This window comes from Pinisolibacter sp. DMC100, assembly GCF_056313705.1.
In genome coordinates this window covers 165,491-221,773 of record NZ_JBQUZT010000002.1, presented here as the reverse complement: position 1 = coordinate 221,773, position 56,283 = coordinate 165,491, and the positions used below count along the sequence as shown (strand labels likewise).

At 70.5% G+C, this 56,283-nt stretch carries 51 protein-coding genes, 2 tRNA genes and 1 riboswitch; of the genes, 23 read left to right on the top strand and 30 right to left on the bottom strand.

The window, feature by feature from the left end:
* Positions 1–280 precede the first annotated feature (280 nt).
* Positions 281–493, top strand: a riboswitch (cobalamin riboswitch).
* Positions 494–528: 35 nt separating this feature from the next.
* Genes ACT541_RS09965 through cobJ form a run of 7 tightly spaced genes read left to right on the top strand, consistent with a single transcriptional unit; the run spans position 529 to position 9,067 of the window.
* A complete protein-coding gene (locus tag ACT541_RS09965; protein WP_476136410.1) occupies positions 529–945 on the top strand; it encodes a DUF1636 family protein in 417 nt (138 codons plus the stop codon).
* Positions 942–1,979 carry a cobalamin biosynthesis protein CobW gene (cobW, locus tag ACT541_RS09960; RefSeq protein WP_476136408.1) on the top strand — a complete coding sequence of 346 codons (1,038 nt, stop codon included), beginning with the start codon at positions 942–944 and terminating at the stop codon, positions 1,977–1,979. The genes ACT541_RS09965 and cobW overlap by 4 nt, the downstream gene beginning before the upstream one ends.
* A gap of 10 nt (positions 1,980–1,989) precedes the next feature.
* Positions 1,990–5,589 carry a cobaltochelatase subunit CobN gene (cobN, locus tag ACT541_RS09955; protein WP_476136406.1) on the top strand — a complete coding sequence of 1,200 codons (3,600 nt, stop codon included), beginning with the start codon at positions 1,990–1,992 and terminating at the stop codon, positions 5,587–5,589.
* Positions 5,586–6,896, top strand: a complete 1,311-nt coding sequence (gene cobG / locus ACT541_RS09950) for a precorrin-3B synthase (protein WP_476136405.1) — start codon at positions 5,586–5,588, stop codon at positions 6,894–6,896. Before cobN ends, cobG begins: the two co-directional genes overlap by 4 nt.
* 10 nt (positions 6,897–6,906) lie before the next feature.
* Positions 6,907–7,566 (top strand): precorrin-8X methylmutase, encoded by a 660-nt coding sequence (locus ACT541_RS09945; RefSeq protein WP_476136403.1) that lies wholly within the window; start codon positions 6,907–6,909, stop codon positions 7,564–7,566.
* Positions 7,567–7,568: 2 nt separating this feature from the next.
* Positions 7,569–8,300 (top strand): precorrin-2 C(20)-methyltransferase, encoded by a 732-nt coding sequence (locus tag ACT541_RS09940; RefSeq protein WP_476136401.1) that lies wholly within the window; start codon positions 7,569–7,571, stop codon positions 8,298–8,300.
* Positions 8,297–9,067, top strand: a complete 771-nt coding sequence (gene cobJ, locus ACT541_RS09935; RefSeq protein ID WP_476136400.1) for a precorrin-3B C(17)-methyltransferase — start codon at positions 8,297–8,299, stop codon at positions 9,065–9,067. Before ACT541_RS09940 ends, cobJ begins: the two co-directional genes overlap by 4 nt.
* Before the next feature lie 23 nt (positions 9,068–9,090).
* On the opposite strand, the gene ACT541_RS09930 is transcribed toward cobJ, so the two are convergent.
* Entirely contained in the window at positions 9,091–9,840 is a 750-nt protein-coding gene (locus ACT541_RS09930) for a cobalt-precorrin-6A reductase (protein WP_476136398.1), read from the bottom strand.
* A 23-nt stretch (positions 9,841–9,863) separates the two neighbouring features.
* On the opposite strand from ACT541_RS09930, the gene cbiE reads away from it, so the two are divergent.
* The 3 genes from cbiE to cobM are packed head-to-tail and all read left to right on the top strand — an operon-like array spanning position 9,864 to position 12,419.
* Positions 9,864–11,195, top strand: a complete 1,332-nt coding sequence (gene cbiE, locus ACT541_RS09925; RefSeq protein ID WP_476136396.1) for a precorrin-6y C5,15-methyltransferase (decarboxylating) subunit CbiE — start codon at positions 9,864–9,866, stop codon at positions 11,193–11,195.
* Positions 11,192–11,596 carry a cobalamin biosynthesis protein gene (locus tag ACT541_RS09920; protein WP_476136394.1) on the top strand — a complete coding sequence of 135 codons (405 nt, stop codon included), beginning with the start codon at positions 11,192–11,194 and terminating at the stop codon, positions 11,594–11,596. Before cbiE ends, ACT541_RS09920 begins: the two co-directional genes overlap by 4 nt.
* 52 nt (positions 11,597–11,648) lie before the next feature.
* The gene (gene cobM, locus ACT541_RS09915; RefSeq protein WP_476136392.1) at positions 11,649–12,419 is read left to right on the top strand and encodes a precorrin-4 C(11)-methyltransferase; all 771 of its coding nucleotides are present in this window, start codon (positions 11,649–11,651) and stop codon (positions 12,417–12,419) included.
* A 1-nt stretch (position 12,420) separates the two neighbouring features.
* On the opposite strand, the gene ACT541_RS09910 is transcribed toward cobM, so the two are convergent.
* On the bottom strand, positions 12,421–13,539 hold the full coding sequence (locus ACT541_RS09910; protein ID WP_476136391.1) for a cobalt-precorrin-5B (C(1))-methyltransferase: 1,119 nt from the start codon (positions 13,537–13,539) through the stop codon (positions 12,421–12,423).
* 63 nt (positions 13,540–13,602) lie between these two features.
* Between ACT541_RS09910 and cobA the strand changes: the two genes are divergently transcribed.
* Entirely contained in the window at positions 13,603–14,427 is an 825-nt protein-coding gene (gene cobA / locus ACT541_RS09905) for a uroporphyrinogen-III C-methyltransferase (RefSeq protein ID WP_476136390.1), read from the top strand.
* Positions 14,424–15,752: a cobyrinate a,c-diamide synthase gene (locus tag ACT541_RS09900; protein ID WP_476136388.1), complete on the top strand. Its 1,329-nt coding sequence runs from the start codon at positions 14,424–14,426 to the stop codon at positions 15,750–15,752. Before cobA ends, ACT541_RS09900 begins: the two co-directional genes overlap by 4 nt.
* A 304-nt stretch (positions 15,753–16,056) precedes the next feature.
* On the opposite strand, the gene nifA is transcribed toward ACT541_RS09900, so the two are convergent.
* From nifA to ACT541_RS09840, 12 genes are all read right to left on the bottom strand, one after another.
* Positions 16,057–17,826: a nif-specific transcriptional activator NifA gene (gene nifA / locus ACT541_RS09895; RefSeq protein ID WP_476137518.1), complete on the bottom strand. Its 1,770-nt coding sequence runs from the start codon at positions 17,824–17,826 to the stop codon at positions 16,057–16,059.
* Positions 17,827–18,162: 336 nt separating this feature from the next.
* On the bottom strand, positions 18,163–18,957 hold the full coding sequence (locus ACT541_RS09890; protein ID WP_476137517.1) for an SDR family NAD(P)-dependent oxidoreductase: 795 nt from the start codon (positions 18,955–18,957) through the stop codon (positions 18,163–18,165).
* Between the two features lie 510 nt (positions 18,958–19,467).
* A complete protein-coding gene (serS, locus tag ACT541_RS09885; RefSeq protein WP_476136387.1) occupies positions 19,468–20,745 on the bottom strand; it encodes a serine--tRNA ligase in 1,278 nt (425 codons plus the stop codon).
* A 60-nt stretch (positions 20,746–20,805) separates the two neighbouring features.
* Complete coding sequence (tatC, locus tag ACT541_RS09880; RefSeq protein ID WP_476136385.1) at positions 20,806–21,621, bottom strand: twin-arginine translocase subunit TatC; 816 nt, start codon at positions 21,619–21,621, stop codon at positions 20,806–20,808.
* Positions 21,618–22,196: a Sec-independent protein translocase protein TatB gene (tatB, locus tag ACT541_RS09875; protein WP_476136383.1), complete on the bottom strand. Its 579-nt coding sequence runs from the start codon at positions 22,194–22,196 to the stop codon at positions 21,618–21,620. The genes tatC and tatB overlap by 4 nt, the downstream gene beginning before the upstream one ends.
* A gap of 135 nt (positions 22,197–22,331) precedes the next feature.
* On the bottom strand, positions 22,332–22,559 hold the full coding sequence (locus ACT541_RS09870; RefSeq protein WP_476136382.1) for a twin-arginine translocase TatA/TatE family subunit: 228 nt from the start codon (positions 22,557–22,559) through the stop codon (positions 22,332–22,334).
* Positions 22,560–22,679: 120 nt separating this feature from the next.
* Positions 22,680–23,399, bottom strand: a complete 720-nt coding sequence (gene scpB, locus ACT541_RS09865) for an SMC-Scp complex subunit ScpB (protein WP_476136381.1) — start codon at positions 23,397–23,399, stop codon at positions 22,680–22,682.
* The gene (locus ACT541_RS09860) at positions 23,396–24,295 is read right to left on the bottom strand and encodes a segregation and condensation protein A (RefSeq protein ID WP_476136379.1); all 900 of its coding nucleotides are present in this window, start codon (positions 24,293–24,295) and stop codon (positions 23,396–23,398) included. The genes scpB and ACT541_RS09860 overlap by 4 nt, the downstream gene beginning before the upstream one ends.
* 25 nt (positions 24,296–24,320) lie before the next feature.
* A complete protein-coding gene (gene nagZ / locus ACT541_RS09855) occupies positions 24,321–25,340 on the bottom strand; it encodes a beta-N-acetylhexosaminidase (protein ID WP_476136378.1) in 1,020 nt (339 codons plus the stop codon).
* Between the two features lie 88 nt (positions 25,341–25,428).
* Positions 25,429–27,558: an SPOR domain-containing protein gene (locus ACT541_RS09850; RefSeq protein WP_476136376.1), complete on the bottom strand. Its 2,130-nt coding sequence runs from the start codon at positions 27,556–27,558 to the stop codon at positions 25,429–25,431.
* 72 nt (positions 27,559–27,630) lie between these two features.
* Positions 27,631–29,391: an arginine--tRNA ligase gene (argS, locus tag ACT541_RS09845; protein WP_476136374.1), complete on the bottom strand. Its 1,761-nt coding sequence runs from the start codon at positions 29,389–29,391 to the stop codon at positions 27,631–27,633.
* 327 nt (positions 29,392–29,718) lie between these two features.
* Complete coding sequence (locus ACT541_RS09840; RefSeq protein WP_476136373.1) at positions 29,719–30,951, bottom strand: deoxyguanosinetriphosphate triphosphohydrolase; 1,233 nt, start codon at positions 30,949–30,951, stop codon at positions 29,719–29,721.
* A gap of 179 nt (positions 30,952–31,130) precedes the next feature.
* Between ACT541_RS09840 and erpA the strand changes: the two genes are divergently transcribed.
* A complete protein-coding gene (gene erpA / locus ACT541_RS09835; RefSeq protein ID WP_476136371.1) occupies positions 31,131–31,469 on the top strand; it encodes an iron-sulfur cluster insertion protein ErpA in 339 nt (112 codons plus the stop codon).
* A 34-nt stretch (positions 31,470–31,503) separates the two neighbouring features.
* Here the strand turns inward: erpA and ACT541_RS09830 are convergent, their stop codons facing one another.
* Positions 31,504–32,322 (bottom strand): serine protease family protein, encoded by an 819-nt coding sequence (locus ACT541_RS09830; protein WP_476136370.1) that lies wholly within the window; start codon positions 32,320–32,322, stop codon positions 31,504–31,506.
* Positions 32,323–32,590: 268 nt separating this feature from the next.
* Here ACT541_RS09830 and ACT541_RS09825 point away from each other — a divergent pair, with 268 nt between their 5' ends.
* From ACT541_RS09825 to ACT541_RS09805, 5 genes are all read left to right on the top strand, one after another.
* The gene (locus ACT541_RS09825) at positions 32,591–32,821 is read left to right on the top strand and encodes a hypothetical protein (protein ID WP_476136369.1); all 231 of its coding nucleotides are present in this window, start codon (positions 32,591–32,593) and stop codon (positions 32,819–32,821) included.
* Positions 32,822–32,866: 45 nt separating this feature from the next.
* Positions 32,867–33,103 carry a hypothetical protein gene (locus tag ACT541_RS09820; protein ID WP_476136367.1) on the top strand — a complete coding sequence of 79 codons (237 nt, stop codon included), beginning with the start codon at positions 32,867–32,869 and terminating at the stop codon, positions 33,101–33,103.
* Positions 33,104–33,148: 45 nt separating this feature from the next.
* Positions 33,149–33,418 (top strand): hypothetical protein, encoded by a 270-nt coding sequence (locus ACT541_RS09815; RefSeq protein WP_476136365.1) that lies wholly within the window; start codon positions 33,149–33,151, stop codon positions 33,416–33,418.
* 138 nt (positions 33,419–33,556) lie between these two features.
* Positions 33,557–34,339: an exodeoxyribonuclease III gene (gene xth, locus ACT541_RS09810; protein ID WP_476136364.1), complete on the top strand. Its 783-nt coding sequence runs from the start codon at positions 33,557–33,559 to the stop codon at positions 34,337–34,339.
* 13 nt (positions 34,340–34,352) lie between these two features.
* A complete protein-coding gene (locus ACT541_RS09805) occupies positions 34,353–34,811 on the top strand; it encodes a GFA family protein (RefSeq protein WP_476136362.1) in 459 nt (152 codons plus the stop codon).
* Positions 34,812–35,131: 320 nt separating this feature from the next.
* On the opposite strand, the gene ACT541_RS09800 is transcribed toward ACT541_RS09805, so the two are convergent.
* The 8 genes from ACT541_RS09800 to cobU form a co-directional block, all read right to left on the bottom strand.
* Positions 35,132–36,097, bottom strand: a complete 966-nt coding sequence (locus ACT541_RS09800) for a tetratricopeptide repeat protein (RefSeq protein ID WP_476136360.1) — start codon at positions 36,095–36,097, stop codon at positions 35,132–35,134.
* Positions 36,098–36,617: 520 nt separating this feature from the next.
* The gene (locus ACT541_RS09795) at positions 36,618–39,461 is read right to left on the bottom strand and encodes a valine--tRNA ligase (RefSeq protein WP_476136358.1); all 2,844 of its coding nucleotides are present in this window, start codon (positions 39,459–39,461) and stop codon (positions 36,618–36,620) included.
* Positions 39,462–39,605: 144 nt separating this feature from the next.
* The gene (locus ACT541_RS09790; protein WP_476137516.1) at positions 39,606–40,283 is read right to left on the bottom strand and encodes a PopZ family protein; all 678 of its coding nucleotides are present in this window, start codon (positions 40,281–40,283) and stop codon (positions 39,606–39,608) included.
* Positions 40,284–40,466: 183 nt separating this feature from the next.
* Entirely contained in the window at positions 40,467–41,795 is a 1,329-nt protein-coding gene (locus ACT541_RS09785) for a TolC family outer membrane protein (RefSeq protein ID WP_476136356.1), read from the bottom strand.
* A 323-nt stretch (positions 41,796–42,118) separates the two neighbouring features.
* Positions 42,119–42,757 (bottom strand): protein-L-isoaspartate O-methyltransferase family protein, encoded by a 639-nt coding sequence (locus ACT541_RS09780; protein WP_476136354.1) that lies wholly within the window; start codon positions 42,755–42,757, stop codon positions 42,119–42,121.
* 179 nt (positions 42,758–42,936) lie between these two features.
* A tRNA-Cys gene (locus ACT541_RS09775) sits at positions 42,937–43,010 on the bottom strand.
* Between the two features lie 123 nt (positions 43,011–43,133).
* On the bottom strand, positions 43,134–43,400 hold the full coding sequence (locus tag ACT541_RS09770; protein WP_476136352.1) for a hypothetical protein: 267 nt from the start codon (positions 43,398–43,400) through the stop codon (positions 43,134–43,136).
* A 132-nt stretch (positions 43,401–43,532) separates the two neighbouring features.
* Complete coding sequence (cobU, locus tag ACT541_RS09765; protein ID WP_476136350.1) at positions 43,533–44,072, bottom strand: bifunctional adenosylcobinamide kinase/adenosylcobinamide-phosphate guanylyltransferase; 540 nt, start codon at positions 44,070–44,072, stop codon at positions 43,533–43,535.
* 176 nt (positions 44,073–44,248) lie between these two features.
* On the opposite strand from cobU, the gene ACT541_RS09760 reads away from it, so the two are divergent.
* Positions 44,249–44,324: transfer RNA gene (locus ACT541_RS09760), tRNA-Asn, on the top strand.
* 64 nt (positions 44,325–44,388) lie between these two features.
* Here the strand turns inward: ACT541_RS09760 and ACT541_RS09755 are convergent.
* A complete protein-coding gene (locus tag ACT541_RS09755) occupies positions 44,389–45,117 on the bottom strand; it encodes an alpha/beta hydrolase (RefSeq protein WP_476136348.1) in 729 nt (242 codons plus the stop codon).
* Between the two features lie 221 nt (positions 45,118–45,338).
* Here ACT541_RS09755 and ACT541_RS09750 point away from each other — a divergent pair, with 221 nt between their 5' ends.
* The 3 genes from ACT541_RS09750 to rimO are packed head-to-tail and all read left to right on the top strand — an operon-like array spanning position 45,339 to position 49,231.
* Positions 45,339–47,051 (top strand): hypothetical protein, encoded by a 1,713-nt coding sequence (locus tag ACT541_RS09750; RefSeq protein ID WP_476136346.1) that lies wholly within the window; start codon positions 45,339–45,341, stop codon positions 47,049–47,051.
* A 52-nt stretch (positions 47,052–47,103) separates the two neighbouring features.
* On the top strand, positions 47,104–47,841 hold the full coding sequence (locus ACT541_RS09745; RefSeq protein WP_476136344.1) for a sirohydrochlorin chelatase: 738 nt from the start codon (positions 47,104–47,106) through the stop codon (positions 47,839–47,841).
* 58 nt (positions 47,842–47,899) lie between these two features.
* Positions 47,900–49,231 carry a 30S ribosomal protein S12 methylthiotransferase RimO gene (rimO, locus tag ACT541_RS09740; protein WP_476136342.1) on the top strand — a complete coding sequence of 444 codons (1,332 nt, stop codon included), beginning with the start codon at positions 47,900–47,902 and terminating at the stop codon, positions 49,229–49,231.
* 9 nt (positions 49,232–49,240) lie between these two features.
* On the opposite strand, the gene ACT541_RS09735 is transcribed toward rimO, so the two are convergent.
* The 3 genes from ACT541_RS09735 to ACT541_RS09725 form a co-directional block, all read right to left on the bottom strand.
* Entirely contained in the window at positions 49,241–49,831 is a 591-nt protein-coding gene (locus ACT541_RS09735) for a TMEM175 family protein (RefSeq protein ID WP_476136341.1), read from the bottom strand.
* A gap of 64 nt (positions 49,832–49,895) precedes the next feature.
* Positions 49,896–50,516 (bottom strand): alpha/beta hydrolase, encoded by a 621-nt coding sequence (locus tag ACT541_RS09730; protein WP_476136339.1) that lies wholly within the window; start codon positions 50,514–50,516, stop codon positions 49,896–49,898.
* Positions 50,517–50,637: 121 nt separating this feature from the next.
* Positions 50,638–51,615, bottom strand: a complete 978-nt coding sequence (locus ACT541_RS09725) for a quinone oxidoreductase family protein (protein ID WP_476136338.1) — start codon at positions 51,613–51,615, stop codon at positions 50,638–50,640.
* A gap of 139 nt (positions 51,616–51,754) precedes the next feature.
* Between ACT541_RS09725 and ACT541_RS09720 the strand changes: the two genes are divergently transcribed.
* Positions 51,755–53,512: a SulP family inorganic anion transporter gene (locus tag ACT541_RS09720; RefSeq protein ID WP_476136336.1), complete on the top strand. Its 1,758-nt coding sequence runs from the start codon at positions 51,755–51,757 to the stop codon at positions 53,510–53,512.
* Positions 53,513–53,835: 323 nt separating this feature from the next.
* Here the strand turns inward: ACT541_RS09720 and ACT541_RS09715 are convergent, their stop codons facing one another.
* The 3 genes from ACT541_RS09715 to ACT541_RS09705 form a co-directional block, all read right to left on the bottom strand.
* On the bottom strand, positions 53,836–54,600 hold the full coding sequence (locus tag ACT541_RS09715; RefSeq protein WP_476137515.1) for a TerC family protein: 765 nt from the start codon (positions 54,598–54,600) through the stop codon (positions 53,836–53,838).
* 29 nt (positions 54,601–54,629) lie between these two features.
* Positions 54,630–55,571 (bottom strand): DUF2182 domain-containing protein, encoded by a 942-nt coding sequence (locus ACT541_RS09710; protein WP_476136335.1) that lies wholly within the window; start codon positions 55,569–55,571, stop codon positions 54,630–54,632.
* Between the two features lie 135 nt (positions 55,572–55,706).
* Positions 55,707–56,150: a DUF4440 domain-containing protein gene (locus tag ACT541_RS09705; RefSeq protein WP_476136333.1), complete on the bottom strand. Its 444-nt coding sequence runs from the start codon at positions 56,148–56,150 to the stop codon at positions 55,707–55,709.
* Positions 56,151–56,283 lie beyond the last annotated feature (133 nt).

The window sequence follows — 56,283 nt, the reverse complement described above, 5'->3', positions numbered from 1 at the left end:
GCAGCATGGATCGCGGCGACAAATCCGCCGTGCAGCCGATTCGGCAATTTCAATGCCTTGCGACCGATTGCTCACAAAATTCGGAACATGATACCGAATATTCGCATTCATGCATTGCTGCACCGCACATGTATGCGAAAATCGCATGTCTCGCGCGCAGGGCGCCGCGTCTGCGACCTTCGGACGAGACGGTGGGCAATCCGACCGTTTTCGGCCGGAAATCGGCGGTCCAAGCGGGCGCTCGCCGGCCGCTTTCCTTGACAGTCGCGTGAAACGCCCCTTATCTCGCCGCGTCGACGGTCCCGCGGGCACTCCCGCGGGCGAAGAGGGAATGCGGTCGAGCCTCTCGGTCCCGAGAAGCTCCAAGCCGCGGCTGCCCCCGCAACTGTGAGCGGAGAGTGCCGACGCCGAATGCCACTGGGTTTCCCCGGGAAGGCGGCGTCAGCGCGATCGATCCGCGAGCCAGGAGACCTGCCGTCGCGCCCGAAATCCCCGACCGCCGGAGGGGCGGAGAAGGAGAGCATCGCCGTGACGACACCCGTATCCCGTCCCGAAACCGCCCGTCCGACGACGGTGCTGGTCTGCGTCAACTGCCGCCGCGAGGGCGACGCCGAGGACGCCCCGCGCGCCGGCCGCCGCCTGCACGACGCCCTCGCCGCCCGTGCAGAGGCGCACGACGACGTCCGCGTCGTCGGCGTCGAGTGCCTGTCGGTGTGCAAGCGCCCGGTCACCATCGGCTTCGCCGACGACACCAAGTGGACCTATCTCTACGGCGAGTTCGACGAGACCGCCGCCGACGAGATCGTCGCCACCGCCCGCCTCTACGGCGAGACCGACGACGGTCTGATCGCCTGGAAGAGCCGCCCGGTCGCCTTCCGCCGCGGCGTCGTCGGCCGCATCCCGCCCTTCGCGGTCGCCACCGCCAATCCGGAGGGCCGCCCGTGAACGCCTTCGCCAAGATCCCCGTCACCATCGTCACCGGCTTCCTCGGCGCCGGCAAGACGACGCTGGTCCGCCATCTGATCGAGAACGCCCGCGGTCGCCGCATCGCCATTCTCGTCAACGAGTTCGGCGACGTCGGCGTCGACGGTGCGCTGCTCTCCGACTGCGGCGACGAGAGCTGCCGCCCCGCCGCCGTGGTCGAACTGACCAACGGCTGCCTCTGCTGCACCGTCGCCGACGACTTCATGCCGGCGATCGAGAGCCTGCTCGCCCTGCCGAACCGTCCCGAGCACATCGTGGTCGAGACCTCCGGCCTCGCCCTGCCCAAGCCGCTGGTGAAGGCCTTCGACTGGCCGGAGATCCGGGCGAAGCTCACCGTCGACGGCGTCGTCGCCGTGGTCGATGCCGCCGCCGTCGCCGACGGCCGCTTCGCCGACGATCCGGCGGCGCTGGCCGCAGAGCGGGCGAACGACGCCGCGATCGATCACGACAATCCGCTCGAGGAGGTCTACGAGGACCAGCTTCTCGCCGCCGATCTCGTCGTGCTCAACAAGGCCGATCTCCTCGGCGATGCCGATCTCGCCGCGATCGAGGCCGAGATCCGCGCCGCCGTTCCGCGCGCCGTGAAGGTGGTGCGCGCGACCGAGGGTCGGGTCGATCCGACCGTCGCCCTCGGCCTCTTCGCCGCCGCGGAAGACGACCTCGCCGCCCGCCCCTCGCACCACGAGGCCGAGGGCGAGGAGCACGACCACGACGACTTCGAGACCATCGTGGTCGACGTCGCCGCGACCCCCGACGCCGAGAGCCTCGTCGCGCGGCTCAGGACCGTCGCCGAGGCCCACGACGTGCTGCGCATCAAGGGCTTCGTCGAAGTGACCGGCAAGCCGATGCGGCTTCTGGTGCAGGGCGTCGGCGCCCGCTTCCGTCATGCCTTCGACCGCCCGTGGCGACGCGACGAGACGCGCGCCGGCCGCCTCGTGGTGATCGCCGAGAAGGGCCTCGACGCCGCCGCCGTCCGCGCCGCACTCGCGTCCTGAGGAGGGCTCCATGCATCTCGTCGCCGATCAGGTGCGATCGCTCGACGAGACCGCGCGGGCCGTCGACCTCGCCCAGACGCCGGGCGAGGTCGCCTTCCTCTCCTTCTCCGACAGCGACCTCGGACTGGTCGCGAGCCTCGCCGAGGAACGCGGTGACGCCCTGCCGTCGCTGCGCCTCGCCTCGCTCGCCGACCTGCGCCATCCCTATTCGATCGACCTGTGGCTGGAGCAGGTCGGGCGCCACGCCAAATTCGTCCTCGTCCGCCTCCTCGGCGGCCTGGACTGGTGGCGCTACGGCGTCGACGAACTCTCCGTCGCCGCCCGCAATCGCGGCATCGCCCTGGCGATCGTCCCCGGCGAGGCCCGCGCCGACGAGCGGCTCGACGCCGCCTCGACCATCCCGATCGAGGACCTCCGCCGCCTCTGGGCGTGGTTCCAGGAAGGCGGCCCCGACAATGTCGGTTCGGCCCTCTCGTGGATCGCCGCCCGCCTCGGCCGCCCCGCGACCTGGGACGAGCCCCGGCCGCTCCCCGCCCACGGCGAATTCGCCGCCGCCCGGCGCGAGGGCACCGGTCCGCTGGCGCTGATCACGCTCTACCGCTCGATCTGGGCCGCCGCCGACACCGCGCCGATCACCGCGCTCGCCGATGCGCTCGCCGCCCGCGGCCTGTCGGTGCGCGCCGAATGGGCGACGAGCCTCAAGGACGGCCGCGCCGTCGAAGGGCTCTCGCGCCTGATCGAGACGGTGAAGCCTTCGATCGTCGTCAACACCACAGCCTTCTCCGCCCGGCTCGACGACGGCACCTCGGTGCTCGACCGCGCCGGCGTCCCCGTGCTGCAGGCGGTGCTGGCGACCTCCGATCGCGAGGCATGGCGCGCGTCCAGCCGCGGCCTCGGCGCCTCCGACCTCGCCATGAACGTGGTGCTGCCCGAGGTCGACGGCCGCATCGCGACGCGGGCGATCTCCTTCAAGGGCCGCAACGAGCGATCCGCCACGCTGGAACACGCCCCCGCCCGCCACGTCCCCGACGACGCCGGCATCGCCGCGGTCGCCGATCTCGCCGCCGCCTGGGTGCAGCTGGCGGAGACGCCGCGCGAACGCCGCCGGCTGGCGATGATCGTCTCGAACTATCCGGCGAAGGGCGGCCACACGGCTTACGCCGTCGGCCTCGACACGCCGGCCTCGATCGTGACGATCGCCGAGGATCTGGCCGCGGCGGGCTACGCGGTGACGCCGCCGCCGGAGGCAGGCGAGATCATGGCGATGCTGGAAGGGCGAAGCGCCGCTTCGAAGACGCCGGGGTCGACGTCCGTGCGCGATCCATCGAGACGCGCCTGCGGCGCTCCTCGGGATGAGGCGCCGGAGAATGCCGTGGCAAATCCGGAGAATGCCGCGGCAAAACAGACGCCTCATGCTGAGGAGGCGGCCGAAGGACGCCGTCTCGAAGCATCGCGCACGGCATCGCCCTCGGCTCGACCGAATGAAGCGGCTCCATCGCAGGAAGAGAAGGGCGAGCCCCCCGCCCTTCCCCTCGCCACCTACGAAACCCTCTTCGCCGACCTCCCCGAAACGTTTCGGGCCTCCGTCCTCGCCGCCTGGGGGCAGCCCGGCGAGGACCCGGCGCTCGTCGACGGCGCCTTCCCCTTCGCGACGCTGGCGCTCGGCAACCTCCTCGTCGCGGTGCAGCCCGATCGTGGCCTCGCCGCCGATCGCAAGGACGCCTATCACGACGCCTCGCGCCCGCCACGCCATGCCTATGTCGCCTTCTACCTGTGGCTCCGCGAGGCAGCCCGGATCGACGCGATGATCCACCTCGGCACCCACGGCACGCTCGAATGGCTGCCGGGCAAGGCCGCCGCCCCCGCCGCCGACTGTGCGCCGACGCTCCTTCTGGGCGCGACGCCGATCGTCTACCCCTTCGTCGTCAACAACCCCGGCGAGGCGGCACAGGCCAAGCGCCGGCTCTCGGCGATCGCGCTCGGCCACATGACGCCGCCGCTCGCCAAGGCCGGCTCCCACGGCGCCGCCGCCGAGATCGAGGCGCTGCTCGACGAGTTCTCTCAGGCCCAGACGCTCGACGCCCGCCGCGCCCGCATGCTCGCCGAGACCATCCTCGAGCGCGCCCGCGAGACCGGCCTCGACGCCGAGAGCGGCATCGCCCCGGAGATGGACGCGGCCGAGGCGCTGACCCGGCTCGATGCCTGGCTCTGCGATCTCAAGGACGCCCGCATCTCCGACGGTCTCCACGTCTTCGCCCGCGCGACCTCCCCGGCCCTGCGCGAGACCGCCGCCGCGACTCTGGCGGAAGACGCCGACGCGACCGCCCGCGCCGCCCTCGAGGGCGCGCTCGAGGCCTGCGCCACGGCCGAACGCGACGGGCTGATCGCCGCTCTCGACGGTCGTTTCGTCATGCCGGGCCCCGCCGGTGCCCCCTCGCGCGGCCGTCTCGACGTGCTGCCGACGGGGCGCAATCTCTACGCCGTCGACCCGCGCGCCGTGCCGACCCGCACAGCCTGGGAGATCGGCCACCGCACGGCGGAAGAGGTCGTCACCCGGCATGCCCAGGACCACGGCGACTGGCCGCGCGCCGTGGTGCTCGATCTCTGGGGCTCGGCCACCATGCGCACCGGCGGCGACGATCTGGCGCAGGCCTTCGCCCTGATGGGCTGCCGCCCGACCTGGGACCCGGCGACCGCCCGCATCACCGGCTTCGAGATTCTGGTGCCGGCGAAGCTCGGCCGCCCGCGCGTCGACGTCACGCTGCGCATCTCCGGCCTCTTCCGCGACGTGTTCGAACGCCAGATCGCCCTCTTCGACGAGGCCGTCCGCGCCGTCGCCGCCCTCGACGAGGACGACGAGGACAACCCGCTCGCCGCCGCCCGCCGCGAGGCCTCGGACGACACCGCCCTCTACCGCGTCTTCGGCGCCGCCCCCGGCGCCTATGGCGTCGGCATCGCCACCACGGTCGCGACCGGCGGATGGGCGACCCGCGCCGACCTCGCCGAGGCCTATGTCGCGGCCTCCTCCCACGCCTTCGGCCGCGAGGTCGACGGCGTCGAGGCGCGCGAGGCCTTCGTCGACCGGCTCGCCTCGGTCGATGCCTTCGTCCATTCGCAGGACAGCGCCGAACAGGACGTGCTCGACGCCGACGCCTATGCCGAACACGAGGGCGGTTTCGCCGCCGCCGCGGAGGCCGCCGGCAATCGCCCGGCGCTGTGGCACGTCGACACGACGCGGCCCGATCGGACGCGCGTCCGCACGCTCTCGGAGGAGATCGCCCGTGTGGTGCGCGCCCGCGCGACCAATCCGCGCTGGATCGCCGGCCAGATGCGCCACGGCCACCGCGGCGCGGCGGAAATCGCCGAGACGGTCGGCAATCTCCTCGCCTTCGCTGCGACCACCGACTCGGTGGCGCCGAGGGCCTTCGATCTGCTATTCGACGCGACGCTCGGCGACGAGCGGGTCCATGCCTTCATGAAGGAGGCGAACCCGCGCGCCGCCACCGCCGCCGCCCGCGCCTTCGACGAGGCCCTCCGTCGGGGATTGTGGGCGAGCCGGCGCAATTCCGTCGCTGGACGAATAGCGGAAATCCTGGAGGCCGAACGATGAGCGGAAGTGAGAAGCCCGACCCGAAGCTGGTGAAGGGCTGGTGCCCCGGCGCGCTGCGCCCGATGGAATCCGCCGACGGCTTCCTGGTGCGCGTCCGCCTCACGGCCGGCATCCTCACCGCCGACATGGCCGGCGAGATCGCCGATTGCGCCCGTCGCTTCGGCAACGGGCTGATCGACTATTCCCAGCGCGGCAATCTCCAGCTGCGCGGCGTCGAGGTCGACGACCTCGCCCCCCTCCAGGCCCGCCTCGCCGAACTCGGCGTGCTCGACGGCGACGCCGAGGCGGAAGCCGTGCGCAACATCGTGCCCTCGCCGCTCTCCGGTCTCGACCCGTCCGCCGCGATCGACGGCCGCGCCCTCTGCGCCGCGTTGGAGCAGGCGCTGACCGCGGACCGCTCGGTCCATGCGCTGCCCGGCAAGTTCGGCTTCGTCGTCGACGAGGGCGGCCGCATCGCGCTCGACGACGTCGCCGTCGACGTCAAGTTCACCGGCATCCGCATGGGCGAAGGCCCGCGCGTCGTCGTCTCGGTCGCGACCGGCCTCGCCAGGTATCAGCCGATCGCCGTCGTCGCGGTCGAGGATGCGCCTGCCCGCGCCGTGGCGCTCGCCCGTGCCGTCATCCGCCTGCGCGCCTCGATCCCCGATGCGCCGCGGCGCATGCACGAGGTCGTCGCCCGCGTCGGCCTCGCCGCCCTCTTCCGCGCCGCCGGCTTCGGCGAGACCATGGCCGCGGTCACCACCCTGCCGCGCGCCTTCGGCGCCGAGGCGGTGATCGGCGACCACACCGCCGGTCCCGGCGCCTTCATCGGCGTCGGCGCCCCCTTCGGCCGGCTGACCGCCGACCAGATGGCGCTGCTCGGCGAACTCGCCGGCGAACGCGGCATGGGCGAGCTGCGCCTCACCCCGTGGCGGGTGATGCTGATCCCCGGCATCAAACCGGAGAAGCTCGGCCGCATCCGCCCGTGGATCGCTGCGGCCAAGTTCGTCTTCTCGCCCGACGATCCGCGCCTCGCCGTGGTCTCCTGCGCAGGCGCCAGCGGCTGCCGCTCGGGCTCGGTCGAGGCCCGTGCCGACGGCGCGGAACTCGCGCCGCTCGCCCGCCGCTTCGCCCGCACCGGCCTGACGCTGCACGTCTCCGGCTGCGAGAAGGGCTGCGCCCATCCCGGACGGGCTCCGCTGACGCTGACCGGCCGCGACGGTCGCTACGATCTCGTCCGAGACGGCCGTGCCTGGGACGCGCCCTGGCTCTCCGGCCTGACGCTCGCCGAGGCCGCCTCCGCCATCTCCGACCTCGCCCCCCTCTGAGGAACCTCCCTTGTCCGCAATCCGATCCGACGCGCCGGCCACCCGTGAGAGCTACGTCAAGGACGGCGCGGCGATCTACGAGCGCTCCTTCCGCATCATCCGCGCCGAGGCCGACCTCGCCCGCTTCCGTGATCCGGTCGAAGAACGCACCGTCGTCCGCGTCATCCACGCCTGCGGCATGGTCGAGGTCGCCGCCGACGTCGTATTCGCTCCGGGTGCGGCCGCGGCGGCGGAAGCGGCCCTGAGGGCCGGCGCGCCGATCCTCTGCGACGCCGAGATGGTGGCGCGCGGCGTCACCCGTTCGCGGCTTCCGGCCGACAACGCTGTCATTTGCACGCTGAACGACCCGCGCGTGCGCGACCTCGCCGAGACCATGGGCACCACCCGTTCGGCCGCGGCGATGGAACTGTGGCGCGAGCATCTCGCGGGCTCCGTCGTCGCCATCGGCAACGCGCCGACCTCGCTGTTCCGTCTTCTCGAGATGTTCGACGAGGGCGCGCCCCTGCCGGCCGCGATCGTCGGCATGCCGGTCGGCTTCGTCGGCGCGGCCGAGAGCAAGGAAGCGCTGATCGAGGACGGACGCGCCCCCTGGATCGTCGTGCGCGGCCGCAAGGGCGGCTCCGCCATGACCGCCGCCGCCGTCAACGCGCTCGCCAGCGCCAAGGAGTGATCATGACCCCCAAGGGCACCTTCCACGGCGTCGGCCTCGGGCCGGGCGATCCCGATCTCCTCACCGTCCAGGCGGTGAAATTGGTCGAGAACGCCGGCCTCGTCACCTACTTCGCCAAGAAGGGAAAGCGCGGCAACGCCCGCACCATCGTCGACAAGTGGATGCCCAAGGGCAAGCCGGAGCTGCCGCTCTGGTACCCGATGACGACCGAATGCCACTTCGGCGACACCGCCTACGTCGATGCGCTGCGCGAGTTCTACGAGCGCTCGGTCGAGGCGATCGCCGACGTGCTCGACATGGGCAAGGATGTCGTCCTCGTCTGCGAGGGCGACCCGATGTTCTACGGCTCCTTCATGCACCTCTACGTGCGTCTGAAGGACCGGTATCCGACCAAGATCACCCCCGGCGTCACCGGCATGGCCGGCTGCTGGGCCGCCGCCGGTCTGCCGATGACCTGGGGCGACGACAAGCTCTCGGTGATCGCCGGCACCATGCACGAGGAAGACCTCGTGCGCGCCCTCGAGGGCACCGACGCCGCGGTGATCATGAAGCTCGGCAGCAACTTCCCGAAGGTCCGCCGGGCGATCGAGCGCGCCGGGCTCCTCGCCCGCGCCACCTATGTCGAGCGCGGCACCATGGCGGGCGAGCTCGTCCTGCCGCTCGCCGACAAGGTGGACGATTCGGCACCCTATTTCTCGCTGATCCTGATCCCCGGTGAGGGCCGCCGGCCATGACCGCGACGCCCGCCGGCTGGCTGCGCGTCGTCGGCACCGGCCCCGGCCCGGCGCATTGGATGACGCCCGAGACCGCCGCCATCCTCGCGGCGGCGACCGATCTCGTCGGCTACGCCCCTTACGTCGCCCGCTGTCCCGAACGCCCCGGCCAGACCCGCCACGGCTCCGACAACCGCGTCGAACTCGACCGCGCCGCCCATGCGCTGGCGCTGGCGGCTTCCGGCGCCCGCGTCGCCGTGGTCTCCGGCGGCGATCCCGGCGTCTTCGCCATGGCCGCCGCGGTGATGGAGGCGATCGAGCGCGGGCCGGCCGCATGGCGCGCCCTCGATCTGACGGTCCATCCCGGCGTCTCGGCGATGCAGGCGGCGTCTGCCCGCCTCGGCGCGCCTCTGGGGGCGGACTTCTGCGCCATCAACCTGTCGGACAATCTGAAGCCCTGGAGCGTGGTGGAGAAGCGCCTCAGCGCCGCCGCCGACGCCGGCTTCGTGATCGCGCTCTACAATCCCGCCTCGAAGGCCCGGCCGCGCCAGATCTTCGACGCCTTCGCCGTGCTGCGGGCCGTCGCCCGCCCCGAGACGGTGGTGGTGCTCGCCCGCGCCATCGGCCGCCCCGACGAGCGCGTGACCATCGCGACGCTGGCCGACGTCGATCTCGGCCTCGTCGACATGGCGACCTGCGTCATCGTCGGCAATCCCGACACGCGTCTGGTCGATCGTGGGCCGGGCCGCGAGCCCTGGGTGCATTCGCCCCGCTCGGTCGAAGGATGAGCGCGATGGCGGGCGCCACGCCCTCACCTGCCCCGCAGGCGCTCGAGGAACGCCATCACCGCCGCGACGTCGTGCACCTGCGGCACATCCGGCCGCGTCGGCGGCTGCTGGATCACCACCGGCAGGCCGAGTTCCCGCGCCGCGACGATCTTGGGGTAGGTCGCTGCCCCGCCGGAGTTCTTGGTCACCACCACCTGGATCCGCTCGCGCACCATCAGATCCCGCTCGGCGGCGAGGTCGAAGGGTCCACGATCGAAGAGCATGACGTGGTCGGGCAGACGCGCCAGAACCTCGGCCTCCGGCGGATCGATGGTGCGGATCACGTAATGATGCCGCGGCGCCACCGCGAAACTCGCGAGCCCCAGCCGGCCGGTGGTCAGCAACACCCGCTTCGGCGCCTCGCCGATGGCGAGTGCGGCCTCCTCCAGCGTCGCCACCTCGCGCCAGTCGTCGCCCGGCTCGCGGGCCCAGGCGGGGCGGACGAGCGCGACGATCGGCGTGCCGGTCATGCATGCGGCTTCGGCCGCGTTGCGGCTGATCTGCGCGGCGAAGGGATGGGTGGCGTCGACCAGCGCCGCGATGCCATGATCGCGCAGGTAGGTCGCCAGCCCTTCGGCGCCGCCGAAACCGCCGACGCGGGTCGGGATCGGCTGGGCCGCCGGCGCCTCGGTGCGCCCGGCGAGCGACAGCGTCGCGGCGATGTCGGGGCGTATCGCCAGCGCCTTCGCCAGACGGCTCGCCTCGGTGGTGCCGCCGAGAACCAGAATGCGCATCGGACCCTCCGGGAGCCTTCAAAATGATCGATCAGACCGCGACCACCCCCTGGCTGGCGATCATCGGCCTCGGCGAGGACGGGCTCGACGGCCTGACGCCCGCCGCGCGTCGGCTCCTCTTTTCGGCCGAACTCGTCGTCGGCGGCAAGCGCCATCTGGCACTGATCGGCGACACGCCGGCGGAAAAGCTCGCCTGGCCGTCGCCGCTCACCGACGCCTTCCCGGCGATCCTCGCCCGCCGCGGCCGCCCCGTCGCGGTGCTCGCCTCCGGCGACCCCTTCTCCTACGGCGTCGGCTCGCTCCTCGCCCGCCACGTCCCGCCCAACGAATACGTCACCCTGCCGGCGCCCTCGGCCTTCTCCATGGCCGCCGCCCGTGTCGGCTGGGCGGTGCAGGACTGCGCCCTCGTCACGCTGCACGGCCGCGCATTCGAGAAGATCGTGCCGCATCTCCAGCCCGGCCGGCGCATCCTCGTCCTCTCCTGGGACGGCACCACGCCCGCCCGCCTCGCCGACCATCTCGTCGCCAACGGCATGGGCCGCTCGAAGCTGATCGTGCTGGAAGCCATGGGCGGAGCGCGCGAGCGGGTCGCTTCTTCGCTGGCGAAGGACTTCGCCCGCTCCGATCTCGATCCGCTCAACACGGTGGCGATCGAGGTGGTGGCGGATGCGAACGCCCGCATCCTGCCGCTCGCCGCCGGCATTCCCGACAGCTATTTCGAGAACGACGGCCAGATCACCAAACGCGAGATCCGCGCCACGACGCTGTCGAAGCTCGCGCCGCGCCACGGCGAACTCCTGTGGGACATCGGCGCCGGCACCGGCTCGATCTCGATCGAGTGGATGCTCGCCTCGCCCGGCAATCGCGCCATCGCCATCGAGCCGCGCCCCGATCGCCTCGCCCGCGTCGCTCGCAACGCCGCGCTCTTCGGCGTGCCGGATCTGGTGACGATCGAAGGCTCCGCCCCCGACGCGCTCGAGGGCCTGCCGACGCCCAATGCCGTCTTCCTCGGCGGCGGCGGCGTCGATGCCGACCTCGTGGCCCTCCTCGCCGCCCGTCTCGCCCCCGGCGGCCGCCTCGTCGCCAATGCGGTGACGATCGAGACCCAGGCCGACGTCATCGCCCGCTTCACGGCGATGGGCGGCGATCTCGTCCAGATCTCGGTGGCGCGGGCAAGCCCCGTCGGCCGCTTCCACGGCTTCCGTCCGGCCATGCCGATCCTCCAGTGGGTGTGGGAGAAGCCGGCCGGCGATCCTGTGGACAACCCTGTGGAAAACCCGTCGACGACCGGTGGAGAACCGGCCTTCCATGCTGTGGAAGACCTTGGGGACGAGCTGGGGGAGAACGGTTCATGACCTCGCGTTTCCTCGCCGTCGGCATCGGCTGCCGCGCCGGCGTTCCCGCCGAGGCCATCGTCGATCTGATCGAGGAGGCTCTCGCCCAGACCGGCGAGGAGGCCCTCCCCGTCGCCCTCTTCACGGTGGCCGACAAACAGTCCGAGGCCGGCATCACCCAGGCCGCTGCCCTCCTCGGCCATCCGCTGGTGCATCTGCCGCGCCTCGCACTCGAATCGGTCGCCGACCGGGTGACGATCCGCTCGGAGAAGGTGGTCGAACTGTTCGGCGTCCCCTCGATCGCCGAAGGCTCGGCGCTCGCCGGCGCCGGGGCGAACGGCCGCCTCCTCGTCCCCCGCAAGGCGGCCCGCGGCGCGACCGTGGCCGTCGCGATCTCCGGCGAGGGAGGCGGCACGCCGTGAGCCCGCAGCCCCGTCGCCCCCTGCCGAGCCCCTTCATGCCGAGGCCCCTCCCATGACCGTTCATTTCATCGGCGCCGGCCCCGGCGCGGCGGACCTGATCACCGTGCGCGGGCGCGACCTCATCGCCGCCTCGCCCGTGGTGCTGTGGGCCGGCTCGATCGTCTCGAAGGACCTCCTCGTCCACTGCCGCCCCGACGCCCGCATCGTCGACACCGCGCCGCTGTCGCTCGACGAGATCGAGGCCGAGTTCGTCCGAGCCCACGCGGCGAACGAGGACGTCGCTCGGCTCCATTCCGGCGATCTGTCGGTCTGGTCGGCGATGGGCGAGCAGATCCGCCGGCTGGAGCGCCACGCCATCCCCTACACGGTGACGCCGGGCGTGCCCTCCTTCGCGGCCGCCGCGAGCGTGCTGCGCCAGGAACTGACGCTGCCGGAAGTGACCCAGTCCGTGGTGCTGACCCGCACCTCGGGCCGCGCCTCGGCGATGCCCGAGAGCGAGACCATCGCCGCCTTCGCCGCGACGCGGGCGACGCTGGCGGTGCATCTGTCGATCCACGTCCTGGACAAGGTCGTCGACGAGGCCGCCCCCTTCTACGGCGCCGACTGCCCGGTCGCGGTGGTCTTCCGCGCCACCTGGGCCGACGAACGCGTGGTGCGGGGGACGCTCGCGACCATCGTCGCGCAGCTCGCCGCCGAACCGATGGAACGCACCGCGCTGATCCTGATCGGCCCGGCGCTGGCCGCCCGCGACTTCCGCGAATCCTCGCTCTACGACGCGGCCTATCAGCGCCGGTTCCGGGGCCGCGACGGCCGACCGGAGTGAATCACACCGCGCGGAACCCGCTCGACGCCACCAGCCCGCCCTGACGGTCGAAGATCGCGATCTCGAGCGCGATGCCGCTCCCCGCGATCATCGCCGCCGCCGTCCGCCAGCCGGCATCGGCGATCGGCGTGCCGAGGTCGAAGCCGGTCGCGCGCGCGATCTCCAGCACCTCCAGCGCCGAGTTCGCCGCCCCCACCCGCGCGACGACGTCGGCGCTCGCCCCGGCGCGTGCGGCGACCTCGGCGAGGAAGGCGTGGTCGACCGAGCCGCGCTTGGAATGGAGATCGGTCAGCCCCTGCGCCAGCTTCACCGACTTGGCGAAGCCGCAAGCGATGGTGACGCGTGCGACCGGGTGCGTCTTCAGATACTTCAACATGCCGCCGACGAAGTCGCCCATCTCGATCAGCGCCTGTTCGGAGAGCCCGTGGAGGCCCGCGACGGCCTTCTCCGAGGTGTTGCCGGTCGATCCGGCGACGTGATCGAGGCCGCAGGCGCGCGCCACGTCGATGCCGCGATGGATCGAGTGGATCCAGGCGGCGCAGGAAAACGGTACGACGATGCCGGTCGTGCCGAGAATCGACAGACCGCCGAGGATGCCGAGGCGCGGATTGAGCGTCTTCAGCGCCAGCTTCTCACCGTGCCTCACGCCGATCTCGACGACGAAGTCGCGGGGCGCGCCCGCCGCCTCGGCAACGCGGGCGAGCACCTCGCTCATCATCCGTCGCGGCACCGGGTTGATCGCCGGCTCGCCGACCGGCACCGGCAGGCCCGGTCGCGTCACCGTGCCGACGCCTTCTCCTGCGCGGAAAACGATGCCGCTGCCCGGCGCGCCGCGCGCCACGCGGGCGATCACCAGTGCGCCGTGGGTGACGTCGGGATCGTCGCCGGCATCCTTGACGACGCCCGCTTCGGCGACATCTCCGTCCAGCCGGGCGGTGGCGAGCGAAAACGCCGGCTCCTGCCCGCCGGGCAGCCGCACCGCGACCGGATCGGGGAAGGCACCCGTCAACAAGGCGCTCGCCGCGGCGGTCGCCGCCGCCGTGGCGCAGGTGCCCGTCGTCCATCCCCGACGCAGGTCGGGCGAATGTTCGTTTTTCGGTGAAGCGGCGTCGTCATTCATGGCGAGAGTTGGTATCTCATGAGCATTCGCCGCGATCCATCGCTATTCGCGGCCCGACGAGACATGGAACACGCGACGATGCCTCAGGTCGATCTCGGCCCCCTCGCCCGCCACATGCCGGACTTCGCGCCCGGCTCAGTCTGGCTCGTCGGCGCCGGCCCCGGCGATCCCGGGCTGCTGACGGCCCGCGCCATCCACGCGCTGGCGACCGCCGACGTCATCGTCTACGACGCCCTCGTCGCCCCCGAGATCCTCGACCTCGCCCACCCCGGCGCGACGCGCGAATTCGCCGGCAAACGCGGCGGCAAGCCGTCGGCCAAACAGGGCGACATCACCGAGCGGCTGATCGAACTCGCCCGCGACGGCAACCGCGTCCTGCGGCTCAAGGGCGGCGATCCCTTCGTCTTCGGCCGCGGTGGCGAGGAGGCGCGCGCGCTTCACGCCGCCGGCGTGCCCTTCCATGTCGTCCCCGGCATCACCTCCGGCCTCGGCGGCCTGACCGCGGCCGGCATCCCGGCGACGACGCGCGACACCAACCAGGCGATCGTGCTGATGACCGGGCACTACGCCGTGCAGGGCCCCGAGGCGATCGACTGGACCGCCTTCGTGCGCACCGGCGTGCCGCTGGTGCTCTACATGGCGATGAACAATCTGCCGGCGATCGTCGGCGAGCTCGCCAAGGCCGGCATGGCCGCCGACACGCCCGTCGCCTTCGTCAACAAGGCGACGACGCCGGAGCAGCGCGTGCTGGTGACGACGCTCGGCCGCTGCATCGACGACGTCGCCGCGGCGAAGATCGAGGCGCCGACCATCACCGTGCTCGGCTCGATCGTGCCGCTGCGCGCCATCCTCGGCTACGGCGACGGCAGCCTCGAGGCGCCGCGATGACGGAACCCGCCCGCCCGCGAGGCCTGATGGTGGCGGCACTGCGCTCCGGCTCCGGCAAGACCACGGTGACGCTGGGCCTGCTGCGCGCGCTCGCCCGACGCGGGTTGGCGGTCTCGGGGGCGAAGTGCGGGCCGGACTACATCGACCCCGCCTTCCACGCGGTGGCGACCGGCCGGCCGAGCCTCAATCTCGACGGCTGGGCGATGACGCCCGGCCTGATGGGCGCGCTGGCGGCGCGCACCGCGCAGGGCGCCGACGTCGTCGTCGCCGAGGCGCTGATGGGCCTCTTCGACGGCGTGCCGGCGGAACCCGGCCGCTCCGGCGCCTCCGCCGACGTCGCCCGCGCGCTCGGCCTGCCGGTGCTGCTGGTGCTCGACGTCTCCGGTCAATCGCAGTCGGCGGCGGCGATCGTCGCCGGCGTGCGGGCCTATGCGCCCGACCTCGCGCTCGCCGGCGTGGTGCTGAACCGGGTCGGCTCGGAGCGCCACACTCGCCTGGTGACCGACGCGATCCGTGCCCTCGGCGTCGACGTCCTCGGCGCCATCCCGCGCACGCCCGACGTCGTGCTGCCGGAGCGCCATCTCGGCCTCGTCCAGGCCGGCGAGATCTCCCATCTCGAGGCGTTGCTCGACCGCATGGCCGACCTCGTCGGAGCCCATGTCGACCTCGACCGCCTCCTCGCCGCGGCACGGCCGATGGCGCCGATCGCCGAGGATGCCACCGCGGCGATCCCGCCGCCGGGCGGCCGCATCGCCGTGGCGCGCGACGCCGCCTTCACCTTCCTCTATCCGCATCTGGCGGACGGCTGGCGGGCGGCGGGCGCCGAGATCGCCTTCTTCTCGCCGCTCGCCGACGAGGCGCCGGATGCGACCGCCGACGTCTGCTGGCTGCCGGGCGGCTACCCGGAACTCCACGCCGGCCGGCTCGCGGCGGCCGAGGGCTTCAAGGCCGGCCTCGCCCGTTTCGCCGAGACGCGGCCGGTCCACGGCGAGTGCGGCGGCTACATGGTGCTCGGCCGCTCGCTGACCGACGCCGACGGCGTGGCCCACCCGATGGCCGGTCTGCTCGGGGTCGAGACCAGCTTCGCCAAGCGCAAGATGCAGCTCGGCTATCGCGAGATCGAGCTTCTCGCCCACGGCCCGTTGGGGCCGGCCGGATCGCGCCTCGCCGGCCACGAGTTCCATTACGCGAGCGTCGTGACCCGCGGCGACGACAGGCCCTTCGCGCTGGCCGGCGACGCCTACGGCAACGAGCCGACGCCGACGGGCAGCCGACGGGGGAACGTCACCGGCAGCTTCTTCCACGCGGTGGCGCGGCGGGTGTGACGGGGCTCGGTCGGGTCGGCCGTGCCGGACGTGCGGCGTCGGACTGGTGCGCGATGCTTCGAGACGCGGACCTACGGTCCGCTCCTCAGCATGAGGCGCCTGTTTTCATCGTCGAAACAAATACATGCGCCTCATGCTGAGGAGGCGTTCGCAGAACGCCGTCTCGAAGCATCGCGCACGCCGGCCGCAGCCCCGCAGCTCCCCGACGCCCGTCCCCATGAAAGAACGGCCCGGATCGCTCCGGGCCGTCAGTGGGTCTTTGCAGGAGGAACTGCGATGCGCTTCCCACTCTCCAGCGGCGTGGTCAGAACCGCTTGAGCTCGATGTTGTGCTTCTTCAGGGCGTAACCGATCTGGCGCGGCGTCAGGCCGAGGATGCGGGCGGCCTTGGCCTGCACCCAGCCGGAGCGCTCCATCGCGTCGACCAGCCGGTCGCGCTCGCTCGGACGCCCGCCGAGCGCCGGGCAGTTGGCGTCGGCATGTTCGCACAGACCCGAGGCCCCACCCGTAACCTCGGCCGGCAGCGGCGTCGGGGCCGCCATCGGCGCCGGGGCGGCGGGCGACGGCATCGCCGCCTCGGCCACACCGCCGACCGGGAAGACCGCCGGCATCGCGCCGTGGTTCGGGGTCGGCGCCACCACCGGCTGGCCGGAGGCGAGCATGGCGATCGGGTCGGGCATGCCCGGCTTCTTCGGCGCACTCTTCCACAGCAGGGCCGACAGGCAGTTGCCGGTGTGGCAGGCGAAGTCGTCCGGCATGATCGTCTCGCCGTGGGCGAGCGTCGCGGTGCGGCGGACGCAGTTCTCGAGTTCGCGCACGTTGCCGGGGAAGTAGCAGCGCGACAGCAGTTCGAGACCGCCCGGCGAGATCGCCATCTTGCGCCCGTTCTCCTCGTTGAAGCGCGTCACGAAGGCGCGGGCGAGGTGCGGAATGTCGCCGGGACGCTCACGCAAGGGGGGCAGGAACACCGGCACCACGTTGATGCGGTAGTAGAGGTCGGCGCGGAACTCGCCCTTGGCGACCGCCTCCTCGAGGTTCTTGTTGGTGGCGCAGACGAGGCGGACGTCGACCTTCAGCGTCTTGGTGCCGCCGACGCGCTCGAATTCGCCCTCCTGCAGGATGCGCAGGAGCTTGGCCTGGAACGAGGCCGAGATCTCGCCGATCTCGTCGAGCAGCAGCGTGCCACCGTTCGCCAGTTCGAAGCGGCCGGCGCGCTGGCCGACGGCGCCGGTGAAGGCGCCCTTCTCGTGGCCGAAGAGCTCGCTCTCGAGCACGCTCTCCGGCAGCGCGGCGCAGTTGAGCTTGACGAAGGGCTTCGACTTGCGGGGGCTGAGATCGTGGATCGCCCGGGCGAAGAGTTCCTTGCCGGTGCCGCTCTCGCCGCGCAAGAGCACGGTCGAGTTCGACTTGGCGACGACGGCGATCGTCTGCAGCACGCGCTTCACCGCGACGCTCTCGCCGACGATGCCGTCGACCTTCGGCGTCGCCCGCGGCACCCGGTTGGCGAGCTCGTTGCCGAGCGCCTTCTCCAGGCTGGAGCGCTCGTCGAGCAGGCGCTGACGATCGGCCGAGAGGATGCGGTGCAGCTTCACCGTCTGGCCGGCGAGGTTTGCCACCATCGACAGGAAGCGCAGGTCGTCGTCGATGCGGAACTGGGTGCGGCCGTCCCACACGCGGTCGATGGAGAGCGTCCCCACCACCTTGTTGTCGGCCTTGATCGGCACGCCGATGAAGGAGACGCGCATGCCGGCCTCTTCGGCGAGCAGCCCGTCGGCGGTCTCGAACAGCGGATCGTGCGCAATGTCCTGGGCGACGACCGGCGTCGTCGTGGCGACGATGCGGTCGATCACCGCCCGCGGCAGGCTGTCGATGGCGCGGCCGCGCTTCGGCCCCTGCTCGGCCCAGCCGGCGGTCGCCACGATCTCGACGTCGCCGACGTCGTCGAGGACGACGATCATGCCGCGGCGCATCTGGAGGAACGACGTCAACACGTTGACGACGTTGGAAAGCGTCATCTCGAGGCGCGCGGGCGTCGTCAGGATCTTCGAGATCTCGTAGATCCCGAAGAGCGCCATCTCGGCGTTGGCCTTGGCGTAGGTCGGCTTCGGTCCTCCGACCGGCCCGGCATCCTGACGATCCGGGCCGAAGGCGGCAGCGGTCGCGATACCCATCGTCCGTCTCCTCGTCAGATCTCTTTCGGAAGATCGCGACGGCGAACCTCGAAAGATCTGCTGGAACGGAAAGATGCTGCGCGCCGACCGCCGAAATGTCACGCCGCTTTTGGCGTCACGATTCCGGTCGGATTGCACAAACGAATTGCATTAATTCCAAAAAGCCCTACGCGGAAACACGCAAGGCCAAGTCTATCGTTTCGTATACGATAGTTTGCTGCGCCGCAACATCGTGGTCGATCAGAGCAGCTGACCGCCATTGATGTTGATCTGTTCGCCGGTGATGTAGGACGAAGCTTCCGAACAGAGGAAGTGGACGAGTTCGGCCACTTCTTCCGGTCGCCCGAGACGTTTCATCGGGATGAGCGGCAGGAACTTTTCTTCTGTGCCGGGCGACAGAATGTCGGTGATGATTTCGCCCGGGGCGATCGCATTGACGCGAATACCGTGCGGCGCGTAGTCGTTCGCCATCTCGCGGGTCAGCGCCGTCAGCGCCGCCTTGGAGGTGGCGTAGGCGGTGCCGGCGAAGGGATGGACGCGGCTGCCGACCACCGAGGTGATGTTGACGACCGACCCGCGCCCCGCCTTCAGCTCGTCGAACAGGCCCTTGGCGAGCATGATCGGCGCCAGCAGATTGACGTGGAACACCTGCATCCAGCTCATCATCGGCGTGGTCAGCGAGTTCAGCCGCTCACCGTTCGGTCCCTTGGGCGAGATGCCGGCGTTGTTGATCAGCGCATGCAGCTTGCCGTTGCCGATGCGGCGCTTGATGTCGATCATCGCCAGCGGAATCTGCTCGCGGTCGCCGAGGTCGCACTGGACGTGATCTTCCGGCCCCGCCTCCCACGGACAGCGGTTTCCCTCGAAGGCGTGGCGGGAAATCGTGATGATGCGCCAACCCTGATCGGCGAACTTGCGCACGATCGAGTGGCCGATGCCGCGGCTCGCGCCGGTGACGACCATGGTGCGACGATCGCCGTCCTGATCGAGCGCCGGCGGCACGTGCTGGTAGGCGTGGAGATGCTCGTGATCGATCGGGCAGCCCTCGATCGCCTCGGCGCGATGCTCGCCGCCGTAGCCGCCGTAACCGCTCTGACCACCGTAGCCCTGACCGCCGTGCCCCGGCGCACCGTGGCCGGGCGCACCATGGCCCGCCGGCGCCTCGGGGCGGCTGAACGTGTGGGTGACGGGATCGTAGCCCGGCGGATAGACCGGCTTGCCGTCGGGGCCGACCGGCGGCGTGTAGGTGTGGGTGACCGGGTCGTAGCCCGGCGGATAACGCCCCGCACCCGCCGCTCCGGCGGAAGCGCCGTGCTCATTTTTTGAGCGGTCGTCGGTCGGATGATCGGCGGACATGGGCGAATCCCTCGTTCTCGGCACCGGAGCGGTGACGGCGAGGCAAACGTAGTGTCCCCCTCCGCCCCCGACAAGGCGTCGGACGCGGGGCCGCGTCCCATCCGCCGATTCGTTCGCAGGACGACGGCGGTCGCCGCACATGAGGCCCTTCCTTCTCCTCTCGCGGGAGAAGGAAGGCCGCCGCCCGCCTCAGGGCGTGATCAGCTCCAGCCCGCCCATGTAGGGCCGCAGCGCCTCCGGCACCGTCACCGAGCCGTCGGCGTTCTGGTAGTTCTCCAGCACCGCGACGAGGCAGCGGCCGACCGCCACGCCCGAGCCGTTGAGCGTGTGGACGAAGCGCGTACCCTTGCCCTCGGTCGGACGCATGCGGGCGTTCATCCGGCGGGCCTGGAAGTCGCCGCAGTTGGAGCAGGACGAGATCTCGCGATAGGCGTTCTGCCCCGGCAGCCAGACCTCGATGTCGTAGGTCTTGCGCGAGGAGAAGCCCATGTCGCCGGTGCACAGCACGATGGTGCGATAGGGCAGCCCGAGCTTCTGCAGCACGGCTTCGGCCGCCGCCGTCATGCGTTCGTGCTCCGCCTCCGAGGTCTCGGGCGTGGTGATCGACACCATCTCGACCTTGGGGAACTGGTGCAGCCGGATCATGCCGCGCGTGTCGCGACCGGCCGACCCCGCCTCCGAGCGGAAGCACGGCGTCCAGGCGGTGAAGCGGAAGGGGAGCTTCGCCTCCTCCACGATCTCGTCGCGGACGATGTTGGTGACCGGGACTTCCGCCGTCGGGATCAGCCAGAAGCCGTTCTCGGTGCGGAACAGATCCTCGGCGAACTTCGGCAGGTTGCCGGTGCCGTAGGCCGACTCGCTCTTCACCAGGAAGGGCGGGTTCACTTCGGTGTAGCCGTGGTGGTCGACGTGGAGGTCGAGCATGAACTGGCCGAGCGCCCGCTCGAGCCGCGCCAGCTTGCCCTTGAGCAGGACGAAGCGGGCGCCCGAGATCTTGGTCGCCGCCTCGAAGTCCATCTGGCCGAGGCCTTCGCCGATCTCGAAATGCTGCTTGGGGGCGAAGTCGAAGCTCTTCGGCGTACCCCAGCGGCGGATCTCGACGTTGTCCGCCTCATCCTTGCCGACCGGCACGTCGCTCGCCGGAACGTTGGGGATGCCGGCCAGGAGCTCGGTCACCGCCTGTTCGATGGTGCGCTCTTCCGCCTCGCCCGCCTGGATCTCGGACTTGATCGCCGCGACCTCGGCCTTCAGCGCCTCGGCGGTGGCGAGATCCTTCTTGCCCATCGCCATGCCGATCGCCTTGGCCGAGGCGTTGGCCTTGGCCTGGAGCTCCTGCAGACGGGTGAGGTGCGCGCGGCGCTTCTCGTCGAGCGCCAGAACCTCGGCCGACAGCGGCGCCTTGTTGCGGTTGGCGAGCGCGGCGTCGAAGGCTTCGGCGTTTTCGCGGATCCACTTGATGTCGTGCATGGGACTGTCCTCGGGGCCTGAGCGACCGACGCGCGTGGCGCCAGTCGAATGCCGGAGGGATCAGTCGCGCGGCACGATGTCCGTACCCGGGGATTCGAGCCGTTCTTCCGGCTCTTCCTTCCGACGCTCCACCATCCTCACGGCGAAGATGGTGAGTTCGTAGAGGAGGATGGTGGGTACCGCAAGCGAGATCTGGGAGATCGGATCGGGCGGCGTCAGCACCGCCGCGACGATGAAGGCGATGAGGATCGCCCAGCGCCGCTTCTCGCGCAGACCCTGCGACGTCACCACCCCGATGTGGCCGAGCAGCGTCAGCACCACCGGCAGCTGGAAGACCAGACCGAAGGCGACCGTCAGCGACATGATCAGCGACAGATATTCCGAGACCTTCGGCAGCAGCTCGATCTTGATGCCGTCGCCGTCGACCTGCTGCATGCCGGCGAAGAAGCCGAGCACCATCGGCAGCAGGATGTAGACGAGGCCGGCGCCGAGCAGGAAGAACACCGGCGTGGCGACGAGATAGGGCAGGAACGCCCGCTTCTCGTGGCGATAGAGCCCGGGCGCGACGAACTTGTAGAGCTGCGTCGCGATCATCGGGAAGGCGATGAACAGCGCGCCGTAGAAGGCCACCTTGATCTGGGTGATGAAGAATTCCTGCGGCGCGGTGAAGATCATCGTCGCCGCCTTGCCCGTCATCCGCCGAATGACGAAATCGTAGGGCCAGACGAGGAAGTTGTAGATCGGCTTGGCGAAGGCGAAGCAGACGAAGAAGGCCACGACCAGCGTCAGGAGGGCGCGAATCAACCGCGATCGGAGCTCGATCAGGTGCTCGATCAGCGGCGCGCGCGAGGATTCGATGTCGTCGATGTCGCTCATGCCTCGCCGGTCTCCGCGACCTCATCGGTCTTCTTCTTGCGCACGCGCTTCGGCTTCGCCGGCGCCTCTTCCGTCTCTTCCGCCGCCGCCACGGCGACCGGCTCGGGCGCGGCCTCGGCGACGGTCGGCGCGAAGGCCGTCAGGTCGAGCGGCGCCGGCTCGTAGCTCTGCACGCCCGCCATGTCGTCGATGCGCGCGGCGACCTCGGCCTCGGCGGCCGGATCGGCCGGGACCTGCGCGGCGGCGAAGGACTGGGCGGAGGCGTTGATGTCGGCGATCTGGGCATCGGTGTCGCGCTTGACCTCGTCGAGGGTCTGCGACACCGACGCGAACTGTTCGGCGATCAGGTTCTTGGGGCTCAGCGAGCGCAGGTCGTCGACGCTCTTGCGCACGTCGTCGAGCTCCGCCTCGCGGATCGCCTCGTTCATCTGCCCCTGGAACTCGGCCGCCATGCGGCGCGCCTTGCCGATCCACTGACCGGCCGTGCGCATCATCTGCGGCAGCTCCTTGGGGCCGACGACCACCAGAGCCACCACGCCGATGATGATGATTTCGGAGAAATCCAGCCCGAGCATCGTGAACGCCTCTGGGGGACCGTGGGCCTCGCGCGGCCCCGGTCTGGCAGACGGACCGGGGACGAGCCCCGGCCGGAGAGCGGCGCGAAGCCGCGTCGAACGGAAGGCTCCCGCCCCTGCGGAAGCCTGCCGCGATCAGCCCGCCGTCTTGGACTTGTCTTCGGTCGGAACGGTCTCGCCGGCCTTGGCGTCGATCGCCTTCGGCGGCGTCTGGGCGACGTCGTCGTCCTGAAGACCCTTCTTGAAGCTCTTGATACCCTTGGCGAAATCACCCATCAGGTCGGAGATCTTGCCCTTGCCGCCGAAGAACAGGAGGGCGACCGCCAGGACGATCAGCCAGTGCCAGATGCTCAAGGAACCCATGTCGAACTCTCCAAGTGGGACGCCTCGCGCCCCGGACTGCGGCGGGGGCACTATTGCAAAAAGCCCCCACCCCCGCAACCGGCCGCGGGCCCTGTGGACATGGTGATCCCGGCCCCCGCGTCAACCGTCTTCGTCGGGTTCCACCTCGGCGAGCAGCAGGGCGAGGTCACCCTCTTCGAGCGGATCCTCGTCCGCCGTCAGCGCCTCTCCCTCGACCGGCATCGGCAGGTGGAAACCGCTCGGGATCTGGCCCTCGAGCAGGCCCGCCGCCTTCAACTCTTCGAGACCGGGCAGATCGCGCACGCTCTCGAGGCCGAAATGGACGAGGAACCCGTCGGTCGTCCCCCAGGTGATCGGCCGCCCCGGCGTCCGCCGGCGGCCGCGCATGCGGATCCAGCCGGCCTCGAGCAACTGGTCGAGCACGCCCTTGGACATCGACACGCCGCGGATCTGCTCGATCTCGGCGCGCGTCACCGGCTGGTGATAGGCGACGATCGCCAGCACCTCGAGTGCGGCGCGACCGACCTTGCGCGGCTCGCTCTCCTCGCGCGTCAGCCGCGGACCGAGGTCGGCGGCGGTGCGGAAGAGCCACTTCTCGGCGACGCGGACGAGCTCGACGCCACGCCCGCGATAGTCCTCGACCAGCGCCGCGAGCACCGCCGCGACGTCGATCCCCGGCCCGACCAGATCGGCGAGCGCCTCCTTCGACACCGGCTCGGCGGCGGCGAAGAGCGCCGCCTCGATCAGCCGTGCCGCGTCGCGCTCGCGCAAACTCGCCAGCGCGTCGCCCGGCGGGGCGATGCCTTCGTCGTCGTCGAGATCGTCGATGTCGTCGCTCATGCGACCTCTCCGTCGTGATCGCCCTCGCCGTCGCCCCCTGTCCCCGCCTCGCGCGGACGCAGCATCAGGGGCGCGAAGGCCTCGGACTGGCTCAAATCGATGACGCCCTCGCGCACCATCTCGAGGCTGGCGGCGAAGCTCGAGGCGATCACCCCGGCGCGCGCCTCCGGCTCGACGTCGAGGGCGACGAGCCGGTCGAGCGGCACCCAGTCGGCGAGCGGCCCGATCAGCCGCTCGAGGATGGCGCGGGCCTCGACCAGCGACCACACGTGCCGCGCCTTGACCCGCACCTCGTTGACCAGCGAGCGCTGGCGGAAGCCGGCATAGGCCGACAGGAGGTCGAACAGGCTCGCCTCCCACGCCGGCCGGACGACCGCGACGGTCGCCTCCGGCATGCCGCGCAGGAAGACGTCGCGCCCGACCTGCGGCCGCGCCTGGAGCTCGGTCGACCGCGCCCGCATCGCCTCGAGCTTGCGCAGGCGGAAGGCGAGCAGCGCGGCGAGTTCCTCGCCGCTCGGCTCGTCGTCTTCCGGCGGCTTGGGCAGCAGGAGGCGGGACTTCAGATAGGTCAGCCACGACGCCATCACGAGATGGTCGGCGGCGATCTCGAGCCGCTTGGCCCGCACCCGTTCGACGAAGGCGAGATACTGGTCGACCAGCTGCAGGATCGAGATCCGCGCCAGATCGACCTTCTGATTGCGCGCCAGCGTCAGCAGGAGGTCGAGCGGCCCCTCGAACCCGTCCAGGTCGACGTGCAGTGCCTCGTCGGAAATCGGCGACGCGTCTTCGACCTCGGCGCGTTCCGACACGTCGACGCGCGGCGGCTTCGACCAGTCGTCGCCGTCGGAGATGCCGTCGTCGGCCCTCGCGTCGCTGTCGTTGCCCGTCACGTCCATCCCCGTCGCCCCCGACGGGGATGTTTCAGACCAGGGGGGCTCCCGTCAATCGGGCGAATTCCGCGCGAGCCGCTTCGCGGTCGAATCCGTCCGGTCTGCGACGCATGGCCTCGGCCCGCAGCGCCCGGTCGAGCGCCCTGCCCTCGAGCGGCCGGCAATGGGCGGCGACCTCGCGCATCTCGTCGAGCTTCCCGTTGCAATGGAGCACCAGATCGCAGCCGGCGGCGAGCGAAGCGGCGGTGCGTTCGCCGATCGTGCCGGAGAGCGCCTGCATCGAGACGTCGTCCGACATCAGGCAGCCGTCGTAGCCGATGTGGCCACGGATCACCGCGTCGATCACCGTCTTCGAAGTGGTGGCGGGCCGCTCCGCATCGATCGCGGCGTAGATGACGTGGGCGGTCATGGCGAGCGGCAGGTCGACGCACGACTTGAACGGCGCGAAGTCGGTCGCCTCCAGCGTCCCCCGGTCGGTCGTGACCACCGGCAGCGCCAGATGGCTGTCGACGCCGGCGCGGCCGTGACCGGGGATGTGCTTGATCACCGGCAGCACGCCGCCGTCGAGGAGGCCGGTCGCGGCGGCGCGGCCGAGCTGCGAGACGACGTCGGGGGCGAGCCCGTAGGCGCGATGGCCGATGACGTCATGGGCGCCCTCGACCGGCACGTCGAGCAGCGGCAGACAGTCGACGTCGATGCCGAGTTCGACGAGATCGGCGGCGATCAACCGGGCGCCGAGCCGCGCCGCGGCAAGGCCGGCGCGACGATCGCGGGCCCACAGATCGCCGAAGGTGCGCCCGGTCGGATAGGCCGGCCAGTGCGGCGGCCCGAGCCGCTGGACGCGACCGCCCTCCTGATCGATCAGGATCGGCGCGTCGGGACGATCCGCCGCCTCGCGCAACGCCGCGGTCAGCGCCCGGATCTGCTCCGGCGTCTCGCAGTTGCGCTTGAACAGGATGAAGCCCCACGGTCGCGTCTCGCGGAAAAAGGCGACTTCCTCGGCCGAGAGCGTGGTGCCGGCACAGCCGGTGATGAAGGCGGAAACGGTCATCGTTCGAAATTCTCGGTGGGCGAGAGACGATACGGGCCGGTCGTGGGAATGCCGCGACCGGCCCGGGATGTGCGACGTCGCGGATCGGTCAGCGCCGGGTCACCATGCACTGGCCGCCCTGCGACTGGATCTGCTGGCAGAGCGCGGCGGCGGCCTCACGCGAGCCGGCGGCGACGCGGGCCCGGAAATAGACGCCCTTGGCGCCGAGATCGGCCCGCTGGACGTCGACCGCCTTGCCGGCGAGACCCGGATACTTGCGCTGCGCCGCGGCGAAGGACGACCGCGCGGCGGCGTCCGACCCGGAGGCCGAGAGCTGCACCATCCAGTCGCCACCGCCAGAGGCGGCGGGCGCGGCGGCAGCCGGCGCCGGCGGCGGGGCGAGCTGCTGCGGCGGCGCGACGGGCTTCGGCGGGGTCGCCTGCGGCGGCTGGGCCGAGGCGAGCTTCGGCGGCACCGCGCCGAGCGCCATCGGCGCGCCGCTCGACGGGGCGGTCGCGGGCTTCGGCGGGGCGACCGGCTTCGGCGGCACGATCGGAGTGGTCGCCACCGTCTTGACCGGCACGGCGGCCGGCGGCGTCGGAGCGGCCTGCGGCGCCGTCGGCGTCACCTTCGCCGTCGGCGCGGGCACCGGCGGGGCAACCTGCGGCACGGTCGGGACCGGCGCGACCCTGGGCACCGGCGTCGGGGCCGGGGTCGGCGGCGCGACCTGGACCGGCGTGACCGTCACCGTCTTGATCGGCGCCGGCGTGTCGGGCGAAGCCCGCGGCACCGGCGGCAGCGCCGACGACGGCGCCGTGACGGGCGGCTGCGCGGCGATCGGCGGAACCGCCGAGACCTTGGGGACGGCGGGGGCCTGAACGGTCGGCGGGGTCGCCGGCATCGGCGGCTCGGCCTGCGGCGGCATCGCCGAGACGATCGGCGCCACCAGCTTCGGCCCTTCGTCCGAGACGATCGAACCGTCCGGGCGCACCACCACGGTCTTCACCGAATGGGGCTGGTCGGCGGTCGCCGCGCGCGGCGCGCCGGGATTGATGACGCGGACCTCGCGGCCGTCGGAGGTGCGGCCCGGGACGTGCTCGACCGGATCTTCCTGCAGGCTGACGATCTTCGAGCCGGCGACCGAGGTGTCGCGCTTCAGCGTGATCTCGTCGTCGCCCGGCGCCGCCTTGGTCGGATCGGGCAGGACCTTGAGCGGCTTGCCGTCCGACAGGATCACCGTCGGCGCCCCGGCGCCGCCCGATCCCATCGTCTTCCACGCCGCCAGACCGCCGCCACCGAGCAGGATCAGGCCGACCAGCGTCGCGGCGATGCGGAAACCCTTGCCACCGCCCTCGCGCGGCATCTGCCGCACCGCGTATTCCTCGCGATCGGAATGGGGGCGGATCACCGCACCCTCGGCGGCATAGGGCGAGGCCTCGCGCGCCGCGGCGGCGATCGCCGCCTGGTCGAAGTCGTCGAAGGTCGGCTCGCGCGCCGCCGCCTCGCGGCCGGGGACGTCGCGATTGCGCCGGATCTCGGCGGCGAAGGCGGCATCGAGATCGACCACCGGCACGGGCGCCGAATGATCGAAGGCCGGATCGTAGCTGCCGGCCGAGATGCCGTCGTCATAGGCGTAGTAGTCGGCCCAGCGCGGATCGGCGGCCTCGGTCTGCGTGCGGACCTGTGCCGGAGCCGGAGCCTGCACCACCGGCGGCTGCGGCGGGGCGACCGGCGCGGCGGCGGCCTGCATCATGCGGGCCTGCTGGAAATAGGCCTCGGGCAGCCGCTCGCTCGCCGGCACCTGCGCCGACTGAACGGCCTGCGGCGTGGCGCGCGGCGCCTCGCGGACGATCGCCACCGGCTGCGGCTCGGGTTCGGGCGCCGCCCAGGCGCCGATCGAGGCGATGTCGTGATCGTCGACGGGATGCTGCGGGATGACCGGCGCGACCTCGCGCTCGAACGACCCGCGCACCCGCTCCTCGGGCGCGACGGAGGCGCGCAGCGTCTCGAACAGTTCGGCCTCGAGCTCGGAGACCTGCTGCGGCGCCGGGCGCTGCGGCAGCGAGCGGCGGCCGACCTCGACGAGGTTTTCCGGCCGCACCGGATGCATGGTCTCGCCGAGGATGCGGGCGAGTTCGGCCAGCGGATCCTCGTCGGCGACGCCGTTGCGCCCGCCGCGACCGAGATCGGTCGGCGCGCGCTGGCCGGAGGCGGGAGGCTGACGCAGCGGATCGGACATCGATCGGGCACCTTTCGTCGACGGGGACGGCGGTCCGCCATCCCCCCTGTCGTCGTCCCGACCGCCGATTCCTCAGCGCATCTCCTTGGGAGCGCCGACGCCGAGAACCGCGAGCCCGGACGCGAGAACCGAGGCGACGGCCTTCACCATCGCCAGTCGGGCATGGGACGACAATGGATCGTCAACGTTAACAAAGCGTAATTGTGGCAGATCCTTGCCCCTGTTCCAATGGGCATGAAGATCGGACGCCAGATCGTGCAGGAAGAACGCGATTCTGTGCGGTTCGTGACTTTCCGCCGCACCCTCCACGACACGCGGCCACTGGGCGATCCTCTTGAGAAGGCCCAGTTCTCCGGCATCGTTCAGCAACGTCAGGTCGGCCCCGGCGAGACCTGCGTCGGAGAGATCGAGGCCCGGCAGCTGCTCCGCCGCCTGCTTCATCACCGAGTGCACGCGGGCGTGGGCGTACTGGACGTAGAAGACCGGGTTGTCCTTCGACTGCTCGGTGACCTTCTGGAAGTCGAAGTCGAGCGGCGCGTCGGACTTGCGGAAGAGCATCATGAAGCGCACCGCGTCGACGCCGACCTCCTCGACCACGTCGCGCAGCGTCACGAAGGAGCCCGAGCGCTTCGACATCTTCACCGGCTCGCCGGCACGGAAGAGCTTCACCAGCTGGCAGAGCTTGACGTCGAGCGCCGCCTTGCTGCCGGAGATCGCCCGGACCGCCGCCTGCATCCGCTTGACGTAGCCGCCGTGGTCGGCGCCCCAGATGTCGATCTGGTTGGCGAAGCCGCGCAGGTACTTGTCGAGGTGATAGGCGATGTCCGAGGCGAAATAGGTGTAGGACCCGTCCGACTTCTTCAGCGGCCGATCGACGTCGTCGCCGAACTGCGTCGAGCGGAACAGCGTCTGCTCGCGGTCTTCCCAGTCCTCGGGAAGCTGGCCCTTCGGCGGCTCCAGCCGGCCCTCGTACATGAGGCCGGCGGCGGTCAGCGTGTCGATGGCGCGCGCCACCCGATCGCCCTCGGGGCCGGTCTGCAGGCTCTTCTCGGAGAAGAAGACGTCGTGGACGACGTTGAGGGCGGCGAGATCCTCGCGGATCATCGCCATCATCGCGTCGATCGCCTTCTGACGCACGGTCGCCAGCCACTCGGCCTCCGGCTTGCCCTCGAAGGCGGTGCCGAACTCGGCGGCGAGCGCCGCGCCGACCGGCTTCAGATAGTCGCCGGGATAGAGCCCTTCCGGGATCTCGCCGATGTCGCGGCCGAGCGCCTCGAGGTAGCGCAGATGGGCGGAACGGGCGAGCACGTCGACCTGGGCGCCGGCGTCGTTGATGTAATATTCCTTGGTCACGTCGTGGCCGGCGAAGGCCAGGATGTTGGCCAGCGCGTCGCCGACGACGGCGCCGCGGCAGTGGCCGACGTGCATCGGCCCGGTCGGGTTGGCCGAGACGTATTCGACGTTGACCTTGCCCTTGCCGGAGGCACCGCGGCCGAACTGATCGCCCGCGCGCACCACGCCGGCGAGGAAGCCCGCCCAGTAGCCGGGCGAGAGCCGCAGGTTGAGGAAGCCCGGGCCGGCGACTTCCGTCTCGGCGATGTCGGGATCGGCGGCGAGCTCACCCATCAGCTGGATGGCGAGCTGACGCGGGTTCTGGCCCATCGGCTTCGCCAGCACCATCGCGGCGTTGACGGCGAGATCGCCGTGGGCGGCGTCGCGCGGCGGCTCGACGACGACGCGCGAAAGGTCGAGCGCCGATCCGTCGGCGGCCTTCCACCCGAGCCGTTCGATGGTCGCGCGCACACGCGCCGAGAAGTCCGCGAAGATGTCCATGGTATCGACCGTTCTCTCTGGTCCGCCCTGCCGGGGAAAGCCGGAAAAGCCCGCGCGACACGCGCGCGATCATGCCGCCGGGAGCTATCGCAATTCGTCGGAAGCGTCAAACGCCGAGCCGCTTCGTACCAGCCCACGACGCTTCGGTTCCCGGTCTTCGTTCGGCTTCATGTTGAGGTGCCCGGCGCAGCCGGGCCTCGAAACACGAAGCCACGACGGGCCGTGCCTCTCGGCCACTTCGCCCTTCGAGGCCCGGCGTTGGCCGGGCACCTCAGGGTGAAGGGCCTCTGCACGGACCCGAATGGACCGAACTCCGTACGCCCGCCCTCACAGCTCCGGCGTGCCGCCGACCACCCGGCGGTGTTCGTTGACGGCGTAGCGGTCGGTCATGCCGGCGATGTAGTCGCAGATCCGCCGGGCGAGCCGCTCCGGATCGCCGCGATCGGCGCCGCGCCATTCCTCCGGCAGCGCACCCGGATCGGCCATGAAGGCGGCGAAGAGCTCCTCCACCACCTGTTCGGCCGCCCGCATCTTGGTCATGACGAAGTCGGCGCGGTAGACGCGGGCGAAGAGGAAGGTCTTGATCGCCACGTCCGCCGCCGCGGTGGCGGACGAGAAGGCGACGAGCACCCGGCCCGCCCGACGCACCTCGTCGGCCGAACAGGGCAGCTGATCCTCGAGCCGGGCGAGCGTCTCGCCGATCACGTCCTCGACCATGGCGGTGATGACGCGGCGGATCACCTCCTGCTTGAGGCGACCACGCTCGAGCCCGGGATGGCGGCCGCGCACCGTGCGGATGGCGTCGCCGACGATCGGCAGCTCGGCGAGATCATCGATCTCGATCAGCCGGGCGCGCAGCCCGTCGTCGATGTCGTGGGCGTCGTAGGCGATGTCGTCGGCGATCGCCGCGCACTGCGCCTCGAGGCTCGGCCAGGTCGACAGCCACAGATCCTGCCGCCGTGCGTAGTCGCGGATGCCGAAGGGCAGTTCGACCGGCGCCGGATGCTGCCCGTGGGCGGGAGGAAGCGGCCGCCCTGCCCCGTCGGTGAGCGGCCCGTTGTGCTTGACGAGGCCCTCGAGCGCCTCCCACGACAGGTTCAGCCCGTCGAAGTCGGCGTAGCGCCGCTCGAGACCGGTGACGATGCGCAGCGTCTGGGCATTGTGGTCGAAGCCGCCGTGCGCCGCCATGGCGCGTTCCATGGCGCGCTCGCCGGCATGGCCGAACGGCGTGTGACCGAGATCGTGGCCGAGCGCCAGCGCCTCGGCGAGGTCCTCGTCGAGACGGAAGGCGCGGGCGAGCGCGCGGGCGATCTGCGCCACCTCGATCGTGTGGGTGAGGCGCGAGCGGAAGTGGTCGCCCTCGTGCGGCAGGAACACCTGCGTCTTGTGGGCGAGGCGGCGGAAGGCGGTCGAATGGATGATGCGGTCGCGATCGCGCTGGTAGGGCGTGCGCGTCGGGCTCGCCGGTTCGGGCACGAGGCGCCCGCGCGTCGCCGCGGGATCGACCGCGAAGATCGCCCGCGCCTCGCCGCCGAGCCCGACCCGTTCCGAAAAATGCACCACCATGACCTCCGAAATCCGCGCCCTGCCCCCAATTCGGGCCGACTGCCCGACGAGCGGACTTGATTCTCGTGGGCGCGATCGCATTTGATCGAGACGACGGAAGCGTTTCAAGCGAATGACGGCGGCGCGGCACGCGCGGCTCCTCCGCACGGCGCACAGGATTTCGAGGACCGACCATGACCGACACGACCACCCCGATCGCCGTGACCGCCGCCGCGGCCAAGCGCATCCTCTTCGTCGTCTCCGACGAGCCGGAAGGCACCGTCATGCGGATCTCGGTCAAGGGCGGCGGCTGTTCGGGCTTTTCCTACGGTTTCGAGCTGACCACCGAGCGCGCCGACGACGACTTCGTCATCGAGAGGGACGGCGCCACCGTGGTGGTCGATCCGGTCTCGGCCGAATATCTCGCCGGCTCCGAACTCGACTTCGTCGACGACCTGATGGGTCAGGCCTTCAAGATGAAGAACCCCCAGGCGACCGCGACCTGCGGCTGCGGCACCTCCTTCGCGATGTGAACCCTCGGCGCTCGGCCCGAAGCGCCCCGCGCGCTCAGCGCGCCGCCTCGAGAGCCCGCCGCAGCACCCGGCCGATCGACGTGCCGAAGGTGTGATGGCGCTCGGAATAGGGCTGCACCTCGTCGGGTGCGCTCGAGCGGAAGCCGACGTGGACGCCGACGACCTTCGGCTCCCGCCCGCCGGCGAGCGACAGATAGGCCGCCCCCGACATGCCGTCGAAACCGACGCAGTCGGTGCGGATCTCGCCCGCACCGTCCTCGCCCGGCAGCACGTCGCGCACCCGGCAGAGATCGACCGTCTTGTGGCCGTGCTCGAAGGCGACGACGGCGATCGGATCGCCCGGCTTCGGCATCGGCCCGACCGCATAGGCCGAGAGCCCCGGCACCGGCCGCGCCAGCCGCGCCGCCGCCCAGTCCTTGCGTCCCGAGACGCCGTAGGGCGAGGTCGACCCGCACAGCGTCTTGTCGGCGACCAGGGGAATGCGCTGGCGCCCCGCCGTGGTGTCGACCACGAAGACGCATTCGCCGCTCTCGGCCCGCGGTCGCCCCTCCTCGTCGAAGAAGACGTGCGCCGCCGAGGTGACGACGTCGCGCGCGCCGGTCAGCTGGCCGACGCCGCGCATGCCGCCGCATTCGACGATGCCGGTCGCCGCGAAGCGCGTCGCCGCGAGGCCGGTGGCGATGGTCGAGAGTGGCCCGCGGCCGTCGCGGTCGATCACCACCCGGCGCTCGACCGCATGACCGGTCCCCGCGGTCACCAGGAAGACGAAGACGGCGACGAGCGATCGCCCGCCGGCGTCGCTCCGTCCCGGACGCGTCCCGCGCGTCGCCAGTCGCGTCCGATGATCCGCCATCTCGACCCTCTCCGAGAGAGCCCCGCCGTCCCTTCGAGAATGCGGCCGCACGCCCCGTTTCGCAACGCGCGCGACGGCACGACGGCATCACGAAATCTCACATTCCATTCACGTACTGAACAATGACGGTAAACTGCGCGCGACTGTCCACACTGAGAGCACAATCCGTTGCTCTTTCAGTGGCTACCGACCGCACTCGGTCGGGACCATCTTCCGCTCATCGGACGGGCCGCAAGGGACCCCGCCCCGTCGAGAAAGGAAAAAGACCATGACCTACGCCAAGACCGTCTTCGCCGCCGCCGCGCTCCTCGCCTCCGTCGGAGCCGCCCACGCCGCCGATGGCGCCGCCAACGATCACGAGGCCTTCTACAAGGCGCTCCAGACCCCGGCCGCGGCCACGACCGTGATCGAGGGCCGTCAGGCCGCCCCGATCGCCACCGCCCCGCAGGCCCCCGTCGATCGCTACCTCGAGACCCGCACCTCCGGCTCGGCCCGCTGACCCGGCCGTCCGACACGCGAGTTCCTCCCCCCTGACGAGAAAGACATGACCATGACCTACGCCAAGAACATCTTCGCCGCCGCCGCGCTCCTCGCCTCCGTCGGAGCCGCCCACGCCGCCGACGGCGCCGTCAACGATCACGAGGCCTTCTACAAGGCGCTCCAGACCCCGGCCGCGGCCACGACCGTGATCGAAGGCCGTCAGGCCGCCCCGATCGCCACCGCCCCGCAGGCCCCCGTCGATCGCTACCTCGAGACCCGCACCTCCGGCTCGGCCCGCTGACCCGGCCGCCCGACACGCGAGTTCCTCCCCCCTGACGAGAAAGACATGACCATGACCTACGCCAAGAACATCTTCGCCGCCGCCGCGCTCCTCGCCTCCGTCGGAGCCGCCCACGCCGCCGACGGCGCCGCCAACGATCACGAGGCCTTCTACAAGGCGCTCCAGACCCCGGCCGCGAGCGCGACCGTGATCGAGGGCCGTCAGGCCGCCCGCATCGCCAAGCCCGCCGAGGCGGTGCAGATCCAGGCCCCGGTCCAGGCGCAGACCGACGCCGACCGCTACATCGAGATGCACAACGCCGGCAGCGACAACTGAGCCCGACGCGTTCCCCGCAGGATGCCCGCCACTCCCCCGGCGGGCGTCCTCGGGGACGTCGCGCGGCGAAAGACCGGTGCGCCGGACGCCGGCGACCGCTATCGTGGGGCGACGGATCAACCGCCCCCGAGTCTCCCCATGAAGATCGCCACCTGGAACATCAACGGCGTCAAGGCGCGCTTGGACACCGCTCTGCGCTGGCTCGAGGAGGCGAGTCCCGATCTCGTCTGCTTCCAGGAGATCAAGTCGGTCGACGAGGGCTTCCCCGCGGCCGAATTCGAACGCCTCGGCTATCACGTCGCCACCCACGGCCAGAAGGGCTTCAACGGCGTCGCCATCCTGTCGAAGCACCGCCTCGAGGACGTCTCGCGCGCGCTTCCCGGCGACCCCGACGACCCGCAGGCCCGCTACATCGAGGCGGTCGTCTCGGTGCCCTCCGGCGTGGTGCGCGTCGGCGGTCTCTACCTGCCCAACGGCAATCCGCTCGGCAGCGAGAAATTCCCCTACAAGCTCGCCTGGATGGAGCGACTCGAGGCCCATGCCCGCAGCCGCCTCGCGCTCGAGGAGCCCTTCCTCCTGCTGGGCGACTACAACGTCATCCCCGAGCCGATCGACGCCAAGACCCCGAAGGCCTGGCTCGGCGACGCGCTGTTCCAGCCCGAGAGCCGCGCCGCCTTCCGCCGTCTGCTCGGCCTCGGCTTCACCGATGCGCTGCGCGCCTCGACCGACGCCCAGGTCTTCACCTTCTGGGACTATCAGGCCGGCTGCTGGCAGCGCGACGAGGGCATCCGCATCGACCACGTCCTGATGAGCCCGCAGGCCACCGACCGCCTCCGCGCCGTCGGCGTCGACAAGCACGTCCGCGGCTGGGACAAGCCCTCCGACCACGTCCCCGTCTGGGTCGATCTCGACGTCGATTGAGGAGGATCGGCCGATGAGCGAGGCAACCGACACCACGCCCGCCGGCGGCTGCCTCTGCGGCCGCATTCGCTGGCGCCTCGCCCGCGTGCCGACCGACGTCGGCCATTGCCATTGCCGCATCTGCCAGCGCTCGTCGGGCGCCGCCTTCCTCACCTGGGCGACGGTTCCACGCGAAGACCTGGCGGTCGAGGGCGAGCCGGCGTGGTACGCCTCCTCGGCGGCGGCGAAGCGCGGCTTCTGCCCGGCCTGCGGCACGCAGCTCTTCTTCGCCTTCGAGGCGGACGCCGCCGACCATCGCGACGACCTGCCGAAGGACGCCACCGAGACGATCGACGTCACCGTCGTCTCCTTCGACGATCCCGATCTCTGTCGACCGACCCGCAACATCTGGGTCGGCAGCCGCCGCGCCTTCCTGCACGGCTTCGATGCGACGCTGCCCGATCATCCGGACGAAGGTCCAGACCCGTCGTGATCGCCCCGCGGTGCAGGAACTTCGACTCGAGGCGACGCAACGTCATCCGTATTAACCCGTCGTTAACCACGACGTGCGACAGTCTGACGCCGATCGAGCTGCAACAATCGGTGATTTTCATTGTAAATCAATGTGATACGCTGACTTCATGAGAAGTCGGTGCAATTTGGCGTGACTTGAACAAACTCACGAAGAGGTCATTTCATTACATTGATTCTGTTTGTTTTTCTCGCATGAACGACAAAAAGGCACGGATCGCTCCGCGCCTCGTTTCGTTCGTCGTTCCTGCGGCCATTCCTTCGGATTGCCCGGCAATCCGCTCAGTTGTTGCCGCCCTTGGCGATCCATTCCTGTGCCTCGGCGACGCCGCGTCGACGCTCGTTCTCGCTGGCGACCGAGAACACCTGCTCCTGGACCTCGCGGACCCAGTCGTCCTTGGCGTTGGTCGCGTTGTTGCGAGCGATCGTCAGCCACATCAGCCCCTGCGCCGGGCGCCGCTGCAGCCCCTCGTCGCCGGTGAAGAGCAGTTGACCGAGCATCGCCTGGGCGCCGACATGGCCCTTCTTGGCGGCCACCGTCAGCCAACGCGCCGCCTGACGCGGATCGCGCTCGTCGCTATCGGCCTCGAGATAGAGCCGGCCGAGACGATATTGCGCCTCGGTGTCGCCGAAGATCGAGGCGGCATAGGTGTAGAGCTCGCGGGCGCGATCGACGTTCGGCCGGATCGCCGAAGTCTCGATGCCCTTGAGATAATAGGAGCCGAGCGCCACGAAGGCCGAGGCCACGAAGGCCGCCTGCGGCGTGCCGCGCGCGTCGTCGCCGTGATTGTCGACGACCTGACGGTAGAAGTCGAAGGCCTTGTTGTCGTTGACCGGAACGCCGTCGCCGGTCTCGTAGATCTTGCCGAGCTTCCACTGGGCGATCGGATGACCACGCTCGGCCGCCCGCTTCAGCTGCTCCAGCGCCGCCTTGCGGTCACCGGCGTAGTAGAGGCGGGTCCCGTCGCGGAAGGCGTCTTCGGCCGAGGCATTGGCCGCGGGCGGCACCACCGGCCCCGGCAGCAGACGCGCCGAGACGCCCGGAGGGGCCGAGAGCGAAGTCGGCGCCATGGCGGCCGGAGAGGGACGCACCGGCGCCGGCAGCGGGGCGAGCGCCCGAATGTCGGAGGAGAGCGGCGCGTCCTCGCCCGGACCGTCACGACCCGGATCGAAGGCGGCGGCCGACAGCGCCGTACCGAACAGCATCGCGGCAGCGCAGCCGACGCGAAGATACCAACCAGTCCGCATGACCGTTCTCGCGACGTCACCGCTCCATGACGGGCGCATCGGCGCCCGGAGCGTCGCGATCGACGTCTCGGCCGAAGGCCGTGTGCGATCGCTCTTGCCATCCCGACCCGCCGGGGTCGAGCCCCGCGGATCCATGAGCGAACCATCCCACGCCAATTCGGCGACAACAGGGCCGATCGGCCCCGGATTACGGCGATCGCCGGGCAATTCCCGGACCACGGCGACGGCGGGGGCGGAATCGAAGACGATCGGCCCTGATCCGCCGACCGCATACTCACCCACTCGTCCCATCTCGTCCGTACCCGACACGCAACTCGCTCCGACAGCGCAGAGGCCTCGTTCTTCGGCTCGCACGCTCGTGTTCATTTGTGACGGAAGCGGGGCAAATGCGTCGACCTCGATCAAGCCTCGCGCGCATTGACCGGCACTGTTGCACGAGCGCCACGGAAACGGACGGGCCGGCCCGCCGAAGAGGCGAACCGGCCCGTGTCGAAGCCGTTTTCGTGACGACGTGTCGCACTCACCCGAGCCGGGCGAGCGCCTCGCGCACCTTGGCGAGACGGGCGACGTATTCCTCGCGCTTCTCGCGGTTCTCCTCGACCACCTCTTCCTTGGCCTTGGCCATGAACTGCGGGTTGGAGAACATCTTGTCGATGCGGCCGATCTCGCCCTCGAGCTTGACCACCTCCTTGGCGAGGCGGCCCTTCTCGGCCGAGACGTCGATCACGCCCTCGAGCGGCAGGCAGAAGGTCGCCTCGCCCACCACGATCTGCGCCGAGGCAGCCGGCGCGGCGTCGGCGAAACCGATCTCCGAGATGCGCGCGAGACGGAGGATCGCCGCCTCGTGGGTGGCGATCCAGCCGCGGGTCCGGTCGGCGGCGCCGACCACGACGAGCGGAATCTGGGCGCCGGCCGGCACGTTCATCTCCGAGCGCACCGAGCGCACCTCGGTGATGAGGCCGACCAGCCAGTCGATCTCGTCGGCCGCCGCCTCGTGGCGCACCGCGCCGCGCGGCCATTCGGTCGTCACCAGCATGGCCGAACGGGCGAGCCCCGCCTCGGCGGCGGTCTTGGCCCACAGCTCTTCGGTGATGAAGGGCATGAAGGGATGCAGGAGCTTCAGGATCTCGTCGAGCACGTAGGCGCAGGTCGCCCGCGTCTCGTCCTTCAGCGCCCGATCCTCGCCCATGAAGATCGGCTTGGCGAGTTCGAGATACCAGTCGCAGAACGAGTTCCAGACGAAGCGATAGGCCGCGCCCGCCGCATCGTTGAAGCGATAGGCCTCGATCGCCGCGGTGACGTCGGCGATGGCGCGGGTGAGCTCCGTCGCGATCCAGCGGTTGAGCGTGCCCTTCGCCGCCGCCGGCTCGAAGTCGCCGACGGTGACGCAGCCGTTCATCTCGGCGAAGCGGGCGGCGTTCCACAGCTTGGTCGCGAAGTTGCGATAGCCGGCGACGCGCGCCTTGGCGAGCTTGATGTCGCGACCCTGTGCCGCCATCGCGGTCAGCGTGAAGCGCAGCGCGTCGGCGCCGAACTCGTCGACGAGCTCGAGCGGATCGATGACGTTGCCCTTGGATTTCGACATCTTCTGCCCCTTCTCGTCACGGACGAGGGCATGGATGTAGACGTCCTTGAAGGGGATGACCGGGTTTCCGGCCTCGTCCTTCATGAAGTGGAGGCCCATCATCATCATCCGGGCGACCCAGAAGAAGATGATGTCGAAGCCGGTGACCAGCACCGAGGTCGGGTAGTAGCGCGCCAGTTCCGACGTCTGGTCCGGCCAGCCGAGGGTCGAGAACGGCCACAGCGCCGACGAGAACCAGGTGTCGAGCACGTCCTCGTCGCGGGTCAGGAAGCCCGCCGCGCCGGCCGACCGCAGTTCGGCCGCCCGCGCCGCGTCGATGTCGCCGCGGGTGAGGTAGTGATGGATCGCCTGATCGAGCGCCTCGGCCTCGTCGTGGGCGACGAAGACCTCGCCGTCCGGCCCGTACCACGCCGGGATCTGATGGCCCCACCACAGCTGACGGGAGACGCACCAGGGCTGGATGTTCTCCATCCACTGGTAATAGGTGTTCTCCCAGTTCTTCGGCACGAAGGTGGTGCGGCCGTCACGGACGGCGGCGAGCGCTTCCTTCGCCAGTTCGCCGGCGTTGACGTACCACTGGTCGGTCAGGAACGGCTCGATGACGACGTTCGAGCGGTCGCCGTGCGGCACCGTGTGGGTGTTCGGCTCGACCTTGTCGAGGAGGCCGCAGCGCTTCATCGCCTCGACGACGCGCTTGCGCGCCTCGAAACGGTCCTGCCCGTGCAAGAGCGCCTCGAGCTCGCCGAGCGCCATCACCTGGGCGACCGGCGCGAGCGGCTCTTCGCCCTCGCCCGCCTCCGGCGCGCCGAAGAGATCGAGCCCGTGGCCGATGTCGAGACCGAAGGCCTCGTTGCCGACGAGATCGATCTTCGCCTTGCGGTCGAGGATGTTGATCTGCGCCAAGCCGTGCCGCTTGCCGACCTCGAAGTCGTTGAAGTCGTGCGCCGGGGTGATCTTCACCGCGCCGGTGCCCTTCTCGGGGTCGGAATACTCGTCGGCGACGATCGGAATGCGCCGGCCGACCAGCGGCAGGATGGCGAACTTGCCGACGAGATCGGCATAGCGCTCGTCCTCCGGATGGACCGCGACGGCGGTGTCGCCGAGCATCGTCTCCGGACGCGTCGTCGCGACCGTGACGTAACGCCCCGGCATGCCCTCGATCGGATACTTGAAGTGCCAGAAATGGCCCTTCACCTCGACCTGCAGCACCTCGAGATCGGAGATCGCGGTCTCGAAATGCGGGTCCCAGTTGACCAGCCGCTTGTCGCGATAGATCAGGCCCTGGCGGTGCAGCGCGACGAAGACCTTGAGGACCGCCTGCGACAGGCCCTCGTCCATGGTGAAGCGCTCGCGCGACCAGTCGCAGGACGCACCCAGCCGCTTCAGCTGGTTGACGATGGTGCCGCCCGATTCGGCCTTCCAGGTCCACACCTTCTCGAGGAAGGCGGCGCGGCCGATGTCGCGGCGACCCGGCTCCTGGCGCTGCATCATCTGCCGCTCGACCACCATCTGCGTCGCGATGCCGGCATGGTCGGTGCCCGGCTGCCACAGCACGTCCTTGCCGCGCATCCGCTCGAAACGGACCAGCACGTCCTGCAGCGTGTTGTTGAGCGCATGGCCCATGTGCAGCGAGCCGGTGACGTTCGGCGGCGGGATGACGATCGAATAGGGCTCGGCGCCCGGCTTGGCGCCGGCGCCGGCGCGGAACGCGCCGACCTCTTCCCATTGGGCGGAAATGCGCGGTTCGACGGCGGCGGCCTCGTAGGTCTTTTCGAGCATGACGGCTTCCGAATGTGATGTGCGAACGTCGCCGGCCCCCGACGGGACCGGCGTGAAAACGTGCCGCGATAAGGGGCGAAGGCGGCCCGCCTGTCAATGCGGACGGGACGCCGATCGAGGATTCGCGCGCGATTTCGCCCGCGCTCAGCGACCGCGGGTGACGCGCTCGATCTCGGCCCGTACCATGCGCTCGACCATGGTCGGCAGGTTGCGGTCGAGCCACTGCTGCAGCATCGGCCGCAGCATCTCCTGGACGAGGTCGTCGAGGGTGCGGGCGTTGCGGTTGATCACCGTCATCGACAGATCGGCGAAGGCCGAGGCGATCATCCCCTCGCTGGCGTGCGAGATCAACGGCGCCACGGCGGCCTCGACCGCGGCAGGTTCGGGCGCGAAGGTGCGCGGTGCCGGGGCGGGTGCGGGTGCGGGCGTCGGCGCCGGGGTCGGCCTGGGCGGGGCGACCGGAGCGACGGCGACGGGTGCGACGATCGGCGCCGGCTCGGGTTCCGGCTCCTCGACGGTCTCTTCCATCTCGGCGGCGTCGGCGAAGGCCAGATCGGAGACCTCGCCCATGCCCTCGACCAGCGGCGGGCCGCTCTCGGGTTCGGCGAGTTCCTCGGTCAGGTCGAGCACGTCGTCGTCCTCGGTCGCGTCGTCTTCCGGATCGTCGGCGGTGGCGAAGAGCTTGTCGAGATCGTCCTCGGAGATGGTCTCGTCGGCGGTGGGCTCGGGTTCCGGCTCGGGCGGCGCCGCGGCGGCCTTGCCCTTGGGAGCCGTCTCCTCGTCCGCGATGATTCTGCGGATCGAGGCCAGGATCTCCTCCATCGAGGGTTCCTGCGCTTGCGCCTTGGCCATGGAAACACTCCGACGAATGCGTGACGTCCACCGACAACGACATGATGTCGGTGATTGCCGTCACGCCTACTATAGATGGATCCGCGACGCCGTGAAGCGCACCCCGTGCCGCGATCGGGAGTTATCCCCGACCACGTCGGCACTTACGCAGGGTCACTGACCGTCGGGGGTCCGGAGACCGATCCACTTGTCGCGAACCGCCTCGGCGTGCTCTTCCGGATCCTGGATCGACACCCTGACCTTCATGTGTTCGACGTCGAGGCGACCGACCGCAGCGGCGAGCTGGAACGAGCCGACGACTCGCGAACGCTCGGCATTGACGAGGTTCGATCGGGCCGTGATCAGCATCGTCTGCTGGTTGAGGACGTCGAGCGTGGTGCGCTGACCGACCCGCTGCTCCTCGATGACGCCGTTCAGCGCCAGCTGCGAGGCCTCGACCTGCGCCCTGTAGGCGGTGATCGAGGCATTGGCGGCCTGCAGCATGCCCCAGGCGGAGACGACGCTGGCGCGCACCGAGTCGCGGGTGAGATCGACCTGCAGACGCGCCGCGCCGAGCTGTTCCTTGGCCTGGCGGATCTTGGCGTATTCCGTACCACCCTGATAGATCGGCACGGTGACGTTGAGCGACACCGCCGCGTTGTTGGCGGTCTTGTAGGTCGGATTGTCGAACGCGCGCGAGGCGGACCCCTGCGCCGACACCTGCGGCAGCAGCGCACCCTCGAGATACTTCACGTTGTGCTGCGCCACGTCGACGTTGTGGATGCCCGCCATGATCTGCGGGCTCTCGCTCTGGGCGGCGCGCACGGCGGCCTCGACCGTCTTCGGCAGCAGCCCGTCGGCCCCGCCGGTGGCGCCGAGCTTGCCCGGCTCCTTGCCGATCACCTGGCGATAGACGGCGCGCGAGGCGTTGAGCTGGGCCCGCGCGGCGTTGAGCTGCGACACGGCGAGCTGATAGGAGGCCTCGGCCTGCGCCACGTCGGTCTGGGTGCCCTCGCCGACGTTGAAGCGGTCCTTGGCGGCGCGCACCTGCTCGGTGAGGAACTTGACGTTGCTCTCCTGCAGCGAGACCAGCGCGGTGTCGCGGATCACGTCCATGTAGGCGGTCGCCGCCGAGAGCAGCACCTGCTGCTCGGCCGAGCGCAGCACCTCGCGCTGGGCGCGCACCGCCGCCTGGGCCTGATCGATGCCGGCGGTGATCTGGCCGCCGGTATAGATCGGCTGCACCAACTGGATGCCGAAGTTCGACGCGGTGTTGTAGAAATCGACGTTGGCGCCGGCGTTCTGATAGTTCTGGTAGCCGTAGGCCGTATAGGTGCGGCCGATCGAGGCCGAACCGTTGATCCTCGGCCGGGCCGCGCCCTGCGCGATGCCGACGCCCTCGTCCGTCGCCCGGGTCTGGGCGCGCGCGGCGTTCAGCTGCGGATTGTTCGAATAGGCGAGCGCCAGGGCTTCCGAGAGAGACTCGGCCCGGGAAACGCCCACATGCGTCGTCAGGCCCAAGGCCCCGACGAGCGCGAAAACGGCGGAACGGCTGAACGACACGACGTTACTCCCGGAAATCGACTCACGAATCGGCGGCGCGCTCTCATCGCCGACAGCGAACGAATGTCTTAACGAACATTCAAAGCCTCTCGAATGCAAACCGAGATCGCCGCCTCGACGCCCTCGATCCACGCATTTTCGTCGAATGAGGCCGCCGGGCAACATTCACGCCGCGTCTCCGGCGCGCATGCGCGAGGCTCGGACACGAAACGACCCGCCGCCGTCACCGGCCGCGGGTCGCAGGATTCGTCGGGCTTTCCGGCTCAGAGCGCGAAGGCGGCCGGTCGCGCGAAGCCGGGCAGAAGATGACCCGGCAGATTGAAGGCGGTGCGCTCGGAGAGCTTTCCCGAAGCGCGGACGCAGACCGTGGCGCACGCCGCGTTGCCGGAGCCGCGCACGAAGACGATGCGGCCACCCTCGCCGACCTGATCGGCGATCGCCTCGGGCAGGTCCTCGAGCGAACCGTCGAAGAGGACGAGATCGTAGGGCGCACCCGCCGGCGCGCCGGCGGTCAGCGGGCCGACGACCACGTCGACGCCCGGGAGCGCGGCCTTGGCCGTGGCGGCGAGGTCGGCGTCTTCCTCGACCATCGTCACGCCGGCGCCGATCGCGGCGACGATCGCGGCGGTGTAGCCGGTGGCGCCGCCGATCACGAGCACCTTCTCGCCCGCCTTGGGCGCGGCGAGCTGGACGAGCTTGGCGAGCTGCGCCGGCTGCATCAGGCGGCGGCCCTTGCCGAGTTCGACCGGGCGGTCGAGATAGGCGAGATCCTGCAGCGCCGCCGGCACGAAGGCCTCGCGCCCGACCGAGAGGAACGCGGCGATCACGCCGTGATCCGTCACGTCCACGGTGCGGATCTGGTTGTCGACCATCGTCCTGCGCTGAATGGCGAATTCGGCCATCGTTTCCCCCGCTCGCTGTCGGCGTCTCGACCGGCGCGGCCGGTCGTCGGGTTTCCTTAATCCGCTCGTCCGGGCGAGACAATAGGAACCTTCGCCGGAAAGCGGGGAAGGCACGCGAAGCCGCCGCCCGTGCGAGGGCACGGGATGAGCGAAATCGGCGATGTCGGGAGATAAGGAGATGGAGGCCTCGTCCGGACTCGAACCGGAGTACACGGATTTGCAGTCCGCTGCGTAACCACTCCGCCACGAGGCCTCACGGGGCGTTTCTCTAGCCGGGTTCATCCGCTCGAGCAAGCGCCCGTTTCGATCATCCAGCGATTTTCGCCGATGCGCGTCGTCGTGCGGCGGACCGGTGCGACACCGGCCCCGCGCCGCTTCAATGCCTCGACGCCGGGTCTTCCTCGGCCTCGAAATGCGAGCGGATGTCGCCGCCCCGCCCGACGAAGCCGCGGCAGCCGGGCTTGGGGCGCAGGATGACCATGTTCTCGAACCACACCCCGCCCGGCGAGCGCCAGCCGTAGGAGATGCACCCGGGCCGGAGCGGACAGGAGCGACAGTCGACGCCGACGGACGGCCTGTCGGGCGAGGCCGTCGCGGTGACGGCGGGCGGTGTCGGAGGCGTATCGGCGGGACCTGACGTCATCGGCGACCTCGACCTTCGCGCGTAGCGTCGGCGGATGCCGGCACGGGTGGAATCAAACCACGTCAGACCCACTCTCGAGAATCGGGAACGCCCCCATGCGTAGCCGCACCGACGCGGAAAACCGCCATTCGGTCATCGGGTACCGTATTGCTTGATCACCACCTCGAGCCCGGCGACGACCAGCGTCACCCGGTCGGCGACGCGGGCGATCTCGCGATTGAGACGGCCCTGGAGGTCGCGGAAACGGCGGGCGAGCGCGTTCTCCGGCACGATGCCGAGACCCACCTCGTTGGAGACCAGAATCACCGCGCCGCCGACCCGTTCGAGGGCCGCGGCGAGCGTCGCGATCTCGGCCTCGACGTCGCGATCGGCGAAGAGCACGTTGGAGAGCCAGAGCGTCAGGCAGTCGACGACCAGCACCCGCCCCTCGCCCGCCTCGCGGGTCACGACGTCGGCGAGCGCCAGCGGTTCCTCGATCAGCCCCCAGGTCGGTCCGCGCTCGGCGCGGTGGGCGGCGATACGCGCCTCCATCTCGGCGTCGTGGGCCTGCGCGGTCGCCACCATCACGGCCGAAAGGCCGCTCGCCTCGGCCCGTGCCAGCGCCACCCCGGTCTTGCCGGAACGCGCGCCGCCGAGCACGAAATCGACGCTGGGCAGAGCGGAAACGGTCATGAAAGGGCCTTTCGGGAGAAGTCGGCGAACGACGCGAACCACGCGATCGGCGCGTTTTTCCGCCCTTCGATAGAGGCTCGCGACGCGATCGTCCACATGTCGTGGTCCGAGGGCTTGGCAAGAGGAAGCGAGCTTGCTATAGACCCGCCCGCAGCGACGCGACAGCGCCGCAGCATTCCGCGATAGCTCAGTTGGTAGAGCGTTCGACTGTTAATCGAATGGTCGCAGGTTCGAGTCCTGCTCGCGGAGCCAGTTTCCCTGAAGGGGTCCGACGGTCGTCGTCGGGCCCCTTCTTGTTTTCCGCGGCCCTCCCGCCTCACCGCGCGAAGTGGACCACCGCCGAGACCACCGCGGAATCGAGGCCGGCGAAGCCGTGATGCGCCCGCGCCATGCAGGCGTTGCCCTCTTCCGAGCCGCCGTCGAGCCAGGTCACCCGGACGCGCGACCCCGCCCAGGCGGCGAAGGGCGCGACGCCCGCCGGCAGGGTCTTGGCGCAGCCGTCGTGCTTGTGGTGGATCACCAGCGTCGGCGGCAGGCGGTCGGGCGAGCCGAGGATTCGCATGACGTTGTCGGCGTCGCCCGAGGCGTCGGAGAGGAAGCCCGCGGTGAGCACCAGCCGATCGGGCTTGGCGCCGGCGGCGATGCCGCGGGCGGCGCGCTGGGTGCCTCGGCTCGTCCCGACCAGCGTCACCCGACCGTACGAGCGCATCGATTCGACCGCCGCAGCGACGTCGACGCCGACATCGGGCACCAGAACGGCGAAGCCGCGCCGCGCATAGGCCGTGCGCGTGCGCACCAGTTGATTGCCCTCGCGCGCGATCGATCCGTCTTCGGCCACCCCGATGTTGCCGTCGCCGCCGGCGAGAAGAACGATCGCGCCGTGCGGTCGCGCCGGCACGACGAGCGCGGCCCGCGTCGAGCCGATCGAGACGCCCGACACGGTGGCGGCCCGCCCCTCGCTCGGAAGGCCCGCCACCAGCGCGGCCAGTATCGCGGCAAACGCCGCCTTTCCTGCAAAACTCGACGAACGGCGTGCAAATCCCATCGCATCCTCCCGAACAATGGCGGTCGACGCCGTGGATCGTGCCCACGCCTCGGTCACCCGTCGAGCCGATTCGCCTCCAATTCGACCACGATCGCGTGACATCGCGACGCGGAGAGGCCCTGCAGCGAATTGTTGTCCATTCGACCGCCTTCCCCCTCCCCGCCATGCGTCGGGTCGACTATCGTCGTCGCTTCCACAACGGCCGGTTCGGGAGCCGCACCATGGTCGCGTCGAGACGTCGCCTTCTCACCACCGCTTCGCGCTTCGGTCGCATAGCCGCAGCAGCCGTCCTCGCCGCGCCGCTCGCGGTCGCCGCCGCACCCGCCGATCAGGCCGGCGCCGACCGGCTGAGGGCGCTGGTCGAGGACTATGTCGGCCGCCCGGCGACCGGCGAGACGCCGGTGGTCGCCATCACCCCGGTCGGCGACGACTACGAGGTCGCCATCGATTTCGACCGCCTCGCCGCGCCGATCAAGAAGCTCGGCGTCGAGGCGACGCTCGGCCGCTCGGTGTCGCGGCTGACGCCGAAGCCCGACGGGACCTGGGCCTGGCGGCTCGATTCGTTCACGCCCTGGACCTGGGCCGCCGGCGGCCAGACCGGCCGGCTCGCCTTCGAGGGCTTTCGCGCCGACGGCGTCTTCGATTCCACACTCTCCGCCTTCACCCGCCAGACCATGAAGGTCGACCGGGTGGTCAGCGAACAGACGGTGCCCGCCGCCGGCGACACGCCGCGCATCGACGTCCGCCGCACCGACGAACAGCTCGACTTCTCCGGCACCGCCACCGCGAGCGCCTCCGGCGACGGCCTCGACGTCACGGCGACCCAGACGCTGCGCTCGATCACCGAGACCTTCGCGCTCTCCGAAGGCACCGCCAAGGGCATGCCGGACATGGAGGCGACGCTCAAGGTCGGCACCTCGCGGGCCGAGGCGAAACTGACCGGCTTCCGCAACTCCGCCTTCCTGGCGCTGTGGCGCCATCTCGTCGCCCATCACGACAAGACGGACTTCACCGCGGGCCAGGCCGAGTTCAAGGCGCGGCTGCGCGAACTCGGGCCGCTGTTCGAGCGCCTCGACCACACCGCGACCTTCGACACGGTCGAGCTCGAGACCCCCGTCGGCTTCGCCACGCTCGGCCGCGTCGAGGTGGCGATGGTGGCGACCGGCGCCACGACCGACGGAACGGTCGACTTCCGCACCACGCTCTCCGGGCTGAAGGTCGGCTCGCTCTTCATCCCGGCCTGGGCGGGACGGCTGATCCCGAGCGACCTCGAGATTCGCGGTCGCGCCACCGGCTGGAACGCCGCAGCACCTCTGGCGGTCTTCCTCGACCGCGCCGACTTCGCCGCCGACAAGCCGCTCTCCGACGAGGTCGCCGCCGAGATGGTGACGAAGGCCCTGCCCAAGGGCGTCGTCGAGATCGTCTTCGAGGGCAACCGCGTCGCCGCCAAGGAATGGGATCTGAAGATCGACGGCCGCATGACCGCCGGCCCCGCCGGCGCCGCGGGCACCGTCACGGCGCGTGCGACCGGCCTCGAACAGGCGATCGCCGCGCTGCGCGATCCCAAGGCCGGCGACGGCGGCAAGCAGGCCGCCGACCAGCTCACCCTCGCCCTGTCGCTCGCCGAGCAGAAGGACGGCGCCGCGGTCTGGCGCATCGACTTCGAGGGTGACCGCGTCTCGATCAACGGTCGCGAGGTCTCGCCCGGCACCAAGAAGGCCGACCCGGCCCCCGTGACCACGCCGCTCTCGACCGGCAAGCAGGGCTCGTCCGGCTCGACGAAGGCGCCGACCTACAAGGCCGGCGACAACCCGCTGGGCGATTCCGACACCGATTCCATCAAGCGCAAGTTCGACGAGAAGGCCGCCAAGAGCGGCACCAAGTCGTCGACCAAATCGACGGTCAAGAAGGCCCTGGACGCCGAAGAAGAATGACGCCGGCCGCGACGGGCCTCACCGCCCCTCGCGCCGCCGCCACGGAGCGCTCATGACGCAAGACCATGCCGCCCGTCCGCTCCTTCTCGTCGCCCACGGCGACGGCGGCGCGGACCCGCGCGACGAGACCGTGCGGCTCCTCGCCGAGCGGCTGGCGCGGCGCGGCGACCGTGCGGTCGCCTGGGGCGTGCTGAAACGGCCGGAGAGCTTCGACGACGCCCGCCGCGCCCTCTTCGGCGACGCCGCCCCCGGCCCGGTCGACGTCTATCCGCTGTTCATGGCGGAGGGGCGATTCGTCCGCACGAAACTGCCCGCGATCCTCGCCGAGCGGGGTTTCGGCGAGCATCGCCGCCTCCCCGTCTTCGGCCTCGACCCCGGCCTCGTCGACCTGATCGAGCAACGCCTGCGCTCCATCGCCTCGATGCAGGGTGGGGCGACGCCCGCGGATCTTCCGACCCTGCTGGTCGCCCACGGCTCGGCCTCGGGCGATGCCGGCAGTCGGCTGTCGAGCGAAGCCATCGCCGCGACGCTCGCCGAGCGCCTCGCCGCGCCGATCCGCGTCGCCTTCATCGAGGAAGAGCCCTTCTTCCACGACGTCATCCCGACGTGGCGGCCGCGGATCGTCGTCGGCCTCTTCGTCTCGACCGGCACCCACGCGCTCGACGACGTGGCGGCACTCGTCGAAAAGACCCCCGGCATCCTCCACCACGTCGCGGCGATCGGCCGGGATGCCGGCGTCGCCGATCTGGTCGAACGGGCGATCGAAGCGGCCGGCCCCGTGCGGCTCTGAGCGGCCCTGCGCGCCGAAACCCTTGCAATCGGCGCCCCGCGCCCTCTATGTGGCCGCCATGAACGACACCACCGCGCAAACCGCCCCCAAGATCTCCTTCGTCTCGCTCGGCTGCCCCAAGGCGCTGGTCGACAGCGAGCGCATCGTCACGCACCTGCGCTCCGAAGGCTACGAACTGACCAAGTCCCACGCCGGCGCCGACGTCGTCGTGGTCAACACCTGCGGCTTCCTCGACAGCGCCAAGGCCGAGAGCCTCGAGGCGATCGGCAAGGCCATGGCCGAGAACGGCAAGGTCGTCGTCACCGGCTGCATGGGCGCCGAGCCCGGCGAGATCGAGGCGCAGTTCCCCAATCTGGTGGCGATCACCAAGCCGCAGGCCTACGAGAGCGTCATCGAGGCGGTGCATTCCGCCGTGCCGCCGGCCCACGACCCCTATGTCGATCTGGTGCCGCCGCAGGGCGTCCGCTTCACGCCGCGCCACTATGCCTATCTCAAGATCTCGGAAGGCTGCTCCAACCGCTGCAGCTTCTGCATCATCCCGCATCTGCGCGGCGACCTCGTCTCGCGGACGGCGGCCGACGTGCTGCGCGAGGCCGAGAAGCTGGTGAAGGCCGGCGTCAAGGAACTGCTCGTCATCTCGCAGGACACCTCCGCCTATGGCCAGGACCTGCGCTATGCCGCGAGCCCGTGGAAGGACCGCAAGGTCCGCGCCAAGTTCCTCGACCTGTCGCGCGAACTCGGCGACTTCGGCGTCTGGGTCCGCCTCCACTACGTCTACCCCTATCCGCACGTCGACGAGGTGCTGCCGCTGATGGCGGAGGGCAAGATCCTTCCCTATCTCGACATCCCGCTCCAGCACGCCGCGACCCCGGTCCTGAAGGCGATGAAGCGCCCGGCGGCGCAGGAGAAGACCCTCGACCGCTTCGCCAAATGGCGCGAGACCGTTCCGGATCTGGCCATCCGCTCGTCCTTCATCGTCGGCTTCCCCGGCGAGACGGAACAGGACTTCCAGGACCTGCTCGACTGGCTCTCGGCGGCGAAGCTCGACCGCGTCGGCGCCTTCAAGTACGAGGCGGTGAAGGGTGCGGCGGCCAACGAGCTTCCCGGCGCCGTGCCGGAAGAGGTCAAGCAGGAGCGCTGGAACCGCCTGATGGCGCATCAGCAGGTTATCGCCGACCGGATCCAGAAGGCCCGCGTCGGCCGGCGCGTGCCGGTGATCATCGACGAGGTCGGCCCGTCGGTCGCCAAGGGGCGGACGAAGTGGGACGCCCCGGAGATCGACGGCATCGTCCACGTCGCCTCGCGCCGCCCGCTCAGGGCCGGTGAGATCGTCACGGTGAAGATCGAGAAGACCGACGCCTACGATCTGGCGGGCACGGCGGTCGACTGAGGGCCGCCCTCACTTGCCCCCGGTGAGTTCCGCCAGCGCCTTCTCGAAGCGGCGATCCGGCACCAGCCAGATCAGCGCGACCGCGGCGTAGAGCACCAGCGAGGCCCACGACACCAGGAAGGCGAGGCCGATCGCCGTGGCGTAGATCGCCAGCGAGACGATCTCCTTGTGGCCCGAGCCGAAGGCGCGGGCGAAGGCCGTGCCGTCGGGATGGCGGCGGCGCAGCACCACCGCCAGGATCGCATAGGCGAGCGCACAGGCGATCAGCACCACGCCGTAGAGCGCCACCGTCGTCGCCGCGAAATGGTTCTCGCCCATCCAGCCGGTGGCGAAGGGCACCAGCGACAGCCAGAACAGCAGGTGCAGGTTGGCCCAAAGCGTCGCGCCGTCGACGGTCTTCACCGCCTGCAGCATGTGGTGGTGGTTGTTCCAGTAGATGCCGACGTAGACGAAGCTGAGCACGTAGGACAGGAACACCGGCCACAGCGCCGCCAGCGCCGCGACGCTGGTGTCGTGCGGCACCTTGAGTTCCAGCACCATGATGGTGATGACGATGGCGAGCACGCCGTCGCTGAAGGCCTCGAGCCGTCCCTTGTGCATGCCGTACGTCCCTCTCGCGAACCGTTCGCGATGGTGCACGCCGCCGTCGGCCGACGCAACCCGCTCAGCCGGTCGCAGCCAGCCCCGCGAGGAACGCCGCGCCGAGCCGGATGCCCGCCGCGTCGATGCCGTGACCGAGCCCGGGCCTCAGATGCAGATCGACTGCGACGCCCCCCGCCTTCAGCACCGCCTCCGCCACGACGCTCTCGGATGCCGGGATGACGGCGTCTGCCTCGCCGTGGACGAGCCGCACCGGCGTCGCCGAGAAGCCGCTCGCCGCCGGGCGACCGAGCCGGCCGGAATAGGCGAGCACGCCGGCGAAGCGCCGGCCGCGGCCGATGGCGTCGAGCGCCATGATCGAGCCCTGCGAGAAGCCGACCAGCGCCGTGCGCTCGGCGACCGTGCCGGCGCGGGAAATCTCGAGATCGACCACCGCGTCGAAGGCCGAGGCAGCCTGGGCGATCCGCTCGGCCCGATTGGCCGGCGTCACGCCGAGCACCGAGAACCACTGCCGGCCGAAGGGGCCGCCGTCGAACGGGTACGGCGCATCGGGCGCGGCGAAGGCGACGCCGGGGAGCGCCGGCTTCCAGTCGTCGGAGAGATCGAGGAGATCGAGCCCGCGCGCGCCGACCCCGTGCAGGAAGAGCACGAGATCGAGGCGGCGGGTGGAGGCGTCGGCGGTCATGGCAACCTCGGGGAACGATGGATCGTCGCCCGAACATGTCGCGCCGCGCGGCCCACGACCAGATCGCGCCGCCGCGCCGCACCGTTCGACATTGCCGAACGGTGCGGCCGACGCGATGTCGTCACGGGATCAGCACGGCCGATCCGGTGGTGGCACGGGCTTCGAGCGCCCGATGGGCCGAGGCGGCATCGGCGAGCTTCCAGGAGTTGGAGACCGGGATCTTCACCGCCCCGCTGGTCAGCACCGCGAAGAGGTCGGCGGCCGACGCCTCGAGATCGGCGCGCTGGGCGATGTAGGAGAAGACCGTCGAGCGGGTCGCGAAGAGCGAGCCGCGCGAGGCCAGTTCCTGCAGCGAGAACGGCGGCACCGGGCCCGACGCGTTGCCGAACGACACGAAGAGGCCGAGCGGACGCAGGCAGTCGAGCGACTTCGGGAACGTGTCCTTGCCGATCGAGTCGTAGACCACGTCGACGCCGCGCCCGCCGGTGAGGTCCTTCACCGCGGCGACGAAGTCGTCCTTCTTGTAGTCGATGACGTGGTCGTAGCCGAGCGACTTGGCGAGAGCCACCTTCTCCGCCCCGCCGGCGGTGCCGATGACGGTGGCGCCGAGGTGCTTCGCCCACTGGCCGGCGATCTGGCCGACGCCGCCCGCCGCCGCGTGGAAGAGCAGCGTCGTGCCGGGGCCGACCTTGTGGGTGCGCAGGAGCAGGTTGCGGACGGTCATGCCCTTCAGCATCGCCGCCGCGCCGACCTCGAAGGAGATCGCATCGGGCAGTTGCACCAGCCGATCGGCCGGCACCAGCCGTTCCTCGGCATAGGAGCCGGGTCCGACGACATAGGCGACGCGGTCGCCGACCGCGACCTCGGTCACGCCGTCGCCGATCGCCACCACCGTGCCGGCACCCTCGTTGCCGGGGATCAGCGGCAGACCACCCGGCGCCGGATAGAGGCCGGAGCGGAAGTAGCAGTCGATGAAGTTCAGCCCGATCGCGGCGTGGCGCACCAGCGCCTGACCCGGACCGGGCTGACCGATCTCGACGTCCTCGTAGGTGAGAACCTCGGGTCCGCCGGTCTGATGGATGCGGATCGCCTTCACCATGGGTCGTGCTCCTCGAATGTGCGTTCCGTGCGCGGCTGGCCCGCGCCAAACGTTCGCTCGGCGTACTATTTGGGTTGGATCGCCGTCGTTCAAGCATGTTAGCCTCATGGCTCCCATCGCAAAACACGCCGAGTCCTCGATGCCCCCCGCAAACGAGTCCTACACCGATCTGTTCACGCCCAAACTGGTGACGGTTCTGCGGGAAGGTTACGACCGAAAGCGCTTCATGGCAGACATCGTGGCCGGCCTGACGGTCGCCATCGTCGCCCTGCCGCTCGCCATGGGCATCGCCATCGCCTCCGGCGTCTCGCCCGAGCGCGGTCTGACCACGGCGATCATCGCCGGCTTCCTGATCTCGGCACTCGGCGGCTCGCGCTTCCAGATCGGTGGTCCGACGGCGGCCTTCATCGTCGTCGTCTACCGGGTGGTGGAGACCCAGGGCTACGACGGTCTGGCGCTGGCGACCTTCATCGCCGGCCTGATCCTGATCGCCGTCGGCCTGCTGAAGCTCGGCACCTACATCAAGTACATCCCGCATCCGGTGACGATCGGCTTCACCGCCGGCATCGGCGTCACCATCTTCGTCTCCCAGGTCGCCGACCTGCTGGGCCTGAAGACCGGCAAGCTCCCCGGCGAGTTCCTCGACAAGATCGAGGCGCTGTGGCACGCGCTGCCGACCTGGAACGGTGCCACCGTCGCGGTGTCGGTCCTCTCCTTCGGCGTCATCGTCGGACTGAAGCGGTGGAAGCCGAAGCTGCCGGGCCTGCTCTTCGCGGTGGTCGCGGCGGCGATGGCGGTCGCGATCTTCCAACTCGACGTCGCCACCATCGGCTCGAAGTTCGGCGGCATCCCGCGCACGCCGCCCGCCCCGGCGCTGTCGATCCCGACGTGGGAGAAGCTCATCGCCGTTCTGCCCGACGCGGTGACGATCGCGCTGCTCGCCGGCATCGAGTCGCTGCTCTCCGCCGTCATCGCCGACGGCATGACCGGCCGGCGTCACCGTTCCAACTGCGAACTGGTGGCTCAGGGCATCGCCAACGTCTTCTCGCCGATCTTCGGCGGCATCCCGGCGACCGGCGCCATCGCCCGCACCGCCACCAACATCCGTTCGGGCTCCGCCGGGCCGATCTCCGGCATCCTCCACGCCGTCTTCCTCGCCGTCTTCGTCATCGTCGCCGCCCCGCTCGCCTGGTGGGTGCCGCTCGCCTCGCTGGCGGTGATCCTCGCCATCGTCGCCTGGAACATGTCGGAGGTCCACGCGATCTCCCACCTGCTGCGCAACGCCGACTGGGGCGAGCGCCTGGTGCTCGTCGCGACGCTGCTGCTGACCGTCTTCGTCGACCTGACGGTGGCGATCGAGGTCGGCGTGGTGCTGTCCGCCATCCAGTTCATGCACAACATGGCCGAGGCGGTGGAGGTCGAGGCCCGCACCGGGGCTCGCCTTCTGACCGGGGCGAAGCTCCTCGAACGCGACGTCCCCGACGCGCCGGACGTGCGGCCGGGCTACACCTCGGACATCCACGACGACGTCGTGGTCTACCGCATCCACGGACCGTTCTTCTTCGGCGCCGCCAACCAGCTCGCCCAGACGCTGAGCCGCATCGGCGATCGGCCGCGCTTCCTGGTGCTCGACTTCGACGGCGTGCCGCTGGTCGACACCACCGGCGCCACGGCGCTGCGCTCGGTGATCGAGCAGATGACGAAGCGCAACACCGTCGTCATCCTCGCGGCGATGAACCGCCCGGTCCGCCGCATCCTGGTGCGCTACGGCATCAAGCGGCCGGACGTCCAGGTCGCGACCGCCCCGTCCGTCGCCATCGCCCTCGACCGCGCCCGCCGCGGCGGCCTGCTCGAGGACTCCGTCGACGCCGGCAAGCGGCTCCTGCCGCACGTGTGAGCGAAGGGAAAGGCGTTGCGCCGCTCGTCGCTCCGGCGGATGGGCCCGGGTCGGCCCTTCCGCCGCCGTCGCCGTGACGCGCCCGTCGAACGACGCTTCGCGCCCGACCTTTCCGCCAGGACCCTCGCCGGCGATTTCCGGAAGCTGAGCCGCGCCTTCACCCTCCCCTTGGGAGACCTCTGCACAGTCCCGAAGTGGCGTGGATCCGAGTCCGTGCGCGATCTTCGAGACGCGCCTGCGGCGCTCCTCAGGATGAGGCGCAATGCGATGCCGCGGCTGCGACCCGCACCGCCTCGTTCCTCACGAGGCCCGGGAAAGCGTCCTCAGACGCCCTCGCCCTGCCCCGCCGCACGGGCTTCGGCCTCGGCGCGGGCGCGCTGCTTGCGCTTCTTGGCGGTGATGTTGATCGCCTCGACCGCGGCCGAGAAGGCCATCGCCGCGTAGATGTAGCCGCGCTCGATGTGGAAGCCCATGCCGTCGGCGACCAGCGACACGCCGATCAGCAAGAGGAAGGCGAGCGCCAGCACCTTGGTGGTCGGATGGGCACTGACGAAGGCCGAGACCGGGCCTGAGGCGACATACATCACGCCGACGGCGATGATCACCGCGGCGATCATCACCTCGACCTGCTGGGCGAGGCCGACGGCGGTGATGATGCTGTCGAGCGAGAAGACGATGTCGATCACGATGATCTGGCCGACCACCATCGAGAAGGCGGAGGACGCGGCGCGCGCCATCTCGGCCGGCACCTCCTCCTCGAGCTCCTCGTGGATGTGGTTGACCGCCTTGTACATCAGGAAGGCGCCGCCGCCGATCAGGATCAGGTCCTTGACCGACAGCGGATGGCCGAAGAGCGTCGCCACCGGGTCCTTCAGCGACACGATCCACGAGATGGCGAAGAGCAGCGCGATGCGGAAGCCCAGCGCCAGCGCCATGCCGAGCTTGCGCGCCCGCGCCGCGTCGTCCTTCGGCAGATGGGCGGTCGCCACCGACAGGAAGACGACGTTGTCGATGCCCAGCACGATCTCCAGCGCCGTCAGCGTCACGAGAGACGCCCAGGCGGCGGGATCGGAGAGAAGGGCCACGATGTTCATGTCGTTTCCTCGTCGAAGATGGATCAGAAGCGGGAAAGGAGCGCCGAGCCGACCGGCGATGCCGCGATCAGCCCGAGCCCCCAGAGAACGAAGACGATGCCGACGATCCGGCTGACCCACACCGAGTTGGTCACCTTCTCGATCGTCATCACCGCGCCGAGCAGAACGATCCAGACGACGTTCATCACGCCGACCGCGAACATCACGACCATCAGCGCCCAACAGCAGCCCAGACAATCGAGCCCCTGCGCGATGCCCTGACGCAAGACGCCCGAGAAGCGGTTGGTCCAGTTGTCGGCGAAGAAGGGATGCGGCGTGCGGCAGCGGCTGAGGCAGGCCCATTTCAGCGGCGTGAACTGGTAGAAGCCGGCGGCGATCATCGTCGTGCCGGCGAGCACGCTCGAGGCGGGAAGGCCGGCCGGCGTCAGCAGGCGCGCCTGGGTGAGCAGGCCCTGCGCCACGGTGGCGAGGCCGGCGAAGACGATCCACACCGCGAGATAGCCGAGCCCGAGCGCGACCGGCGTGACGACGTGTTCGCCCCGCCCCGCCCGTTCCGCGCCGAGCGCCGCATAGGCCGAGAAGACCGGCACGGCGGTCGGCACCATCATCGCCATCACCATGGCGACCCACATGGCGAAGACGATCGCCCAGTCGGCGAGCGACCAGGACGCACCGATCGGCGCGCACAGCACCGTCAGCGCCGCGCGCGTCTCCGCCGAGAGGCCGGCGAGGCCGTTCAGCCGATTGAAGAGGCCCATGCCGGGGCCGAGCGTCGCCATGTCGGTGGTCGCGAGCATGCCGGCGACCATCGCCCCCATCCAGGCCCAACCGAGCCCGAAGGCGACGATCACGAAGGCGGCGACGGCGAAGCCCGGTCGCGCGAACAGCGACGATCCTCCGGCCGGGGCGGGAGCCCCCGTACCCGTCGTCCGCTCGTTCCCACCGTCGGCGCCCGTCGTCGTCATCCTCGACGAAATGATCGTTTCGCGGCGGCGACGCAAGTCCCCGGTGCGAAATTCTCGCCGGCATCGTCGGGTCGCGACGGCACCGCGTCGACGCGATGCCCCCGCGGTCCGGTCCGTCGCGAGGCCGAACCCGCGTCACCCGACGCTGGGCAGCGACCAGTGGGTGTGGACGATCCGCCAGCCCTCGGGGCGGCGACGCCACGTCTCGCTCGCCTGCCAGCGCATCTCCGGCCCGCCGCCGCTCGACGAGCGGAAGCCGTAGGAGAGCACCGCCGCATCGCCCCAGGCGACGACGCGCGGCGCGATCATCGCGAAGGCGTCGGCGGAGATCTTGCCCCGCAGTGCCTCGTAATGGTCGGTGAGCGCCGCCAGCCCGTCGAACCGTGCCTCGACGAAGGGTTCGAAATAACCGACGTCGGCATCGGAGATCGCGAGGAAGCCGGAAGGATCGCCCCGGCACCAACGCTCGAGCGCCCGCACCTCGAGCGCCACCAGTTCGCGCGCGAGCTCCTCGCTCGCCCCGACCCGCTCGACGACGAGCCGTTCGACGGCGCCCCACTCGACGGTGGTCGTGTCCATCGCTCTCTCCTTCCCGGTCCGAGCGCAGCGCTGCGCTCGACCACCGTGCCCGCTTGCCCGCTTGCCCGCTTGCCCGCTTGCCCGCTTGCCCGCTTGCCCGCTTGCCCGCTTGCCCGCTTGCCCGCTTGCCCGC

Excerpts from the sequence above, each read along its gene's own strand:
- cobN (WP_476136406.1), top strand. The coding sequence starts at position 1,990 with ATGCATCTCGTCGCCGATCAGGTGCGATCGCTCGACGAGACCGCGCGG.
- cobG (WP_476136405.1), top strand. The coding sequence starts at position 5,586 with ATGAGCGGAAGTGAGAAGCCCGACCCGAAGCTGGTGAAGGGCTGGTGC.
- ACT541_RS09940 (WP_476136401.1), top strand. The coding sequence starts at position 7,569 with ATGACCCCCAAGGGCACCTTCCACGGCGTCGGCCTCGGGCCGGGCGAT.
- cobJ (WP_476136400.1), top strand. The coding sequence starts at position 8,297 with ATGACCGCGACGCCCGCCGGCTGGCTGCGCGTCGTCGGCACCGGCCCC.
- ACT541_RS09930 (WP_476136398.1), bottom strand. The coding sequence starts at position 9,840 with ATGCGCATTCTGGTTCTCGGCGGCACCACCGAGGCGAGCCGTCTGGCG.
- cbiE (WP_476136396.1), top strand. The coding sequence starts at position 9,864 with ATGATCGATCAGACCGCGACCACCCCCTGGCTGGCGATCATCGGCCTC.
- ACT541_RS09920 (WP_476136394.1), top strand. The coding sequence starts at position 11,192 with ATGACCTCGCGTTTCCTCGCCGTCGGCATCGGCTGCCGCGCCGGCGTT.
- cobM (WP_476136392.1), top strand. The coding sequence starts at position 11,649 with ATGACCGTTCATTTCATCGGCGCCGGCCCCGGCGCGGCGGACCTGATC.
- ACT541_RS09910 (WP_476136391.1), bottom strand. The coding sequence starts at position 13,539 with ATGAATGACGACGCCGCTTCACCGAAAAACGAACATTCGCCCGACCTG.
- cobA (WP_476136390.1), top strand. The coding sequence starts at position 13,603 with ATGGAACACGCGACGATGCCTCAGGTCGATCTCGGCCCCCTCGCCCGC.
- ACT541_RS09900 (WP_476136388.1), top strand. The coding sequence starts at position 14,424 with ATGACGGAACCCGCCCGCCCGCGAGGCCTGATGGTGGCGGCACTGCGC.
- nifA (WP_476137518.1), bottom strand. The coding sequence starts at position 17,826 with ATGGCGCTCTTCGGGATCTACGAGATCTCGAAGATCCTGACGACGCCC.
- serS (WP_476136387.1), bottom strand. The coding sequence starts at position 20,745 with ATGCACGACATCAAGTGGATCCGCGAAAACGCCGAAGCCTTCGACGCC.
- tatC (WP_476136385.1), bottom strand. The coding sequence starts at position 21,621 with ATGAGCGACATCGACGACATCGAATCCTCGCGCGCGCCGCTGATCGAG.
- tatB (WP_476136383.1), bottom strand. The coding sequence starts at position 22,196 with ATGCTCGGGCTGGATTTCTCCGAAATCATCATCATCGGCGTGGTGGCT.
- ACT541_RS09870 (WP_476136382.1), bottom strand. The coding sequence starts at position 22,559 with ATGGGTTCCTTGAGCATCTGGCACTGGCTGATCGTCCTGGCGGTCGCC.
- scpB (WP_476136381.1), bottom strand. The coding sequence starts at position 23,399 with ATGAGCGACGACATCGACGATCTCGACGACGACGAAGGCATCGCCCCG.
- ACT541_RS09860 (WP_476136379.1), bottom strand. The coding sequence starts at position 24,295 with ATGGACGTGACGGGCAACGACAGCGACGCGAGGGCCGACGACGGCATC.
- nagZ (WP_476136378.1), bottom strand. The coding sequence starts at position 25,340 with ATGACCGTTTCCGCCTTCATCACCGGCTGTGCCGGCACCACGCTCTCG.
- ACT541_RS09850 (WP_476136376.1), bottom strand. The coding sequence starts at position 27,558 with ATGTCCGATCCGCTGCGTCAGCCTCCCGCCTCCGGCCAGCGCGCGCCG.
- argS (WP_476136374.1), bottom strand. The coding sequence starts at position 29,391 with ATGGACATCTTCGCGGACTTCTCGGCGCGTGTGCGCGCGACCATCGAA.
- erpA (WP_476136371.1), top strand. The coding sequence starts at position 31,131 with ATGACCGACACGACCACCCCGATCGCCGTGACCGCCGCCGCGGCCAAG.
- ACT541_RS09830 (WP_476136370.1), bottom strand. The coding sequence starts at position 32,322 with ATGGCGGATCATCGGACGCGACTGGCGACGCGCGGGACGCGTCCGGGA.
- ACT541_RS09825 (WP_476136369.1), top strand. The coding sequence starts at position 32,591 with ATGACCTACGCCAAGACCGTCTTCGCCGCCGCCGCGCTCCTCGCCTCC.
- ACT541_RS09820 (WP_476136367.1), top strand. The coding sequence starts at position 32,867 with ATGACCATGACCTACGCCAAGAACATCTTCGCCGCCGCCGCGCTCCTC.
- ACT541_RS09815 (WP_476136365.1), top strand. The coding sequence starts at position 33,149 with ATGACCATGACCTACGCCAAGAACATCTTCGCCGCCGCCGCGCTCCTC.
- xth (WP_476136364.1), top strand. The coding sequence starts at position 33,557 with ATGAAGATCGCCACCTGGAACATCAACGGCGTCAAGGCGCGCTTGGAC.
- ACT541_RS09805 (WP_476136362.1), top strand. The coding sequence starts at position 34,353 with ATGAGCGAGGCAACCGACACCACGCCCGCCGGCGGCTGCCTCTGCGGC.
- ACT541_RS09800 (WP_476136360.1), bottom strand. The coding sequence starts at position 36,097 with ATGCGGACTGGTTGGTATCTTCGCGTCGGCTGCGCTGCCGCGATGCTG.
- ACT541_RS09795 (WP_476136358.1), bottom strand. The coding sequence starts at position 39,461 with ATGCTCGAAAAGACCTACGAGGCCGCCGCCGTCGAACCGCGCATTTCC.
- ACT541_RS09790 (WP_476137516.1), bottom strand. The coding sequence starts at position 40,283 with ATGGAGGAGATCCTGGCCTCGATCCGCAGAATCATCGCGGACGAGGAG.
- ACT541_RS09780 (WP_476136354.1), bottom strand. The coding sequence starts at position 42,757 with ATGGCCGAATTCGCCATTCAGCGCAGGACGATGGTCGACAACCAGATC.
- ACT541_RS09770 (WP_476136352.1), bottom strand. The coding sequence starts at position 43,400 with ATGACGTCAGGTCCCGCCGATACGCCTCCGACACCGCCCGCCGTCACC.
- cobU (WP_476136350.1), bottom strand. The coding sequence starts at position 44,072 with ATGACCGTTTCCGCTCTGCCCAGCGTCGATTTCGTGCTCGGCGGCGCG.
- ACT541_RS09755 (WP_476136348.1), bottom strand. The coding sequence starts at position 45,117 with ATGGGATTTGCACGCCGTTCGTCGAGTTTTGCAGGAAAGGCGGCGTTT.
- ACT541_RS09750 (WP_476136346.1), top strand. The coding sequence starts at position 45,339 with ATGGTCGCGTCGAGACGTCGCCTTCTCACCACCGCTTCGCGCTTCGGT.
- ACT541_RS09745 (WP_476136344.1), top strand. The coding sequence starts at position 47,104 with ATGACGCAAGACCATGCCGCCCGTCCGCTCCTTCTCGTCGCCCACGGC.
- rimO (WP_476136342.1), top strand. The coding sequence starts at position 47,900 with ATGAACGACACCACCGCGCAAACCGCCCCCAAGATCTCCTTCGTCTCG.
- ACT541_RS09735 (WP_476136341.1), bottom strand. The coding sequence starts at position 49,831 with ATGCACAAGGGACGGCTCGAGGCCTTCAGCGACGGCGTGCTCGCCATC.
- ACT541_RS09730 (WP_476136339.1), bottom strand. The coding sequence starts at position 50,516 with ATGACCGCCGACGCCTCCACCCGCCGCCTCGATCTCGTGCTCTTCCTG.
- ACT541_RS09725 (WP_476136338.1), bottom strand. The coding sequence starts at position 51,615 with ATGGTGAAGGCGATCCGCATCCATCAGACCGGCGGACCCGAGGTTCTC.
- ACT541_RS09720 (WP_476136336.1), top strand. The coding sequence starts at position 51,755 with ATGCCCCCCGCAAACGAGTCCTACACCGATCTGTTCACGCCCAAACTG.
- ACT541_RS09710 (WP_476136335.1), bottom strand. The coding sequence starts at position 55,571 with ATGACGACGACGGGCGCCGACGGTGGGAACGAGCGGACGACGGGTACG.
- ACT541_RS09705 (WP_476136333.1), bottom strand. The coding sequence starts at position 56,150 with ATGGACACGACCACCGTCGAGTGGGGCGCCGTCGAACGGCTCGTCGTC.